Genomic DNA, 57671 nt, shown 5'->3' with positions numbered 1-57671 from the left:
ACGTGGATATCTCGATGAACCTGCGCGCCGATCTGCTGAACAGAGAGATCGACCTTGCCATCCTGCTTGGTCCGATCTCGGAATACTCCGTCGACAATGTAGACCTGCCCGTTTTCGACCTTGCGTGGTATTGTGCGGCGGGGTCCGATGATCCCCCCGAAGGTCCCGCCGGGTTCCTGCTGAAACCGGTGATCACCTATGCCCGCAACACCCGACCCTTCCGGGAACTGAAGGCGGAACTGGCCGCGCGGGTCGGCCCGCAGGTCTCTACCTTTCCCTCGTCGTCTCTGTCGGCTTGTTTCCGGTTGGTCGAAGCAGGGCTTGGCGTGGCCGCCCTGCCCCGCACGCTTGGTGCCCCGATGGTCAGCGCGGACCGAATCAGGGAATTCGATCCTGGTTGGGTGCCAAGCCCGCTGCGATTCTCGGCGTCTTTCCTTGGCGACCCCAAAAGCCACATTGTCGAAACCGCCGCCCATATCGCTCGGGATGTGGCGCGGGACTTTGCCGGGTGATCAATTTTTCTGATCACTATTTCAAAAATCATTCAATTTGATCTTATATGATTGGATTTCGATACTGCCCGCATATGGAGGTATCGAACGTGCCAACGACTCACGCAGTGCTGAAAGGCAAACCCCTGTCCGCCATTCGGGCCGCGATCAGGGCCGGGCACTATACCTCTCATACCGCGGGTCTTGGTGGCGGATACCTTCAGGCCAATCTGGCGATTATGCCAGAGGCCTATGCCCTCGATTTCATGCGCTTCTGTCAGCGCAACCCAAAACCCTGTCCGCTGGTCGGCGTCTCGGATACCGGTGGCCCGATGATGGCCACCCTTGGCCATGATCTGGACCTTCGGACAGACGTTCCAGCCTACAACATCTATCGCGACGGGCAGCTCAGCGGGTCCGCCACCGATATCTCGGGCATCTGGACCGATGACCTCGTTGGTTTCGCGCTTGGCTGTTCCTTCACGTTCGAGCAGGCGTTACAGGCCGAAGGCATCGCGATGTGGCATATCGACAATGACCGCACCGTACCGATGTTCCGCTCCTCCGTTAAAACCGTGCCTGCAGGCCCGTTCGGCGGCGCCATGGTGGTCAGCATGCGCGCGATCCCGGAGGACCAGCTGGAACGTACAATCGAAGTCTCGGGCCGTTACCCGCTCGGCCATGGTGCGCCGGTGCATTGGGGCGATCCGGCTGAAATCGGCATCGCGGATGTGACCCGCCCCGAATGGGGTGACCCTGCCCCGGTGCCGCAGGGCCATGTCCCGACCTTCTGGGCCTGCGGTGTCACGCCACAAGTGGCTGTCACCCGCGCGAAACTGCCGCTCTGCATCACCCATAAACCGGGCCACATGCTGATCACCGATGTGCCCGACGACGCGGAATTTCCGGTGATTTCCCAAACACAATCAAAAAGCTAACATCCAACAAGGAGAGACGAGATGAAAAAGACAACAGCCATCGCCGCCGCCGTTCTGGCCGCGTCCCCGGCCTTGGCCGAGGATCTGTCGGTCGTCGGCAGCTGGTCCAGCCTGCCGCTGCACAACCAGTTCGAGGCACCGTTCTGGACCGAAACCCTGCCCGCCGCCTCTGGCGGAAACATCAATGTGGCGCTGACTACCCATAACCAGATGAACCTGGGCGTCGGCGACGTCTATCGCCTGCTTGGGGACGGGGTCTATGATGTGGCCATGACCGTGGCCGACTACGCCGTCGCCGACGCGCCGGAGCTGGAAGGTCTGGACGTGCCGCTGCTGGCGATGACCGCAGATGATGCGCGTGCCATGGTCGATGCGGCCCGACCCATGGTCGAGGACATCTACAACACCCGCTTCAACAGCCACGTGCTGGCCATCGCCCCCTATCCGCCGCAGGTCGTGTTCTGTAATGCCGAGATCAACAGCCTCGATGACCTCGCCGGTCTGCAAATCCGCGCTTCGGGCCGGATGACCGCGAAATTCCTAGAGGCGCTTGGGGCCGAGGGCGTCAACGTCTCCTTCTCTGAGGTGCCGGGCGCGTTGCAGCGCGGCGTGGTGGATTGTGCCGTGACCGGTGCAGGATCGGGCTATTCCGCGGGCTGGTGGGAGGTTTCCACTCATCTGTTGCCGATCCCGCTCGGTGGCTGGGATTCCGTTGTCACCGCGATCAACCTTGATCGTTGGAACGCCATGGATGCCGACACGCAGGCGCTCATTGAGGCCGAGATCGCCACGGGCTTCGAAGACCCAGCCTGGGCCGTCGCGCAGGATGCCCTTGTCAATGACATTGCCTGCCTGACCGGCAATGGCGAATGCCCGGCGGGTGAGGCGCGTGACATGATCCTTGTCGAGGTCTCGGACGCCGATTTCGCACGTGCTCGTGACATCCTGGTGACCGAGGTTTTGCCCGACTGGGCCGAGCGCGCGGGCAGCGAATGGGCCACCCGCTGGAACGAAAGCGTCGGCGCAACCGTCGGCGTGACGGTTCCCGTCAACTGATCCCGGACCGCTGAAGGAGCGCCCCCAGATGGCCCAGTCCATTCTCTCCCTCCTGCGCCGCCTCAACCGTTGGGTGGCCCTGGCAATCGGCCTTGTGCTGTTCCTCTGCGCGGTTTTCGTGCTGCTGGATGTGGGCTTGCGCAAATTGGGGGCCTCCTTCGGCGGCACCGACGAGATCAGCGGATATGTCATGGCCATCGTGACATCCTGGGGCATGGGCTATGCCCTGCTGGAACTGGCCCATGTCCGCATTGACATTCTCCGGGGGCGCGTGGGTGCCCTTGGACGGTCGCTGTTTGACCTGTTCGCCATGCTGACCTTGGCGGGAACCGTGACGCTGATCGCCCTGCGCTGCTGGCCGGTGCTGGACCGCTCCATTGCCAACATGTCTCGGGCCAATACGCCGCTGGAAACGCCGCTCTGGCTGGTGCAGGGGCCGTGGTTCGCCGGGTGGGTCTGGTTCGCCATCGTGTCGTGGCTGACATTCCTCGCGGCGCTGCTGCTGGTTGCAAAAGGTGAATTCAGCCAGTCCGAGGCCGCCATCGGGGCCTTTCGCGAAGAGGATGCGGTTCTATGATTACCTATGTCTCGATCGGCCTGCTGGCCATGCTGTCGCTGTCGATCCCTGTGGGTATCGTGTTGTTCCTGTTGGGTTTTGGCACTGACGTTTTCTTCAGCCCCTTCCCGCTGATGCGCGGGCTTGGCAACCTGGTCTGGTCCACGTCCAATAACGCCACGCTGATTGCCATTCCCTTCTTCGTGCTGCTTGGCGAAATCCTTGTTCGCAGCGGGATTGCTGCCCGCACCTACGCGGCACTTGACCGGTGGGTGTCATGGATGCCGGGCGGTCTGGTTCATGCCAATGTGGCGACGGCCACCATGTTCTCAGCCACCTCGGGGTCATCTGTCGCCACCGCCGCGACCGTGGCGACCGTCGCCATGCCACAGGCTGAGAAACTTGGCTATGACCCCAAGCTCTTCTCTGGCGCTATTGCCGCAGGCGGCACGCTTGGCATCATGATCCCGCCCTCGATCAACCTGATCGTTTACGGGTTCCTGACGCAGACCTCTATTCCCCAGCTTTTCCTGGCGGGGCTGCTGCCCGGCATCCTGCTGGCACTTGGCTTTCTGGCGATCACCGCCATCATCTGCGCGATCCGGCCCGATCTTGGCGGCCAGCGCCGCGTCTTCCCCTTGCCTGAGATGATGCGTGCGCTGCTGCAACTCATCCCCATTGTGCTGCTCTTCACCATCATCATCGGGTCGATCTACAAGGGATGGGCCACCCCGACCGAAGCCGCTGCCGTGGGCGTTGCAGGGGCACTTCTGATCGCGTCAATCTTCAGCCGCGTGACCATCGGAATGCTGGCAGAGGCCGTCATGGGCACCGTCAAGATCACCTCGATGATCATGCTCGTGGTTATCGGCGCATCCTTCCTGAACTTCACGCTGGCCTCTGCCGGGCTTGGCGCAGAACTGTCCGGCTTCCTTGACGGGCTCGGCCTGTCTCCGCTGATGACGATCTTCGTCGTGGTCTGCATCTACATCGTGCTTGGTTTCTTCATCGAAACCCTGTCGCTGATGGTGGTGACGATCCCGATCATCGTGCCTTTGGTGGTGGCGCAAGGATATGACCCGATCTGGTTTGGTATCCTGATGATCGTGCTGATCGAGATGGCGCTGATCACCCCGCCCGTTGGTCTCAACCTCTATGTGGTTCAAGGCGCGCGGAAATCCGGCAAGATGAGCGAGGTCATGTTGGGCGCAATCCCTTACGTGCTGGCAATGCTGGTCATGGTTGCGGCGCTGATTGCGATCCCTGACATCGCGCTCTGGCTGCCAGCCGTCCTGCAATAACCCCTTTCCCTTTCTGACGAACAACGCTGCCGGGCACATCCCGGCAAACAGAGGAGATCTGTCTCATGTGGCAATTCTGGGTCGACCGTGGCGGCACCTTCACCGACATCGTCGCACGCACGCCAGAGGGCGGGCTGGTCACGCATAAACTGCTGTCCGAGAACCCCGAACGCTATCGCGATGCCGCCGTGCAGGGCATTCGCGATCTGATGGGGCTTGGCGCTGATACCGCCATTCCCGAGGGCGCGATCGACGCGGTCAAGATGGGCACCACCGTGGCGACCAACGCGCTCTTGGAACGCAAGGGCGACCGGACGCTGCTTTTGATCACCGAAGGGATGCGCGATCTGCTGAGGATCGGCTACCAGAACCGCCCGCGCCTGTTCGATCTGAAGATCGAGTTGCCAGAACTGCTTTATGAAGAAGCGGTTGAAGTGGGAGAACGGGTATCGGCCGAGGGCGAGGTGATTGTGCCGCTCGACACCGCATCGGTAGAGGCGGCGCTGCGTGATGCCTATGCCGAGGGCTATCGCTCCGTCGCCGTGGCCCTGATGCATGGCTATCGCTTCCCCAATCATGAAGCCCGCATCGGGGAAATGGCTCGCGCGGCGGGGTTCACGCAGGTCTCGCTCTCCCATGAGGTCAGCCCGCTGATCAAGCTGGTGTCGCGCGGCGATACCACGGTTGTTGACGCCTATCTGTCGCCCATCCTGCGCCGCTACGTGCAACAGGTCAGCGACGCGCTTGGGGCGGCCAAGGGCGGCTGTCGGTCGCTGATGTTCATGCAATCCAATGGCGGGCTCACTGACGCGCGGCTCTTCCAGGGCAAGGACGCGATCCTGTCAGGCCCTGCGGGCGGTGTCGTCGGCATGGTGCGCACAGCGGAAGAGGCCGGGTTCGACAAGCTGATTGGCTTCGACATGGGCGGCACATCCACCGATGTCTGCCACTATGCGGGCGACTATGAGCGGTCTTTCGAGACCGAGGTCGCGGGTGTCCGAATGCGCGCCCCGATGATGAGCATTCATACGGTTGCCGCAGGTGGCGGCTCGATCCTGTCCTTCGCGCAAGGCCGTATGCAGGTCGGCCCCGAAAGCGCCGGGGCCAATCCCGGCCCCGCCTCCTACCGGCGTGGCGGGCCGCTTGCCGTGACAGATTGCAACGTGGTGCTTGGCAAGATCCAGCCTGATCGGTTTCCGTCTGTCTTTGGCCCCGGCGGGGACGAGCCGCTGGACGTGGCCGCTGCCCGCGCCGCCTTTGAAGACATGGCCACATTGATTGCGGAGGAAACCGGCGAGGCCCGCAAAACACCCGAGGAACTGGCCGAGGGTTTCTTGCGGATCGCGGTGGAAAACATGGCCAATGCGATCAAGAAGATCAGCGTTCAGCGCGGCTATGACGTAACGCGCTACACCATGAACTGCTTTGGTGGCGCAGGCGGGCAACATGCCTGCCAGGTGGCAGATGTGCTGGGGATGGAGAGCATCTATATCCATCCCTTCGCGGGCGTCCTGTCGGCTTTCGGTATGGGGCTGGCCGATATCCGGGCGATCCGGGAATATCAGTTGGCGCGGCCTTTGACGGATGCCGATGACGCGCGGCGGGCCCTCGACCGGATCGGCGCGGACGCGCAACAGGAGGTTGCCCGGCAAGGCATTCCGGCTGATCGCATCACCCTGCTCGAAACCGCCCATATCCGCACGCCCGGATCACATCAGACCCTGCCGGTGCCCTTTGGCTCTGCTACGGACATGCGCCGGGGTTTCGATGCCGCCCATCAGCAACGATTTGGCTTCGTGCCGGATTATGACGGGTTGATCATCGACCTTCTGACCGCCGAGGCCGTGGGTGAGACCGGTGAAGCGGTGACTCTCCCGGACGCCAATGACCCACCCGCGCAACAGGACAACGCCCGCATGTATTGCGAAGGTGGGTGGCGCGACGTTCCGCTGATTGACCGCGCCAGCTTGCGCGCGGGCGACACGCTGACCGGCCCCGCCATCATCGTCGATCCGACCGGCACCAATGTGGTTGAGCCGGGCTGGCAAGCCGAAGGGCTGGCCGGTGGTGCGATGGTGCTGCGCCGGGTGGTGGCGCTGGACCGGCAGGAGGCGATCGGGACATCCGTCGATCCGGTGATGCTGGAGGTCTTCAACAACCTCTTCATGTCCATCGCCGACCAGATGGGCGCGACGCTGGCCAACACCGCTTATTCGGTGAACATCAAGGAACGCTACGATTTTTCCTGCGCAATCTTTGACGGCTATGGCGATCTGGTCGCCAACGCGCCCCATGTCCCCGTGCACCTGGGATCAATGAGCGAGAGCGTACGCACCGTCCTGCGCGAAAATGCGGGCAAGATCCGCCCCGGCGACGTCTTCATGATGAACAACCCGTTCAATGGTGGCACCCATCTGCCGGATGTCACGGTCATCACGCCGGTCTTTGACGAGGCGGGCGAGAAGATCATCTTCCTCACCGCCTCTCGCGGGCACCATGCCGATATCGGTGGCAAGACGCCGGGGTCAGCCCCGCCAGACAGCGCCCATATCGAGGAGGAAGGCGTCCTGATCGACAATTTCCTGTTGGTCGATCAAGGCCAGTTGCGAGAGGTCGAAACACGCGACCTGCTCGCCTCTGGCCGCTATCCCTGTCGCAATATCGATCAGAACATGGCCGATCTCGCCGCACAGATTGCCGCCAACGCGACCGGTGTGGCGGAACTGCAAAAGATCACACGGCAATTCGGGCTGCACGTCGTCCAGGCCTATATGGGCCATGTGCAGGACAATGCCGAGGAGAGTGTGCGCCGGGTTCTGGACGTGTTGAAGGACAGCTGCTTCACCTACAAGATGGACAGCGGTGCGCGGATCGAGGTGGCGATCACCGTGGATCATGACAGCCGTAGTGCATTGGTGGATTTCACCGGCACGTCGGATCAGGACCGGCTGAATTACAACGCGCCGCTCTCGATCTGCCGGGCTGTTGTTCTCTATGTCTTCCGCACTTTGGTGGGCGCCGACATCCCGATGAACGAGGGCTGCCTGAAACCCATAGAGATCCGAGTGCCCGAAGGCTCCATGATCAACCCGCGCCCACCCGCTGCGGTGATTTCGGGCAATACCGAGGTCAGCCAGTCCATCGCCGATGCGCTTTATGGTGCGCTAGGGGTGATCGCGGGCAGCCAGGGTACGATGAACAACTTTGTCTATGGCAATGACCGGTTCCAAAACTACGAAACGATCTGTGGCGGCACCGGTGCGGGCAACGGCTTTGACGGGGCGAGTGCCGTTCACAGCCACATGACCAACACCCGCATGACGGACCCCGAGGTACTGGAAACCCGCTTTCCCGTCCGGGTCGAGGAGTTTTCCATCCGTCGCGGATCGGGCGGCGCGGGGCGCTGGCAGGGAGGCAACGGGATCACCCGGCGCTTGCGGTTCCTGGAGGAGATGACGGTGACGGTCCTGTCCTCACATCGGAGCGTTCCTCCGCATGGCGCATCCAACGGCGCGCCGGGACGCTGTGGCCGCAATACCGTGGAACGGATCGGGGGGCGTGTCGACCTGCTGGAAGGCAACGATCAGGCGCAGATGCAGCCCGGAGATATCTTCACCATGCAAACCCCGGGCGGGGGCGGGTATGGCAAAGCCTGAGGCAACGCGGGCCGGGGTCTTCGCGCCCCGGCCCGGATTGCATTATTCCCCGAGTGCGTTTTGCAGCCGGGTCACGACTTCGGCCACCAGATCGGGATTGGCGCGGGCCTGTTCCACAGCGGCAGTTAACGCCGCGCGCGAGATCGGGCTAAGCTCTGCTGCGTCAATGGCCATCAGCGCGGCATCGGCGTCAAAGCCACCCGCCTCCATCGCGCTGTGATCTTCTGACATGTCTTCGTCCGTGCTGTCCGCCGCGTCGCCCATGCCTTCGGCAGAGTCGTCGGCTTCCTCGGTCATGTCATCTTCCGCTACATCCTCCTCCGAGACGGCCATGGACGCGGCAAGCGCCAGTTCCAGTTCCGCCACGCGGGCCTCTGCCGCTGCAAGAGCTTCGGCCAACTGTCCTTGCGACGCCCTCATTTGCTCCAATTCAACCGCATCAGCCGCTGCGGCGGCTTCCAGTTCCACGACCCGGGCTTCTGCGCCGGCCTGTGCGGCAATGGCTGCGGCAGCCGCGGATTCAGCGATTTCAGCCTGGGACTGTAGCGCTGCGGCCTCTGCCAAGGCGGTCTGCGCAGCCGTTGCCGCTGCCCCGCTGGCGGCTTGAGCTCCATCCAGCGCAACAAGCGCCGCCTCGCGGGCAGCAATCGCCGCGTCCCGTTCGCCGTTGGCGGCACTGAGCGCGGCCTGCAAGTTGGCAACCTGTGTCTCCAGTTCTACAATCCGGGCCATCTGGTTGACATCCGGTTCAGCGGGGGCCGGAGCGGCGGCAGTTTCCACACAAGGCCATTTACCCGCATCGACGCCCTGGTCGATCTGGACGCCCGTGGGATCGATAAAGTAGGTCACGCCGTTGCGGGTGACGACGTAGACATCTTCGGTCAATACACTCAGCGAGCCCGCCCCTTCGGCCAAAGCGCCATCCGCGATCACGAAACGTTCCGTGCGACCCGCGATCTGGCAGTCATAGATTGTCGCTCCGCCGCCGGCCTCTGCGGGCGCGGGAGCAGGAGCCGGCTGCTCGAGCGGAGGGCCAGCCAAAGCGGGGCTGGCCATCAGCGAAACAGCAAGTGCGAAAGTTAATCGGGTCATGTCAGGTCAGACCTCCATAAATTCAGGTTTTGAAAACATTCACGTCTGGCAAAATCCGGACGCCTCCCGCCTCGCAGCCTACTCAATCGGGGCCTTTCTGCATAGCCTCGGCCTTTGCGACCTGCGCCTTCACGGCGGCAAAGCTGTCAGGTGTGACGGAAATCGAGTCGATCCCTGCATCAACCAGAAGCTGCGCGAATGCCGGGTTGTTCGAGGGCGCCTGCCCACATAGCCCGATCTTGCGCCCGGCCGCGCGGGCCTTTTCGATCACTGTGCGGATCATCCACAGAACCGCCGGATCGCTTTCGTCAAAGAGCTTGGCCAGCCGGTCGCTGTCGCGGTCCACCCCGAGTGTCAGCTGTGTCAGGTCGTTCGATCCGATGGAGAATCCGTCGAAGCGATCAGCGAATTCTTCGGCCCGGATCACATTGGCCGGAATCTCGCACATCACGAAGACTTCCAGCCCCGCACGGCCCCGTTCCAGACCTGCGCGCCCCATGACCTCCAGCACGCGGTCAGCCTCATCCGGTGTGCGGCAAAAGGGGATCATGATGGCGACATTGTCGAACCCCATCTCTTCGCGCAATTGCCGGATCGCCCTGCATTCAAGCTCAAATCCGGGGCTGTAGGCCGGGTCGGTGTAACGCGACGCGCCCCGAAAACCGATCATCGGATTTTCCTCGTCGGGTTCAAACGCCCGCCCGCCCAGAAGCTCGGCATATTCATTGGTCTTGAAATCGCTCATCCGCACGATGACCGGGTGCGGATAGGCGAAAGCCGCGATCTGGCTTAGTCCGCGCGCCAGCTGATCGACGAAATAGTCCGGTTTTTCGGGGTATCCCGCTGTCAGCGCCTCGATCTGGGCACGCTCGCCGGCATCCGTCACGGTGTCGAATTCAATAAGCGCCATCGGGTGCACCTTCACGGCGTTGTTCACCACGAATTCCATCCGAGCGAGCCCCACCCCGTCAGCAGGCAGCCGCCACCAGCGGAACGCGGCAGAGGGGTTGGCCATGTTCAACATGATCTTCGTGCGCGTTTCTGGAAGGTCGGACAGGTCCAGTTCCGCCACCGTGACTTTGGCGATCCCGGCATGGATCAACCCATCCTCCCCCGCCGCGCAGTTGACGGTCACGTCCTGCTGATCGTGCAGCACATGGGTCGCGTTGCCGGTGCCAACGATGGCCGGCACCCCCAGTTCGCGGCTGACAATGGCGGCGTGCGACGTGCGCCCGCCATGGTCGGTGATGATCGCCGCCGCGCGCTTCATCACGGGGACCCAATCGGGGTCAGTGTTGGAGGTCACGAGAATGGAGCCGTCGACGAAGCGGTCAATGTCAGCTACGCTTTCGATCAGGCACACCCGGCCTGTCGCCACCGCATTGCCGACGCTGAGCCCCTGCAACAGAACTTCGCCCGCGCCATCCAGCGAATAACTGCGCAACGCGCCCGCCTTGCGCTGGCTTTCCACGGTTTCGGGCCGGGCCTGCACGATAAAGAGCTCGCCCGTATCGCCATCGCGTGCCCATTCCATGTCCATGGCGCAGCCGTAATGGCGTTCGATGGTGGCGGCCATTCGGGCGAGCGACAGGATCTCCGCGTCGCTTAGCACCCATGCCGCGCGTTCGGCCTTCGATGTTGGTACGTTGCGCACCGGTGCTGGTCCCGCCCTCCCTAGGATCATCTTGATCTCTTTCGCGCCCCTGCGCTTGCCGACGATGGGGCTGAGGCTTTCATTCCCCAGAAACGGCTTGAATACCTGGTATTCATCGGGGTCCACCGCGCCTTGAACCACATTCTCCCCAAGCCCCCAGGCCGCGTTGATCAGGACGATCTTGTCGAAGCCGGACTCGGTGTCGATCGAGAACATCACACCCGATCCGCCGGTATCGGCGCGCACCATGCGTTGCACACCGACAGACAGAGCCACGGCCATATGGTCGAACCCCTTCACCTCGCGGTAGCTGATCGCCCGGTCGGTAAAGAGCGAGGCAAAGCAGCGACGGCAGGCAGTCAGCAGATCGGCTTCGCCCTCAATATTCAGGAAGGTTTCCTGCTGGCCCGCGAAACTGGCGTCGGGCAGATCCTCTGCCGTGGCCGACGACCGCACGGCCACCGCCACATCCGCCTTGCCCGCCGTTTCACTCAGCGCCGCGTAAGACGACAGGATATCGCCCCGGATCTCCTCTGGCCAGTCGCCCGAGACAATGGCAGCGCGGATGGCACTGCCCGCCTCTGCCAGCGTGATCTTTCCCGCCTGCCAGCGTCCCACGGTCTCGGCAATCATCGCCTCCAGCCCATTGGCCTTGAGGAACGCGCGATAGGCATCGGCAGTGGTGGCAAACCCACCCGGCACGGCAATCCCCTGCCCTGCCAGTTCCTGAACCATTTCGCCCAGGGAACTGTTCTTACCGCCCACTAGCGCCACATCCGCGCGGCGTAGGTCTTCGAATCCGATCACGTAGCGTGCCATGTCTGTCCTCCATTGGGGCCGGGTCAGGCCGTTGGGGGCAGGTTAGGCGGGTTCGGGGGGCCGCTCCTTGATACAGGTCATGGTCGATTGACGCAGGGCGCGGCACAACCGATGCAACAGTTCACAGGAGCCGCCGATGACCCAAGACCTGACCGCCCGCCTCGCCACCGCCGACACGCTGGACGCTGACCTGCTGGCCGAGATCTGCACCGCCGCCTCTGCCACCTTCCCCGACGCCCCCGCACATCCAGAGGTGCTGTCAGACCCGACCGAGGCCGTCATGTACCTGATCACCCATTGCCTGCCCGGCTGGCATATCCACCTGACGGGTCAGGCCGCCGAGCCGAATGGCCACTGGCGCTGTTCCTTGCGCAAATCCGACGCCCATGACGATGATCTGATCGTGGGGACTGCCACCGGGCCGACGATCCCGCTCACCCTGGCGCGGGCGCTGTGGGACGTGGTGCGGAAGTCGGCTTAACAGTCGGTCGCCCACTACGCTCTCGATCAGACTTTTCGTTAACCCCGTCACAGTCACTTTTCTTTGATTGCACGAGCATGGTCCGCAATGCGGGACTAGGCCGTCGTTCGCCGCACAGCTAGAACTGTTGCTTGTTTGCGCGGCTGACAGACGGCGTTGTGCGTGGGTTACCAAAAAGGCAGCGCATCGGGCAGTGCTTCTCCACAACTCTTGCACTTCCGATCCGCGTCAGGACCGCGAGTCATCTTACCGCAGCCATCACAGCGGACCATCAGCGGATTCATCCGCGCCTTCGTCCACACCGATGTGTAGCCTTGGGACGCAAGAGTGCCGTCATACATGCCCTTTTGAACTTCAGCGTGTGCCCCTTCCTTCATGACGCGGCGCGAGGCTTCGGGACTGTCCCACGCCGAGATCGTGACCATGCGGTGGCCAATCACAGCCGTCGTTGCCCCGATGAAGCCATCCATCTTCAGCATATCAATCAGCGATGCCCTTGACCCTTCACGCACCTGCTGGACGCATTCGTCGTTCCGGGCGTGAAGCGTGGTGATCGAGAAGGCCACCGGCTCATCCAGACGTCCGGTTTGCACCTCCGTTGACACCCCGAACTTGAACGGGCCTATCTGGCTGGGCTGAACGATGATGTCGAGCCCCAGTTGACGCGGCACGGCCCCACCGTCGAAATACCCTTTGACCGTGGCCACCTTGCCGTCACGCAGGGTGAAGAAGTCCGAACCTTCCACCCGCACCGATTTTCCCGTGGGCGGCAGTCCGCGCATTGACCCGGTGTTCGTTCCCAACATAACCCACTGAGACGCCGCCCGGTTCGGGCCCGTACTGTCCAGACTGTCTTCTTCGAAGCGAAGATCGGGGAAGGCTGACCAGAGCCCTGTAACATAGGCCTTTAACGCCGATCCGGAGATCGGTCCTCCCGTACTCGGGTCTTCATAGGTTCCATCTTCTGTTAAGCTGGCAAGAATGGCGTCCGCGTCTCGGGCGTTCCAACCCGCAAAATACGTTCTTACTGGCTCGAGGTCGGTCATATCGTGGTTCCTTTCAGTGCGACTTGGACCGTTGCACAATGCGTCAGCTTTCCCTTGCGGAAGATGCACGATCCCGGCGAGTCCAAAAAGAACTTTTGTACTGTTTTGCCAATGACCTTGTGATGCGGGAAGATCGCTGGCTTCACTATGGCAGGTCAGCGCGCATAGGCACGTCCCCTTCGGGCTCACACCTGCCGTTGAGGATCTCATTTCACCCCCAATGCTACCCCCGCCCCGCCGATTGGAACTTATGCGGTGAGACCCCGTATTTCTCCCGGAACCGACGCGAGAAATGGTTGGTCGATTCAAACCCGCAGGAGCTGGCGATATCGGCCACTTTCATATCCGTTTCCGCCAGCAGCATTCGCCCCCGGCGCAGGCGCAGGTCGGTGAGGTACTGCTTGGGCGTGGCCTTTACATGGGTCAGGAACAGCCGCTCGATCTGACGGCGCGAGACCTTGAAGCGGGTGGCGAGGTCATCGAGCGAGAACAATTCCTCGATATTCTCTTCCATGTAGCGCAGGATTTGCAGCAGCTTGCGGTTGCGGGTGCCGATAGAGGCCGCGCGCGAGGATTGCTGCGCCTCCTCCTCTGACCGATGCACAGGATGCAGGCACATGTTCAGCACAGAATGCGACAGGATCGGGCCGAAGCGTTCCGAGATCAGCCGCAGGAAGAGATCCGTCGCGGACGACCCGCCACCGCAGGTCACGATCCGGTCGTCGATGACGTAGAGCTGATCCAACGGCTCCAGATCCGGGAAGCTTTCACGGAAGGGCGGCATGTTTTCCCAATGAAGCGTGAAATCCTTGCCTTTCAGAATGCCTGCCCGCGCCAGCGCATAGGCCCCGGTACACAGCCCGCCCACTTGGTGCCCCATCCGCCAATGCTTGCGCACCAGTCCGGCGACCTGATCTGTGACGACCGTGTCGGGTTCCACCCCCGAGCAGACAAACAAAGGCCCGCTGATCTTGGCATCGACTATGGCGCAGGTCGCGCCAATCTCGATCCCGTTCGAGGCGCGCACGGGCTTGCCGTCCTGGCTGATTGTCTGCCAGCTATAGAGTTTCTGGCCGGTCAGCTGGTTGGCAATTCGCAACGGTTCGATGGCGGACGTGAACGCCAACATCGACAGTTTGGGCAGTAACAGGAAGCTGATGACTTCGGTCTTCTGCCCGGGGGGCAAATCCACATGCGCCACCCCCTTGGGGATGAACTCGTCGTTCATAGGCCGAGGGCCCTCCGCCGTTCTTCTGCGAACCCCTGTACTATGCGGTCGGCGATCAGGGCAAGGATGGCCATGGCCGCACCCGCCGAAATGCCAAGGCCCACATCGCCCGAGCCAAGCGCAATATAGATCGACTGGCCAAGCCCCGTGGTGCCGATAAGCGCCGCGATGACCAGCATTGCGAAGGCATAAAGGATGGTCTGGTTGAGCCCCAGAAGGATCGTCGGCGCTGCATAGGGCGCGCGCACCTCGCGCATGATCTGCCATTCGGTCGCGCCCGAGGACACAGCCGATTCCAGCATCTCGGGCGGCGTGGTGACCAACCCGTGCCTTGTGTAACGGATCATCGGCACGATGGCGTAGGCGATGATGGCGAGGAAGGCCGAGAACTCTCCAATCTGGAAGAACATCAGAACCGGGATCAGGAAGACAAACAGCGGGATCGTTTGCAGCATATCGCAGACGGGCCGGATCACCGCCCAAGCCGGTTTCGACACGGCCGACAAAAGGCCAAGAAGCCCGCCCAGAACCGCGCAGGCAATCACCGCCGCGCCGCAAAGGTAAAGCGACAGCATCGCGCGGGGCCAGAGGCCCGAAATGGCGATCGCCAGCATTAGGATGACCACAAGCCGCGTCAGCTTCCAACCGCCCGCGACCCATGCCACCGCGCCAAGCCCGACCAGCACGAAGGGCCAGGGCAGGTCCGAGACGCCGGTTTCCACCACGCCCGCCACGATCGGAATGCACAGTCCGAAGGCCATGCGCCCGGTCAGAGCCACGGCAATTCCGATCGCCCCCGCCACCGCAAAAAGTGCGAAGGACATGTTCGCCGTCCAGCTGAACCCCCAGGTAAAGGGCAGAACCGCGCCGTCCAGCCCGATGCGCAGCGGCAACAACCCATAGAACATCGCGTTGTTCTTGATGGAGTCGAGCGTCGCCCCGGCACTGCGGGTGAAACTTGTCAGCGCACCATCCACGGCCTCGACCGTCGGGGCCAGAACCGCCATCTCGCCGGGCGCGGGCAGTGCCGCCCATGCGAGGACAGAGGCGGCGACAGCCACCGCAAGGATGATCCACGAAATTCGAACGTCGAACCGGTCGCGCGAGGTGGCCATGCGGGCCGAGATCCGGTCAATGATGATTGCGAAAACCACGATGACCAAGCCGGCCAGAAGGCTCTGTCCGAAATTGGCCTGCCGCATGGTCAGCAGAACTTCCCAACCGATGTCGTCAAAGCCCCCGATCACCGCGGCGATGATGACCATCGACAGCGCTGCCATCAGCGCCTGATTGACGCCGATCATGATCTGCGTGGCAGCGGCGGGGATTTCCACCTGTACCAGCTGTTGCAGCCGGGTGGCGCCAGACATGACACCGGCTTCTTTCACCTCCGCCTCGACCCGCTGCAATCCAAGCAGCGTGTTCCGCGCCATTGGCGGGGCTGCGTAGATCGCGGAGGCGATCAGGCCCACAACAGGACCAAACCCGAAGAGAAGCAGAAGCGGCGTGAGATAGGCAAAGGTTGGCACCGTCTGCATCAAATCAAGCGTTGCCTCGATCCAAGGTCGCGCGCGGGCGCTTTCGTTGGACCAGATGCCAATGAGAAGCCCAAGGGTCAGCGCCAGGGGGACAGACACGAAAACGAGCGCCAGCGTGTTCATCCCCTCGACCCAATAGCCAGAGGCCAGAACAAATCCGAGTCCCACTGCCGACATCAGCGCCAAAGACAGTCCGCCAGCATACCAGCCAAGCGCAACAGTTGCGCCGATGATCAACGGCCAGGGAGTGTTCACCAACAGCCAGTTTACCCAGATCATGGGATATTCAAGGATCGCCGAGAGCAGCCGCATCGCCGGTCGAATGATGTCAAACAGCCAATCCAGCGACGCCCCGATCCATTCAGTCACCGGCAGCGTCCAGGCCTCGGGCCACACGGGAAGCAGATCAGTGACGGGTTCCAGCGCAAGGCAAAGTGCACCAACCAGCAAAGTCAGCAAAGCTGCGCGTGCGCCCGGCGTCAGGCGGTCGATCAGTGTTGGGGCGGGCAGGCTGACATCGCTCATGTGCGGTCCACCTGCAAGGCCTTGGCCAAATCGGAGGGGTGGATGTAGCCCGCCATCTGGCCATCACCGTCCCAAACGGGGACTGGCTCATAGAGCGACATGCAAGAGGCGAGAGCCTCCTCCAAGGTCATATCAAGCCGCAACTTTGGATCATCGGGCATGGTCGGCGGCGTGTCCGTATGCAGCACGCTTGCCAAACGGGCGTGTCGGCCCTTGGCCACATCGCGGGAAAACTCTCGCACATAGTCATCGACCGGGTTCAGCACGATCTGCGCGGGTGTTCCGATCTGCACGATCTTGCCATCGCGCATGATTGCAATGCGGTCGGCCAGTTTCAACGCTTCGGCAATGTCATGTGTGATGAAGACAATGGTCTTGTTCAGCGTCGATTGAATCTTCAGGAATTCATCCTGCAATTGCCGCCTGATGAGCGGATCCAGAGCGGAAAAGGGCTCATCCAGGAACCAGATATCGGGATTGGCCGCCAGTGACCGGGCGATCCCCACACGCTGCTTTTGGCCACCGGACAGCTCTCGTGGATAGGCATCCTCGCGGCCCGTCAGCCCCACCATTTCGATCACTTCAAGCGCGCGATTGCGACGTTCCGATCTGGATTGTCCCAGCATTTTCAGCGGGAAGGCCGCATTGTCGGCCACGCTCATATGAGGGAACAGTCCGAAATGCTGGAACACCATACCCAGCTTCTTGCGACGCAGCTCGATCAGGCGTTTGGGATTTGCCGCAAGGATATCCTCGCCATCAATGCGCACCGCACCGGCGGTTGGCTCCACCAGGCGAGAGATACAGCGGATCATGGTCGATTTGCCGGATCCCGACAGGCCCATGATCACGAAAAGCTCGCCTTCCTTCACCTCGAAACTGGCGTCCTGCACGGCGGGGATCAGCCCCTCGTCTCGCAGGGCATCGGCAGCGTCGGGGGCGGAACTGGTCCGCCCCTGCGCGTTTTTCAAACGGGTTTCGGCATCGCTGCCAAAGACCTGCCACAACCCCTCGACAGCAATCGCCGGGGTGCTGGTCGGGGCCGAAGCGGTCATGTCCCGATTACTCCGTCGCGGCCGCGATCATTGCCGCGATCGCGTCAGCATGGTCAGCGACATAAGCCGCTGCAACCTCTTCCACTGACATGCCGTCATTATCGACCATGCCCATCATCGGCTGCTGGTCTTCGGTCATGAATTGGTAGGCGGCGAGGATTTCAGCGGCGGCGGGCCACTGCTCCGCGAAGCCGGACCACGTGATCTTGAAGACGCGGGTCGGCAGGAAGTCACAGTCCGAGGTCGCGTTCGGGTTCGGTCCGACCGAAGCGTCTTCGTAGCATTCCGGTGTGCCCGGCGGCAGATCGACGAAGCGCACGTCATAAGCCGACACCGCCCAATGCGGCTGCCAGAAGACCATCAGAAGCGGCGTACCGCGTTCGGTCGAGGCGCGCAGTTCTGCGATCAGCGCCCCTTCGGACCCTGCGGGCACGGCACGGAACGGCAGTTCCAGACCGGCAGCGCGTTCAGCACCGGGGGTGCCCCAATCAGCCGGGTAGTCGATCAGGCGGCCCTGCGGAATGGTTTCAGCGGTAGCGAATTGCATGGCGCAATCGTTCAGTGCTTCCCACGCGGGCAGGCCCGGGCACAGATCTTCGACATGGGCGGGGTACGCAAAGCCTTCGCGCGCCACCAGGCCAAGGTCGCCGATATCCATCACGCCGCCGTCGTTGAGCACTTCGTAATACAGTTCCGGCACGTTCGAATCCCACACTTCCAGCGCGGCGTGGATCTCGCCCTCACCAATGGCGGGATACATGTTGTAGTAACCGGCGGTCACGTATTCGACGGTATAGCCCGCCTGTTCGAGGATCTGGCCAGCCACATGGGTGGACAGGTGCTGGCCGGTCCATTCGTTGATGGCAAGACGGATCGGCGTTCCGGTATCGCCCAGATCAGCGGCGGCAGCCGCACCGGTCAGCGCCAGAACAGACAGGCCAGAAAGAAGAACGGATTTCATGAGGTAGCTCCCTGAGGTCGTTTTCTTGGTTGGTTATTGTTTTAGTCTGCCGCCATTTCACATGGCGTTGCGTCGGATTTCCACACAAAATTACATATTTCCGCCATCTGGCCGTATGAAAACGGCCCGCCCCATTCTGGACAGGCCGCTTTTCGTCAAGCAATCAAGGCGTTCGGGATCATCCGCCCGCACGGTCCTTCAAAAGTTCTGTCAGCCAATCCGGGTCCATTTCCGGCACCGAGGACAGAAGCAGCTCCGTATAAGGGTCATGCGGCGGCTGGAACATTTCGGACTTGGGCCCTTGTTCGACCACCCTGCCCTCTTTCATCACGACGACCTCATCCGCGATGGCCTTCACCGTCGCAAGGTCATGGGTAATGAACATGTAGGCCAGGTCAAACTCCGATTGCAGCTTGTCCAGCAGCTTGAGGATGCCCTCGGCCACAAGTTGGTCAAGCGCCGATGTAACCTCGTCGCAGATGATGAACTTGGGCTCTGCCGCCAGCGCACGAGCAATACCGATCCGTTGCTTCTGTCCGCCCGACAACTCGGAAGGCAGCCGGTCGATATAGTCGTCAGGTTCCAGTTCGATCAGGTCCAGCAGGTTGCGGGTCCGCTCCTCCAGCTGCCTACCCTGCAATCCCAGATACATCTGTGCCGGACGGCCGATCAGTTCACGAATGCGCAGTTTTGGGTTCAGCGCGGTATCCGCCATTTGGTAGATCATTTGCGCCTGCCGCAGCTGGTCACGACTGCGATTGCGGTAATCGGGTGGCAGCGGCGAGCCATCGAACAGGATCTGGCCCTGCCTAGGGGGCAGCAGCCCGGTGATGACCCGCGCCGTTGTGGATTTGCCAGAGCCGGATTCGCCCACCACGGCCACAGTGCGGCGTTGATGAATTTCAAAATTGACATTCATCAAAACATCGACCGAGCCGTAGCCTGCCGTGATATTCTGCACCGAGACGACGGGTGTTGTACCGGCAGCAACGGGGGGCTGTTCTGCCCGCGCGTGGCTACGCACAGCCCACAAAGACTTGGTATAGTCCTCTTTCGGGGCCGACAGCATAGACCGCGTGTCAGCCTCTTCAACCTCATCACCTTTCAGCAGCACTTTGATCCGGTCGGCCATCTGCGCCACAACCGCAAGGTCATGGGTGATATAGATCGCCGCCGTATCGAACTGTTCGACGATATTGCGGATCGCGGCCAGAACCTCGATCTGTGTGGTCACGTCCAGCGCCGTCGTGGGTTCATCGAAGATGATCAGGTCAGGTCGGCAGGCCATGGCCATTGCGGTCATCGCCCGCTGCAACTGCCCACCCGAGACCTGGTGCGGATAGCGGAAACCGATCACGTCTGGCTCCGGCAACTGCATACGACGATAGAGATCCACCGCATCGCTTTCAGCCTCGGACCGGGCCATCACGCCATGCTGAACCGGCGCTTCGCAATATTGGTCCATCAGCTTGTGGGCCGGGTTGAAGCTGGCCGCAGCGGATTGCGCCACATACGCGATGCGCTTGCCGCGCAAATCGCGCCGCGTGGCTTCGGATGCGGCCAACAGGTCGATCCTATCAAAGACGATCTCGCCCCCAGATATTCGGCACCCGTCGCGGGTAAAGCCCATGGCGGCCAGGCCGACCGTTGACTTACCTGCCCCGGATTCACCGATCAGGCCTAGAACCTCACCCTTGTGAAGGGTCAGGTCGATGCCGTGCACGATTTCGGACCAGGTTTCATCGGCCCGCCCTTCGATGCGCAGGCCCTTCATGGTCAAGAGGACCGGTTTTTCGTTGTTTTGTTCGGTCATGACCTTACTCCTTCAACCCGCTGGCGCGATGCAACTGCCAGTCAACGACGAAGTTGACGGACACGGTCAGCAGCGCAATGGCCCCTGCCGGCAGCAGCGGTGTGATGTCGCCGAACGCGATCAGCGTTGCGTTTTCCTTCACCATAGACCCCCAGTCCGCCATGGGCGGTTGCAGGCCAAGACCAAGGAAGCTGAGCGCCGAAATGGCCAGAAACACGAAGCAAAAGCGCAGCCCGAATTCCGCCACCAGCGGCGCCATGGCATTGGGCAGGATCTCTCTCGTGATCAGCCGCCACAGCCCCTCACCCCGCAGCTTCGCGGCCTCGATATAGTCCATTACCACGATATTCAGCGCGACCGAGCGGGCCAGGCGGAATACCCGCGTGGAGTCGATGATCGCGATGACAATGATCAGGGTGATGATCGAGGTGCCGAAGATGGTCAGCAACAGCAACGAGAAGATAAGCGCAGGAATGGCCATCAGCACGTCCACCGTGCGGCTAAGCGCCTGATCCAGCCAGCCACCAACCGTTGCCGCCAGCAGCCCCAGAACGGACCCGATCAGGAAGGCCAGCATCGTGGTTGCAAACGCGATCCCAACTGTGTTGCGTGCCCCGAAAATCAGGCGGGACAGCATGTCGCGACCCAGATTATCGGTGCCCAAGAGATGCACCTGATCCCACGGCATGTATTCCGGCCCGACGACCGCCCGTTCCGGGAACGGGGCAATCAGCGGGGCGAACACGGCCACGATGATGTAGATGATGATCACCAGCATCCCGAAAGACGCGGTCAGCGGCGCGGTGCGCAGCTCTTTCTTGACCCCTTTCGGAGTGACGGCAATGGCAATGGTCCGGAATAGCCAGCCCGCAGCCATGCAGCCTGCGACGACAACAACGAACCAGAATAGTCCAATCAGAAAACCCATGATCCGCCCCCCTTAACGACGATGCACAAGGCGCGGGTTGGACAAGGTCGCCAACACATCCGCCGTCAGGTTCAGCAGCACATAGGCCGCCGCAAAGATCAGAGCGACCGCCTGCACAACAGGCATATCCCGCGCTGCCACGCTATCGACCATCAACTGGCCCAAACCGGGGAAGACGAAAACCACCTCGACCACGACCACACCTGTGATCAGGTAGGCAAGGTTCAGGGCGATCACGTTGATGATCGGGGCCAGCGCATTGGGCAGCGCGTGGCGGACGATCACCCGCATCGGCTTCATCCCCTTTAGCCGCGCCATCTCGATATAAGGCGACGCCAGAAGGTTGATGATCGCCGCCCGCGTCATCCGCATCATATGTGCGGTTACAACAAGCGTCAGGGTCAGGGCCGGAAGGAAGGTTCGGTAGAGCATCTCAGCCATGGACGGATCACCGCGGAAGCTTGCCATCGAGGGGAACATCCCCCCCCGGCCTGCCAGCCAGAAGATCAGGATGTAGGCGACGAAGAATTCCGGGAAGGAAATCGAGGTGAGCGCAGAGGCGTTCGAAAACCGGTCGAAAAAGCTGTTGCGGAACAGCGCGGCAAGAATGCCCAGCATCAGCGAGAGCGGCACCGCAATCGCAGCAGCATAGAGAGCCAGGAACAGCGTGTTGCCAAGCCGTGTGCTGATCAGCTCGATTACGGGTCTGCGGTTGGATAGCGAATTGCCGAAATCGCCCTGAACGACACCGGTTAGCCATTCAATGTATCGGGTGTGCATCGGCAGATCGAGCCCGAGCTCTCGCCGGATTGCAGCAACGGTTTCAGGCGTTGCAGCCTGACCAAGAAATTCTTCGGCGAAATCGCCGGGCAACAGCTCTGTCGCTCCGAAAATCAGCAGTGACACGATGAACAGCGTCAAAAGGCCAAGGGCCAATCGCTTCGCGATCATGCTCCAAATATGTGACATGGGTCCCCCTTCAGGCGGCACTGCCCCCAGTGCGCCAAAGGTCACAGAAGAAGAACCCCGGGCCAATGTGGCCCGGGGCGATGTAGGTTAGATCAGGCAAACCACCAGCGTTCGGCGATGCGGTGACCGTCGTTGCGCCAGTTCGACGCAACCTGTTCGGGGTGCGCCAGCGCGTCGCTGTGCGCGCCGACATAGGCCGCGAACATCGGGATGATGATACCGCCTTCGTCCGAACAGATCTGCTGCATCTCGAAATACATCTCGCGACGCAGTTCCGAGTTCAGTTCTGCACGTGCGGCTACCAGCAGCTGGTTGAAATGCTCGTGGCTCCAGTATGTCTCGTTCCACGGTGCGCCTTCGGCGTAAGCGGTCGAGAACATCAGATCCTGGGTCGGACGACCGCCCCAGTAGGTGCCACAGAACGGCAGCTGCATCCAGACGTTGGACCAGTAACCATCGTTGGGTTCACGCACCACGTTCAGGTTCACGCCAGCACCAGCCGCGCTTTCGGAGTAGAGCACACCCGCGTCAACAGCGCCCGCGAAGGCGGCGTCGGCCAGGTGGATATCCACGTCGAGGCTTTCGAGCCCGGCTTGCGCCAGGTGGTAGCGGGCACGATCCGGGTCGTATGTCTTCTGCTCCAGCTCGGTGTTGTAGTAGAGCTGGCCAGAGCCGATCGGGTGGTCGTTACCCACTTCACCGAAGCCGTTCAGGATGGTGTCCACCAGCTGCTGACGGTCGATAGCGTATTTCAGCGCCAGACGGATGTTGTTGTCGCTGAACGGGGCGGCACGGGTGTCCATCGGCAAGCCATAGTGCTGGGTGCCGGTGACCGACAGAACCACCACGCCGGGCGCGCGCTGAAGCAGGTGAACGGTGTTGAGATCGGCAGAGTCGATATAGTCGACCTCGCCCGAGATCAGCGCGTTCTGACGAGCGGCGGCATCGTGAATCACGATCTGTTCGACACCGTCGAAATAGGCTGCGTCAGACTTCCAGTAACCATCATGGCGCGAATAGGTGGCGCCAACGCCGAACTCGATCTCTTCAATCTTGTAGGGGCCACAGCCATCCGTCGTCATCGGATCAATCGCACCATCGCGCGACGGCAGCATCGGCAGGTGATAGTCGGCCAGCACGAAGGGGAAGTCGGCGTTGCCGGACGCCAGCGTAAAGATGACGTTCATGCCATCGACACGCATATCGGTGATCGGGGCCACGATCGGCGCGGCGGCCGAGGTGGAGTCCTCACCCATATGGTGGCGCAGCGAGGCGACAACGTCTTCGGCGGTCAGGATATGGCCGGAATGGAACTGAACACCAGACCGGATCGTGAAGGTCCAGGTCGCGGCGTCTGACGAGGCTTCCCAGCTTTCGGCCAGTTCAGGGACCAGCGAGCCATCAGGCGCAATCTCTGTGAGATAGTTGTTGCGGGTGTGGGCCTGAAGAATGGTGAAGTCGTTTTCCCAGGACCCCGGGTCCATGGAGTCAGTTGTCGACCCGTGCGCCTGAGCAACGCGCAGGATGCCGCCGCGGGTTGGCTGCGCCTGCGCCATGCGGGCGCCCATCGGGCCGATCAGGGCCGCACCACCAATGGCAGACGCGCCTTTGAGCACGCCACGGCGGCTTACGCCGCCCGAGATGAGTGAGGTCTTCGTCATATTTTATTCTCCGCTGTTGTCGTATTCATTTCGAGTTTCTAGCAGTCTCGAGCTGTTCATAACTGGATCGCCCCACCAGCTGTCTCAGACAGCTCAGACGCTCCGCTGCCGGGAGTCGGTCAAAATTTATGCTAAAGGGCAAGTGTCCGACACGGCAAGAGCCACGATCTGTGGACTTGATCAGAAAACCTTGCATTTGCACCAGCTTTCACAGGCGGGAAGCCAACGTTTCGATTTTTTCGAAACTACCGCTTCGCTTGTACGGCGAAATGTGGGTCGAGTGAGCGAGTCCATGCGTTACTCTCGCACGGGATTTCTGGTGCGAAAACCCAAATTCGACCAACGGTTCACTATTTCCGACAAGCTTTCAGGAAAAGGAAGAAATTTTCTTGCGTTGCGACCAATTTTGACTGTGATGGGCCGCGCAACGGTCCCGGCCGCCCCTGCGCGCCGACGCACCTGGATTACCCCCGAACGAGAGGACATTTGATGCAATCCCCCCCCAATATCGTGCTGATTATGGCCGATCAGCTTGCGCCGCACTTTACCGGCACCTATGGCCATCCGGTTGTTAAGACACCCAATATGGACGCATTGGCCGCACGCGGAACGCGCTTTGATTCTGCCTATTGCAACTCGCCCCTTTGTGCGCCGTCACGCGCGTCTTTCATGACCGGACAGCTGGTCTCAAAAATTGGCGCCTATGACAATGCCGCCGAGTTCCCCGCATCAATTCCGACATTCGCGCACTATCTCCGAATGATGGGCTATCGCACATGTCTGTCCGGCAAGATGCACTTTGTCGGCCCCGATCAGCTTCATGGGTTCGAGGAACGCCTGACCACAGACGTTTACCCGTCCGATCACGCCTGGACCCCCGATTGGACCAACCCGCACGAACGCATCGACAAGTGGTATCACAACATGGAGTCGGTGCAGGAGGCCGGCCCCGCGGCAACTACGTTCCAGATCGAGTATGACGAGGAGGCCACCTTCCTCGCCCGCCGCCGCATTCTGGAATATGCAATGCGCGGTACAGCGCCCTTCGCCATGGTCGTCAGCCTGATCCACCCTCATGACCCCTACGTGCCGCGCCCAGAGTTCTGGAACCTGTACTCCGACGACGAAATCGACATGCCGCAAACAGGGCTGGCCGATGACCCGCACACGCTGCGCGTGCATCACGGTATCGGCGCGGACGCGCAGCCGGTGACGGAACAGGAGATCCGGAACGCCCGGCGCGGCTACTATGCCAACACGTCCTATTTTGACTCCAAGGTCGGTGAAATCGTGAAGGCGTTGGAGGAATCCGGGCAGTTGGACAACACGATCGTTATCGTGACATCGGATCATGGCGACATGCTTTGCGAACGGGGGCTCTGGTACAAGATGAGCTTCTTCGAGCATTCCGCTCGAATCCCTATGATTATTGCTGGACCCGGCGTTGAGAACCGGACCGTTGCAGAGCCTGTCAGCCTGCTCGATATCCTGCCCACGTTCCTGGATATCGCGTCCTCAACCGGTCAATCCGCGCCCGATCCGGCTATGGAATTGGATGGCCGCTCGATCTGGCCGCTGCTTCAGGGGGCTGTGGATAACCCTGATGGAGGTGAAGTCATTGGGGAGTATTGTGCGGAATGTGCAAGCCACCCAATCTTCATGATCCGGCGTGGTACCTGGAAATATATCCATTGCGAGGTTGATCCCCCTCAATTGTTTGATATTTCTTCTGACCCTTTTGAGCAGAAGAATCTGGCTGACGATCCCGCGCACGCACAGAAAGTTGCAGAGTTTCAATCGTTCATTTCTCAGAAATGGCAAGAAAAGCTGCTCTACGAAGCCGTTTTGGCCAGCCAAAAGCGCCGTGGGCCGGTTCACAACGCGATGGAGATCGGCGCGCTGGTCAGTTGGGACTATCAACCGCCGCGTGATGCGTCGAACGAGTTCGTGCGCAACCATATGGATTGGACCGTAGCGGCAGAGATGACGCGCTTCCCACCTTTTGAAAAGAAATCAAACAGTTAAGGGAAGGGAAATCTTCTTAAAGTTGTATGATCAAATACTGCCGCCCCGTAATCTGGCAAAGATTGCGGGGCGGTCTGATTTTCAAGTCACCCTTCACTCTGTTCAGATATGACTCTAGAGTTGGCTGACAACCAATTGGATTCCAAATATGAATCGGATTTCAATGGCTTAGAGCAGCGCCTCAGCCTCGCCCATCAAGGATATCGCAGGCTTTTTCGGCCAAAGGCGCAGCCAAAGCGCCCACCTGTAAAGCCCGATCAGAGGATGCATTGCCCTGCAAACCGCGATACCCCACGCCTTGCACAATGGCTGCGAGCCGGAACAGGCCGAAGACGAGGTAGAACTCCCAGTTGTCGATCCCCGGTATCCCCACCCGTTCGCAATAGCGCGCAACATAATCGTCTTCCGTTGGCAACCCAAGCGCCCGGCGATCTACACCTTCCAGCCCACTGAGAACCGGGCCCGGTGGCATACGCCACAGCATGCATTGATAGGCAAGATCGGCCAGCGGATGTCCCAGGGTGGACAGTTCCCAATCCATCACCGCAATCAACCTGGGCGTGTCCCGGGCGAACATCACATTATCCAGCCGGTAGTCACCATGAACAAGCGACACGCGCCCATCATCGGGCAGCATGTTCGCGTCCAGCCAGTCGATAATCCGCTCCATCGCCGGAATTTGCCCGGTCTCAGTCGCCCGGTACTGACGCACCCAGGTACCGTATTGCCGTTCATAATAGCTGCCCGCACGACCGAAATCCGACAATCCCACGGCCTCTAGATCCACGGAGTGAATCGCCGCGAGGGACAGGTTCATCTGATCGTAGATCGCCGCCCGATCCGATGGCTCAATCCCCGGCAATGCAGGGTCCCAGAAAACCCGCCCGTCAACGAATTCCATCACGTAGAACATCGCGCCAAGCACGCTGTCATCCGCGCAAAGATGCAGGGCCCGAGCCACTGGAACATTCGTTTCCGCCAAGGCTGAGAGAACTCGGAACTCCCTGTCCACCGCATGGGCCGATTTCAGCAACTCTCCGGGTGGTTTGCGGCGTAGGACATACGCGCCGCTCTCAGCACGCAGCTTGTATGTCGGGTTCGACTGCCCATCCGAGAACTTCTGGGCGGTCCGCAACCCGCGAAATCCGGGCAAATGCGCCTCCAGATAGGTTCCAAGCCGTCGAAGCTCCGCCTCCTCCATCAAACCGGCCCCTTATTGCCCTCGTGATGCGCCCTCACCAGCTGCCGCCCAAGCGCCATCATATGCACCTGATCCGGTCCGTCAGCAAAGCGTATCTGTCTGGCATAATTGAACAATTCCGCCAATGGCAGGTCCTGCGTAAGGCCCTTTCCCCCGTGGATCTGGATCGATCGGTCAATGACCGTCTGCGCCATCATCGGAGCTACGATCTTGATCGCGGAAATCAGATCTTTGGCGGCCTTCGCGCCGTCCCGGTCGATCTTTGCCGCGGCTTTCAGCGTCAGCAAGCGCGCCTGCTCGATCTCGCACCAGCTTTTGGCGATGTCCTCGCGCACCGACTGATGTTGGCTAAGCCGCCGCCCGAACGTCTCGCGTTCCTCGACCCGGTCCATCATCAACTCCAGCGCCCGCTGAGCCGCTCCAACCAGCCGCATACAGTGATGGATACGCCCCGGCCCGAGCCGTCCTTGAGCGATTTCAAATCCCCTGCCCTCGCCAAGTAGCAGGTTTTCGGCGGGCACCCTGACATTGTCGAACTCAATCTCCGCCTCACCAAACGGCGCGTCCGCATAGCCAAAAGTCGTCACATGGCGCAGGATCTTCAACCCGGGCGTATCACGCGGCACAAGGATCATGCTTTGCTGCTTGTGGCGATCCGCATTGTCCGGGTCCGACTTCCCCATGACGATGAACACCGCACAGCTTTCGCGCATACCGCCCGTCGTGTACCATTTGCGCCCGTTCAGCACGTAGTCAGGGCCATCCCGGCGTATCTCGGTGCGAATGTTTGTGGCATCCGACGACGCAACATCCGGTTCGGTCATGGCAAAGCCCGACCGGATCTCGCCCGCCAGCAGGGGCTCCAGCCAGCGCGCCCTCTGCGCCTCCGAACCGTAGAGCATCAGGGTTTCCATATTCCCTGTGTCGGGCGCATTGCAGTTGAAAACCTCCGGCGCCCACCACACCCGTCCCATGATCTCGGCCAACGGTGCATATTCGAGGTTAGACAGCTCCCCGCCATGGGCCTTCGGGCGGAAGAGGTTCCACAGTCCCGCCGCGCGGGCCTTGTCCTTCAGGTCTTCATAGAAATCGGGCGTCCGAAAAGGCGTCTCCGTTGTCTCGAAATGCCGCGCGAAAACCGGTTCCGCCGGGTAGATATGCGCTGCCATGAACTCGGTCAGGCGCGCCTGCATCTCACGCATCTTCGGCGTCGGTTCGAAATCCACCACATGTCTCCTTGCGATTTGGCTGCCCGAACGATCAGAGCCACCCGGCCGGTTGTCAACTGTGCCGTCGTGTCATTCCGTTTCACGCCCGGAAAGCGCTTGCCTTTCCGCCCTTCCCCTCTAGCCTTCCGAAGAAACAGAGAGGCCCAGATATGACCATCCAACCACATCCGCTCTTTGACCTGACTGGCCGCGTGGCGCTCGTCACCGGCGCAAGTCGCGGAATTGGAGAGGAAATTGCCAAGATCCTGGCCGAACACGGTGCCCATGTGATTGTCTCCAGCCGCAAGATCGACGGTTGTCGCGCGGTGGCAGAGGCGATCCAGGCCGCAGGTGGCAGTGCCGAGGCATTTCCCTGCCATATCGGCGACATGGACCAGATCGCCGCCATCTTCGACCACATCAAGGCCACGCACGGCCGCCTCGATATCCTTGTGAACAACGCGGCCACCAATCCCTATTTCGGGCATATCCTCGACACCGATCTCTCGACCTTCGAGAAGACGCTCGACGTGAACATCCGGGGCTATTTCTTCATGTCGGTCGAGGCGGGCAAGATGATGCGCGATCAGGGCAAGGGGGCCATCGTCAACACGGCCTCGGTCAACGCGCTGGAACCCGGTGATATGCAGGGCACCTACTCGATCACCAAGGGCGCCGTGGTGAACATGACCCGCGCCTTCGCCAAGGAATGCGCCCAGTTCGGCATCCGCGTCAATGCCTTGGCGCCGGGATGGACCCGCACACGCTTCGCAGGCGCGCTTCTGGAAAGCGAAACCCATTACAATGAGATCATGGCCCGCCTTCCCATGAAACGCCCGGCGGAAGCCTCGGAAATGGCGGGCGCGGTGCTCTACCTCGTATCTGATGCCGCCAGCTACACGACCGGCGAGTTGCTGGTCGTCGATGGCGGGCTCACGATATGAACAAGCGCTTCGAGGGCAAGGTCGCTCTGATCACCGGGGCCGCCAGCGGCTTTGGCAAGTTGCTGGCAGAGGCGCTGGCCGCCGAAGGCGCGCTTCTGGTGATGGGGGATCGAAACAAATGGGGCCTGCGCCACGTGGCCCGCGGGCATCGGGCCGCCTATATGCGCTGCGACGTGACGAAAGAGGATCGGGTCAAGGCGCTTTGTGACCTGGCCATAGAACAGTTCGGCAAGCTGGATATTGCGGTGAACAACGCCGGAATCGCGGGCCCGATGAAGCGCCTGACCGACATCCGAGAGGATGAGTTTGACCTGATCCATGCGGTGAATGCAAAGGGCACGTTCTTTGGCCTCAAGCATCAGATCCCGCTGATGAGGGACACCGGTGGCGCGATCCTGAACGTGGCGTCCGTGGCCGGTCTGGGCGCCGCCCCCAAGCTCGCCGCCTATGCCGCCGCCAAACATGCTGTGGTGGGCCTCACCAAGACCGCCGCGATTGAGGAAGCCCGCAACAGGATCCGCGTGAACGCCATCTGCCCCTTCTACAGCCCCACACCGATGGTCACCGAAAGCGGCATGGCCGAGATGCAAGAATTCCTGGCAAGCGCCTCGCCGATGAAACGCTTAGGCACACCCGAGGAAATCACCGCCGCGATGCTGGCCATGCTCGACCCTGCCAACAGCTACATGACCGGTCAGGCCATCGCAATCGATGGGGGCGTCACCGCCTACTGACCTTCTTCTTTGCCCAAATACTCCCGCCGGAGGCATCCGATCCTCCCCACCGGGGACGGGGCCCGAAACCCTGGGCGCCTCGCTCTCCAACTATCCGTGGCAACACGAGCCGAGGAGGTCCCCGCGTAAGCGGGGGGTGACGAGGCGCGTTCCCGGGTCGACGCCAAAGGCGGCGAAACGAAAAGGGCGGCCCCGAAGGCCGCCCGTATCCGTTAACCGGGGCTCATTCCCCGCAACCGCTCCGACCGTCGCCTGAGCAACTCTACCGTTGTCAGCAGCGCGATCGAGATCACCACGAGGATCGTGGCCACGGCCAGGATTGTTGGCGAAATCTGTTCACGCAACCCGATAAACATCTGCCAGGGCAGTGTCTTTTGCCCGGCGGACCCCACGAACAGCACCACAACCACCTCGTCAAAGGACGTGATGAACGCGAAGAGACCACCGGAAATCACCCCCGGCAGAATAAGCGGCATCTGCACCTTGAAGAAGGTCGTCACCGGATTGGCCCCTAGCGAGGCAGAAGCACGGGTCAGCGACTTGTCAAAGCCTACCAGAGTCGCGGTCACGGTAATGATCACGAACGGAATGCCAAGCGCCGCATGGGCCAGAACAACCCCCATATAGGTCCCCTGCAACCCGATGCGGCTGTAGAAGAAATACATCCCGGCGGCCGAAATGATCAGCGGAACGATCATTGGCGAGATCAGGATCGCCATGATCGCGCCCTTGAACGGCACATGGGACTGCGACAGGCCGATCGCGGCCAATGTCCCGAAGGCGACAGACAGCAGCGTTGCCATCGGTGCAATCCGGACCGAGTTCCAAAGGGGCTGCTGCCAATCGGGATTGGTGAAGAAATCCCGGTAGTGATCCAGCCCGTAGGCGTCTGGATCCAGCGCCAGCATACCCGGCGTGAAGGTAAAGAAATCCTCGGCGTTGAAGCTCAGCGGGATGATCGTGATGATCGGGGCGATCAGGAAGAAGAAGATCAACCCGCAGATCACTCGGAAGCTGTAGAACCAGATTTTCTGGCCGGTGGAGGCATAAGGAGGAAGGCTGCTCATGTTCTTTACCCCAGCTTCACGTTGTCGATGCCCACGATGCGGTCATAGATCCAATACAGGATCAGCACGACCCCGAGGAGGATACTGCCAAGCGCAGCAGCCAGACCCCAGTTGAGCGACGATGAGATGTGATAGGCAATCCGGTTCGAGATGAACGTCCCGGTCCTGCCGCCAACCAGCTCCGGCGTGATGTAGTAGCCGATGGCGAGGATGAAGACGAGGATACACCCCGCCCCGATACCCGGAATGGATTGCGGGAAATAGACCCGCCAGAAGGCTGTCCAATCCGTCGCGCCAAGTGACTTGGCAGCGCGCACATAAGACGGCGGGATGGTCTGCATCACCGAATAAAGCGGCAGGATCATGAAGGGCAGCAGGATATGCGTCATGGCAATGATCGTACCGGTCTGGTTGTTGATCAGCTGCAATCGCGCGTCATCTGCGACCAATCCGGCCCAGACCAGGATGTCGTTGATCACACCCTGTTGCTGCAACAGAACCTTCCACGCCGATGTCCGCACCAGAAGCGAGGTCCAGAACGGCAGCAGAACCAGGATCATCAGCACGTTCGACACGCGCATCGGCAGGTTCGCCAGCAGGAAGGCAATCGGATAGCCCAGCAACACGCAGCTGCCCATGATGACCAGCGACATGAACAGCGTCCGGCCAAACAGAGTCACATAGATCTGACGGTCCTCAGGCTGTGCTGTAATTCCGTCTGCCGAAAGCTGCATGTCGATCGCAGTCAAGAAGTAGCCCGGCGTATAAGAGGGCGAATAGACCCAGATCGTCTCTAAGATATCGGGATTCAGCCAGTCTTCATCCAGGTCTTCGAACTGTTCGCGGATCGAGATGCTTTCAAACCCTCCCACGGCCTGCGCCGCAGTGTTCAGCAGCGCGTTGCTGCCTGAATACTCGCGTCCGCTCAGGTCGCGATAGAGCGAGAAAAAGACGAAATCCTCGATATCTTCTTCCGCCGGATCATCATTGTTGGCCTCGGTGGTGATCCGAACCCATGTGTCAAACGCGTCGGCTGTCTCGGGCAGCGCAGCTCGGATGGCGCTGTCGCCCATCAGCTCGCTCCAGGTACCATAATCGGCCCAGGCTGCATCCAGTTCAGTGAATTGATCGGTGTAGATATCGGTGTCAAATCGGCCAACACCGCGACCGGCCTGCCGGAACAGCGATGAGATTCCCGTCATCTCATAGTTCAGACGGCTGCCCACACGGGTGTGGCGGCGGAACTCGGCGGCCTCGAACAGGTCGATATACAGCCCCGCATACACGTCTTCGCCCGGCGCTTCTTCGTGGTTTTCCCACTCCTCCATCGCGGCAACAGTGCGCGGCAGCGTCTCTCGCACGATCTCATTCTCGACCGACCGGAACAGCATGTCCGCAATCGGGAGGATGAAGGTGATCAGGATGAACAGAAGCAGCGGCGCAATCAGCAGCAGCGCGCGGATTTTCTGGGCCCGGAGCGCACGGTTCAAGCTCGCTTTCAGAGGGCGCCCGTCGGCGGCCAGTACCGGGCCTGCGGGGGTCTGTGCCGTATTGTCGGTCATTCGTGGCCTTCCACTAGGATCATGACACTATCCGCCGAGGCCCGGCGAATTTTGGCCACTTCCTGATATTCTGGATCGTAATAAGCGGCCTTTGCGGCCTCGTAGCTTGGGAACTCGATCACCACATGGCGTTCAAGGGTCTCGCCTTCCGGCACTTCCGACTGCCCACCCCGGACAATGAACTTGGCGCCCAGGTTCTGAAGGATCGGCGTGTCTTGCCGGATGTATTCCAGATAGGCGTCAGGATCAGTGACGGTGATATGTCCGATAATATACCCTTTAGGCATCTGTCCCCTGCCTTTCGTGGTGAACGGACAAGGCGAAATCTCTCCGCCTTGCCGTGTCATTTGGCATAGGGCGGGGCGCGAACCCCGCCGCTACGATCGCCTTACTGCGACAGCCACGCCTGGAAGCGGGCGTCCATGTCGTCGCGGTAATCTGCCCACCATTCGTAGTTGAACAGGAAGGTCCGCTCGGCGTTCGCGGGATCGGTCGGCATATGCGGTGCCATGTCGATGCCCAGTTCAGCATGCTGACCCACCAGCGGAGCCGAAGAGTAGCGCGCCGGACCGTAGGAGATCCACAGAGCCTGGTCGGCCAGACGCTGCGTGTCGGTTGCGAAGCGGACGAAGTCCAGAACGCGTGCCAGACGATCTTCCGGCAGACCTTCGGGGATGATCCAGCCGTCAAGGTCAAAGACCTGCGCGTCCCACATCATGGCGACGGGCTGGTTCTGCTCTTCGATCAGGCTGAACAGACGACCGTTATAGGTCGAACCGAACACGACTTCGCCATCAGCCAGCAGCTGCGGGGTGTCGGCGCCAGCGGACCACCAAACAGTGCTGTCGGCGATGGTGTCGAGCATGGCGAATGCCTGCGCGATGCCTTCTTCGGTCTCCAGAACGTCATAGACGTCTTCCATGGCAACGCCCGAGCACATCAGCGCCCATTCCATGTTGCCGATCGGACGACGCTCCAGCGAACGCTGACCGGGGAAGGTTTCCAGGTCGAACACGTCGCAGATGTCGTCAGGGGTGTTGCCGCCCCATGCTTCCACGTCGGTACGGTAGCCGAAGGTGGTGGAGTACACGATCTGCGGAATGAAGCAGTCGGACACGATCAGGTCGCCGAAGTCTTCGGAAGCCGGGGTGCCATCGGGCGCCGGTGCCAGTACTTCGTCATGGTCGATTTCCATCGCCAGACCTTCGTCGCACAGACGCATTGCGTCAGCGGCCACAACGTCAACCAGATCCCAGGTGATGTTGCCGGCTTCGTTCATGGCGCGCAGACGGGCCACGGCCTCGGCTGAGCTTTCGTCCCACACGACTTCCAGACCTTCATGCATGGCCTGGTAGGGTGCGGAGTATGCGTTCACCTGGCTGGCCTGGTAAGCGCCACCCCAGCTGACAAGCGTCATGCTGTTGGCCATATGGCCGTCCGCATGCGCCGTGGATGCGGCCATAACCGCGCCCGAGGTCAGCATAAGAGCTGTCTTGAGTTTCATGAGTCTCTCCTCTGTTGGTCGTCTTTTTTAAGTTTGGACGCCGCCTATCTTCCGACAGGCGGATCCGTTGCTCAGGCGTCCAGCGCCCGGCAATCCTCTGCCCGCCACCCGATTTCGATCTGTTCGCCGGGTTGAAGCCGGCGCTGATCGGGGGCGTTACGGGTTTTGATGATGAAATCTTCGTTCCCGGCCACACGCAGCCGGGTGCGATAGATGTCACCCATGTAGATGAACTCCAGCACTTCCGCCTTGATGGTGTGTGCGCCGGGGGTCAGGCGGTCCTTGTTGAACTCCACCCGTTCAGGACGGATCGAAACAAGTGTGCGCTCACCAACCTTGCTGACATTGACCGGTTTGGTGTCGATCACCTCACCATCATCCAGAGTCACCTCAGCGCGATCACCCTGGATCTTGCTGACGGTGCCCATTAGCGTGTTGTTTTCACCGATGAACTGCGCAACGAAGCTGTTTTCGGGGGCCTCGTATAGCTCATCCGGCGGGGCCAGCTGCTGAATGCGGCCATCGTCGAACACGGCAACGCGGTCCGACATGGTGAGCGCTTCGGTCTGGTCGTGGGTCACGTAAACTGTGGTGATCCCGAGGTTATGCGCCAGATTGGTGATCTCGAACTGCATGTGTTCGCGCAGTTGCTTGTCCAGCGCGCCAAGCGGTTCGTCCATCAGTACCAGCTCGGGTTCGAACACAAGCGCACGCGCAAGTGCGATCCGTTGCTGCTGACCGCCGGACAACTGCGCCGGGCGACGGCCACCAAAGGCGCCCATCTGCACCATATCCAGTGCACGTTTGACCTTTTCTTCCTGATCCGACTTGCCCATGTTGCGGACCTGAAGCGGGAAGGCGAGGTTTTCTGCCACCGTCATATGCGGGAACAGGGCGTAGTTCTGGAAAACCATGCCAATTCCGCGCTTGTGCGGGGGGATATTGTTGATCGGCTGCCCGCCCAACAGAATTTCCCCATGCGTCGCGGTCTCGAACCCGGCCAACATCATCAAACAGGTGGTTTTTCCCGATCCTGACGGCCCGAGCATGGTCAGAAATTCGCCCTGGCCGATGCTGAGGTTGAGATCTTTTACGACAAGCGTTTCGCCATCGTAGCTTTTCTGCACGCGGTCGAAGACCACGAAGTTTTCCGATCCGGAACTCGCGTTCATGTTTCTTCCCTGATGTCCGGCGCCGGGGCGCTGGTTCTTATTCTCGGCTCTAACGGCCATTCTTTATGCATCTGCGTAGGTTTCTGGCACGTCTTGCGACGAAACACCGGCAAAAACCGACACATATGTCCTGAGTCGTAGTCTAAGGGCAAAGTCGATGCCGTCCAGCCCCCGCAAGAAAATTAGTTCGAATGCCCAATAGATGGGTGATTGTTAGGCAATCAGATTAAGGGGTTGCACAATATCTGCCCTTGGCTCTGCAAGTCGTGCAAATACAAACAAGACGCAGCCTGACAGGCGGTCAGGAATCTCACGCGGCCCCCGTCCGAGGAAAGAACCTGCGATTCGCAGTCAAAACCGCACTGATTCTCGGCCGCTACCGCAGCTCTTCCAGCGACGAAAGCTCCGGCACCGGAAGCAGATCCATCAGGGTTCGGAACTGGCTCCGGCAGGTGGGGCCCGGCCAGCCTTCCGGGAAAAACCAGTCCGGTAGGTCAGAATGACGGAACAGCAGGCGCCGCCAGCTATGAACGATCAGCAGCCGCAAGGCCGCAGCTTCCTCGACCGAAACAAGCGGCGCATTGTGCAGTCGTTCCAGAACCGCGCGAAGGTCATTTTCCAGGGCCAGATACTGCGCCATCAACTCGGGCGGGCAGATCTGGTCATGCAGCCAGCCGGGGATGAAAAAGCGGTCGGCCTCCACCCCCAAAAGGCCCTTCAGATCATCGGGCAATCGTCCCGGTCCAATCACGGCCTGCGCCCCCACGGGCAGATAGTCGCCCGTCAGCAGCAGGCTATCGAGCTGCCCGCGCCCGGTCTGCTCGCCCGATCCGGACACCAGAAGATGCCAGTACTCAGGAAACTGCCGCTCTGCATCGTATATACGGGGGCTTGCTTCGGCGCTCTGGCGACGGCCCAATTGCGTCAGACAATGCAGACTGCCCCGTCCTTCGCGCACGCTGTCGATCCAGCCATCCTTTCGCAACCGAAACAATGCCACGCGTGTCGCTTCTGGCTTGATCCCCATCAATCCCACCAGACGAGTTAGAACCGCGCCGCTGATCCCTTCGCCTTCGCGCCGGGCAAGGTCACCAAAAATGGTCACGATCAGAGACCAGACGCGGTGGCTCTCGCCCCTCGTAAGCAATGCTGCCGCGTCAATGAAAGTCTGGCTTTGCGTCCCCATGGCCGCGACTATACGCAGGCCACGCCCCGGCTGCCAATCTCAGAAGGCATTCATCGTAAGCAGTTCGTATTCCGCAACCTGTTCGTCATCCTGATTGGTCAGTGTTACGTGCCACCGCACCTCGCCGTAGTCGTCATTTCGCCTGGTCTTCTTCTTGACCGACAGGCGCACCTTGATCGCATCGCCCGCCTGCACCGGCTTCATGAAACGCAAGCCGTCCAGCCCGGTATTGGCCAGAACCGGGCCTTCGTTCGGTTCCACGAACAGACCCGCCGCAAAGGACAGCAGCAGATAGCCATGCGCGACGCGACCGGGAAAGAACGGGTTCCGTTTGGCAGCTTCGTCATCCATGTGAGCATAGAAGGTATCGCCGGTGAAATGAGCGAAATGCTCGATATCGTCCAGCGTCACTACGCGGGGATCGGTGTGGATTGTCTCTCCGATTTCCAACTGATCGAAGCGGCGGGTAAAGGGATGTGCACCTGCGTCAATCTCTGACGCGCCTGGCACCCAAGTACCACCGATGGCGGACAGAATGTCGGGGCTGCCCTGAATGGCAGTTCGCTGCATGTAATGCATCACGCCGCGAATGCCGCCCATTTCCTCGCCGCCGCCAGCCCGGCCTGGCCCACCGTGAACCATATGCGGCAGGGGCGAGCCATGGCCGGTGCTTTCCTTCATCGAGTCACGATTGTTGAAATAGAGCCGCCCGTGAAACGCCCCTGATCCAAGCGCCACATCGCGGGCAACGGCGGGGTCATGGGTGATGACGGACGCCACCAAAGACCCCTGCCCCCGGTTCGCCAGTTCAATGGCATGGCCCATATCGCGATAGCCCATGATTGTGCTGACCGGCCCGAAGGCCTCGGTGTCATGCACACGTTCGGCCCCGTCGGGATCGGCGCAATGAAACAGCATCGGGGGCAGGAACGCGCCGTTCGATCCGGCCATGTCGAAATTGTCCGGGTCGCCAAAGACCCGCTCCGCTTCTGCCCCGATCAAGGCGGCTTTCTCCAACACATCGGCCTTTTGCGAAGCGCTGACCAGCGCCCCCATGCGCACGCCCTCATCCTGCGGGTTGCCCACTTTGGTGCTGCCAAGCCGGGCCGACAGCGCATCAATCAGCGCCGGCACGGATCCTTCAGGCGCGATGATCCGGCGAATGGCCGTGCATTTCTGGCCTGCTTTCGTGGTCATCTCTCGCGTGACTTCCTTGACGAACAGGTCAAACTCCGGCGTGCCTGCCACGGCATCGGGGCCAAGGACCGAGGCGTTCAGACTGTCCTGCTCCGCCACGAAGCGCACCGAATTGCGCAGGATCACAGGGTTCGACCGCAGCGCCACAGCCGTCTGTGCAGAGCCGGTGAAGCTTACCACATCCTGACAGCCAAGCCGGTCGAGCATATCGCCCACCCCGCCCGACACCAGTTGCAGCGCGCCCGCTGGCAGGATGCCGCTTTCCAGCATGATACGGACGGCCAGTTCGGTCACATAACAGGTGGCCGTCGCCGGTTTCACAATCGCCGGCACCCCCGCCAGCAGCGTCGGCGCCAGCTTTTCCAGCATCCCCCAAACGGGGAAGTTGAACGCATTGATGTGAACCGCCACCCCTTGCAACGGCGTCGCAATATGCTGGCCCAGGAAGGTGCCATTGCGGCTCAGCTGCTCCACCTCACCATCCAGATACACATGCCCATCCGGCATTTCCCGCCGCCCCTTGGAGGCGAAGACAAACATCGTGCCGATGCCGCCGTCGATATCGATCAGGTGGTCGGATTGCGTGGCCCCGGTGCTAAAAGACAGGTCGTAGAGCGCCTGCTTGTGCTTGCCCAGTTCCAGCGCCAGCGCCTTCAGCATCCGCGCACGGTCATGAAAGGTCATTGCCCGCAAGGCCGGGCCGCCAAAATTGCGCGCATAATCCAGCATGTCCTGCACCGGCAGGGCCGATCCCGCCCGAGCCATCGGCTCGCCCGTCACCGCGCTTGCGATCATCCGTGCCGAGGCGTCGGGGGCGATCCATTCGCCCGCGGCGAAGCTTCGAATATCCAGCAGGCTCATGTCTGTTCTCCTTCCAGCGCACGCGCAAGATGTTCAGCCATGACCCACGATCCGGGGCTTTCCCCCGCGACCTCTGCCATCACGCGGGCCATTCCGGCCCATCCAACCTGCGCCGCATAATGCATCGGCCCGCCCCGCCAGCGCGGGAAGCCGTAGCCGTGCAGCTTGACCATATCGACCGCCGCAAAATCCTCGGCGATGCCTTCCTCCACAATCCGCGCGCCTTCATTTGCGTAGACGGCCAGCAGCCGGTCGCGGATGTCCTGTTCTGTGTAAATACGCCGCGTGATGCCCCGCTTGGCGGAATACTCAACGATCAGCGCCTCAACCTCCGCATCGCGTTGTGGCGCGCGGCTGCCCTCGGAATAGGCGTACCAACCCTTGCCGCTGCGCTGCCCAAGGCGGCCCATCTCGCACAGCGTATCGGCAATGCTCTCATAGCGCTCGGCGGGGTCGCGCGTCTCTGCCTGCCGTTTCCGGTTGGCCCAGGCGATCTGAAGCCCTGTCAGGTCCTGCAATTCAAACGGCCCCATCGGCATCCCGAAGCCCCGCATCGCAGCATCCACCTCGTGCGGCAGGGCCCCGTCGGCCAGCAGATATTCCGCCTCGCGCCGATAGGCGGACAGCATCCGGTTGCCGATGAACCCGTCGCAGATGCCCGACAGAACGGCGACCTTGCGCAACCGTTTCGCCAGTTGGAATCCAGTGGCCAGCACATCGGGGTCGGTGTCCGGCGTGTTCACAACCTCTACCAGCTTCATGACATGCGCGGGTGAGAAGAAATGCAGGCCAAGGCAGCGAGCCTTGTTGGGAATCTCCGCGAAAATCTGCTGTGGGTCGAGGTAAGACGTATTGGTCGCAAGGATCGCGTCCTTTGACACATGCTTTGCCAGATCCGCAAAGACCGCCTGCTTGACCGATAGATCCTCAAAAACCGCCTCAACCGCCAGATCAACGCCATGGGCTGATGCGTAATTGTCCGCTGCTGCAAAGGCAGTCATCTGCTTTTCGTACTGATCTTGCGTGATTTTCCCACGCTTCAATGCCCCCGCAACCAAGCCTTCAACCCGGCCCTGAGCAGTGCTCGCTTCCTCGGACGAACGTTCAATCAAGGTAACGCGCAGCCCGGCAGACAGGCATGAAGCTGCGATGCCCGCGCCCATCAATCCGCCCCCCACGACGGCCACATGGCCGATCTCGCGCGGGGTGGCGCCCTCGATGGCCTTGGGCTTCATCACCTGCCGCTCTGCAAAGAATGCGTGTCGCAAGGCCCGGCTTTCGGCGCCTGCGCGCATCTCCAGATGGCGGGCCCGCTCCAGCGGCTGGCCCTTTGCGAATGGCAAAGCCGCCCATTGCAGGGCCTCCAGGTTCAGCAACGGCGATTGCTGGCCCTTTGCGCGCTTGGCGATCTCCGCTGCCTTGGCCGCATAATCCGCATCTTTCAGGGCCTCGCAGCTGCGGGCACTGACCGCGACGGGGCGCTCTGGCAGATCGGCGGCGAACGCACGGGCTGCGGCGTCCAGATCGGACTCGATCCGATCCACCCCGCCAAGTGCCAGCATCTCGTCTGCGGAATACACACGCCCCTTACAGGCCATCTCAATAGCGGTGTGCATTCCAACAAGCCGAGGCGCGCGTTGCGTACCGCCTGCGCCCGGAATGATCCCCACATTCACTTCCGGCAGGCCGAACTTGGTGTCTGGCGCGGCGAAGCGCCATGCGCAGCCCATGGCAATCTCGAACCCGCCGCCCAAGACAGTACCGTGCAGAAGCGCAAGGAAGGGCACCTCGCTGTCTTCGATCATCTGCACCACGTCGGGAAGGTGTGGCAGAGCCGCGGGACCGTCAAATTCCGACATGTCCCCGCCCGCAATGAAGGTTCGGCCTGCGCATTTCAGCACCGCCAGACGGGCACCTTTCACGGCCTCAACCGCCCCTTCCAGCCCGGCCCTCACCGCCTGAGACGTCGCATTCACCGGTGGACTGTCGATGGTGACCCAAGCGATATCCCCGTCTTTTCTGACAGTTACCGGCATATCAGCAGTCATTACGATGATCCTTCCCTCTCGGTGTTGCGGAATTTATTGACCAACCGTTCGGTTTATGCAAGAGATTCCTGAGCGAGGGAGGACAGACCGCAGATGAGCGATACGGTATTGGTGACGGACCACGGGACCTGGCGTGAAATCACGCTCAACCGCCCCGACCGGCTGAACAGTTTCAACGAGGAAATGCACCTTGCCCTGCGTGCGGCCCTGACCGAGGCGCGCGAGTCCGGTGCCCGGGCGATCCTGCTGACCGGGGCAGGCAGAGGCTTCTGTGCCGGGCAGGATCTGGGCGACCGCGACCCCTCGAAAATGGACGGCCCACCCGATCTGGGCCACACCGTCCGCACCTTCTATGCCCCCCTCGTGCGCCTCATCCGGGACATGCGCCTGCCGGTCATCTGCGCCGTAAACGGCGTTGCTGCGGGCGCGGGCGTCAGCCTTGCCTTGGCCTGCGACATCGTTCTGGCGGCAGACACGGCCAAGTTCATTCAGGCCTTCAGCAAGGTGGGTCTTGTCCCCGATACCGGCGGCAGCTGGCACCTGCCCCGCCTTCTGGGCGAAGCGCGCGCCAAGGCGCTGGCCATGACGGCCGAGCCCCTGCCCGCCCAAACCGCCGCCGATTGGGGCCTGATCTGGCGCACCTACCCGGATGATCAGTTGATGGACGAGGCCCGCGCACTGACCGCGCGCCTTGCCGCTGGCCCCACGCTTGGCCTTGGACTGACAAAACACTGCATTCAGGCCGCCGCCACCAACACGCTCTCCGATCAGCTCGACCTGGAAGCAGAGGCCATGAAAACCTGCGGGGAAAGCGCCGACTATGCGGAGGGTGTCAGCGCCTTCCTGTCGAAGCGCCAGCCGGAGTTCAAAGGCCGATGACCCCCACGGAACGCGCCCAGAAATCCGCCGCTGCCATGTGGGCCGATGACAACGCCTCGCCCTGGTTCGGGATGGAGATTGTGGAAGTCACCGAAGGCCGCGCCACACTCGCCCTGACAGTCGAAGCCCACCATGCCAACGGCCACGGCATCTGCCATGGCGGTGTCACCTTTTCGCTCGCCGACAGCGCCTTTGCGTTTGCCTGCAACAGCCGCAACCAAAATACGGTCGCGCAGTCGAACACCATCACCTACGTCGCACCCGGCCGGATTGGCGACCGCCTGACCGCCACCGCGCGTGAGATCAGCATGACCGGTCGCAGTGGCATCTATGACGTGACCGTGACCAACCAAGACGGCACCGTGATCGCAGAATTCCGGGGCAATTCCCGTGCGATCCGTGGCCAGTTGTTCGAGGAGTAAACCGACATGAAAGACCTCAGCCCCCGCAAGGAAGAGCTCGACCCGATCGAGATCGCCTCGATTGACGAAATCCGCGCCCTGCAACTGGACCGCCTGAAATGGTCGGTCCGTCATGCCTATGACAATGTGCCGATGTATCGCCAGCGCTTTGACGCGGCAGGCGTGCATCCCGATGATCTGCAACAGCTTTCGGACCTCGCGAAATTTCCGTTCACCTACAAGACGGACCTGCGCGACAACTATCCCTTCGGACTTTTCGCCGTACCGCGCGACCAGATTTCCCGCATCCATGCCTCCTCTGGCACCACCGGGAAACCCACTGTTGTGGGCTACACGAAAAACGACATCAGCAACTGGGCCGATCTTGTCGCGCGCTCCATGCGTGCCAGCGGCACCCGTACAGGCGATATCGTGCATATTGCATATGGCTACGGGCTCTTTACCGGGGGGCTTGGCGCGCATTACGGGGCTGAACGGCTTGGCGCGACGGTCGTTCCCGTCTCGGGCGGCATGACCGAACGACAGGTCACGCTGATCAACGATTTCAAGCCCACGACCATCATGGTGACGCCCTCCTACATGCTGAACATTCTGGAACAGTTCCACAAAATGGGGCTCGACCCGCGAGACAGCAGTCTGGAGGTCGGCATCTTCGGGGCCGAACCCTGGACCGACGCCATGCGCAAAGAGGTCGAAAAGGCTTTCGACATGCATGCCGTTGATATCTATGGGCTATCCGAGATCATGGGGCCGGGTGTGGCCAATGAATGCGTGGAAACCAAGGATGGCCCGGTGATCTGGGAAGACCATTTCCTGCCCGAAATCATCGACCCCGAAACCGGAGAGGTCCTGCCCGATGGCGAGCTCGGTGAACTGGTCTTCACCACGTTGACCAAAGAAGGGCTCCCGATGATCCGCTACCGCACACGCGACCTGACGCGGCTTTTGCCGGGCACGGCGCGGTCCATGCGGCGGATGGAGAAGATCACCGGACGCTCCGATGACATGATGATCCTGCGCGGCGTCAACGTCTTCCCCACCCAGATCGAAGAGCAGTTAATGGCAACCGGCGGCCTCGCACCGCATTTCCAGATCGAGCTTTATACAGCGGGCCGGATGGACGCGATGCGCGTGCATGTGGAGGCCCTGCCCGATGCCACCGACGAGCTTTCCAAAACCGCCGCCTCTCGGATGCTGTCCAAGCGGGTGAAAGACATCGTTGGCATCTCGATCGAAGTGAATGTGGGCGATCCCGGCGCCGTGGCCCGCAGCGAGGGCAAGGCCAAGCGCGTCGTCGACAATCGCGAGAAGGGATAAGGCGTGGCACGGACAATCGCAAAGGACCACGACCAGAAACGGGAACAGATCCTGCAATCTGCGGCCAAGATCTTCGCCACCGAGGGGTTTGACCGCGCCTCGATGGCGCAATTGGCCAAGGAATGCGGGATCTCCAAGGCCAATATCTACCACTACTACGACAGCAAGGACGCAATCCTGTTCGACATTCTCGACACCTACCTGTCGAACCTGCGCGATCTGATCCTTGCTACGGATGTAGAGGGGCTGACCCCCGAAGATCGGCTTCGCCGGGTGATCCGCGATGTTCTGCGCGCCTATCAAGGCTCGGATCACGAACATCAGGTTCAGCTTAACGCGCTTGGCGCCTTGCCCGATGATCAGCAAGACCGAATGCGTGCCTATCAGCGCGACATGGTGCGCTATCTGTCCGATTGTATCCGTGCCGCCGCCCCGCAGGTCTTCGGTGACGACCGCGTCAAGCTGCGCGCGGTTACCATGTCGGTCTTCGGAATGCTGAACTGGTACTACATGTGGAATGACGGCGCAGACCCACAGGCCCGTGACGACTATGCCACGCTGGTCGCGGACCTGACACTCAAGGGGTTGCCTGGCATCTGAGGGCTTGCCTGAGACCACGGCTTCGGGGCAATCTCGCCCGAGCCCTGCGGGGCCGCCCACCCCGCCAGCCAGGAGCGTCCATGCCCCGCTTGCAAGAGATCGCCCATCAGCAGGGGCCGGCCGCCATTGGCCTGGCCGTCGGCAGCGCGTTCTGGGGCCTGCTTTGGGTTCCTATCCGCGCGATGGAACACGCAGGATTACCCGGCGCTTGGCCCGGTTTCGTCTTCTATTGCTGTGCCGTCGTGCTGATGGTGCCGATCCTGATCATCCTGAAATCTCGCCCAATGGCGCATCTCGCCGTGCTTATTCCCTGCGGTCTGCTGACCGGCGCGGCCTTCAGCCTCTATTCCTCCAGCCTCGTGCTGACCGATGTGGTACGCGCTGTGCTGCTCTTCTACCTCTCCCCGATCTGGAGCACCCTTCTGGGGCTGATCTTCCTCGGGGAACGCCTGACCCCCTCGCGTATCATGGCTCTGGTGCTTGGCCTTGCAGGGCTTGCGGTGATCATGGGAGGGGGGGCTTTGTCCCATGGGGCCAATCTGGGGGACATTCTGGCGTTGCTTTCAGGTATCTTGTGGGCGTTCGGGTCTTTCTTCCTGTTTCGCTCCGGGGCCGTGGCGGTGGCTGAACAGGTGTTTTCCTTCGTCTTCGGGGCGTTCCTAGTGTCAGGTGTCTTTCTTCTGTTCTGGGGCTCCAGCTTCGGCGGCGCATTCTCGGGGCAGGATCTGCGCGCAGCGGCGCCTTGGGCCGTCATTACCGGCTTTATTGCCCTGCCGATGCTGTTCCTCACCATCTGGCCCGCGACCATCCTGCCCCCGGCGCGGGTGGGGCTGTTGATGATGGGCGAGATTGTCGTGGGCGTCATCACGGCGGCGATCTGGTCCGGCGATCCCTTCGGCTGGCGAGAGGCCACAGGCTGCCTAATGATCGCAAGCGCGGGATTTGTAGAGGTTCTGGGGCACAGATCGCGGTCCTGATGGGTTTTGCCCATCGCTTTTGATCAAATCTATTTAAATTGCTCTTTTGATGCCTTTTGAGTATAGATAAATTACGCTATATAGCCCCAATGACCGCACCAAATCTGAACACCCTCCGTGCATTTGATGCGACTGCCCGTCATGGTACTCTCGGCGCGGCAGCCCGTGAACTTAAAGTCACGCCAGGAGCTATCTCACAGAAAATCAATCAGTTGGAGGAAATTCTTGAAGCAAAGCTTTTTGAACGGCACCGGCGCGGATTGCACCTGACAGAGGCGGGAAAACGGCTGCACGGCCCTATTGGACAGGCGATGGAGCTGATTCATCAGGGTATAGCAAATCTAAAATCTATTTCTGAGCGCATTTCCCTCGCGATCACGCCGTCTTTGGCCTCTCGCTGGCTGGTTTCCCGTCTGACCACACTGGCCGAGGCACACCCGGAAATCGGCCTTCAGATCCTCACTGCACAGCACCCCGAAAAATCGGACGCAGACTTTGTTCTACATCTTGGTCCCGCCCCATCCGAGGCGGGGAGAGAGGTTGAATTGATCTCGCCCGCACCGCGTATTGCCGTCACCGGCCCCGCGCTTGTTGCCCGCGCGCCGGTGATCGCGCGCGAAAGCTTTTTCGCGCAATATACACTAATCGAGGATGCAAGCCGCCCCTGGGCCAGTTGGCTGGACCAAAGCGGCACAAGCTTCCAATCGCATCAGGTCGCGCAAACGGCCCTTGCGCTTGACGCGGCTGAGGCGGGCGAAGGGATTGCCCTTGTTCCCGTCATCCTGGCACAGGACGCCATTGCCGCCGGGCGCCTTGTCAAACTGAAGGAATTCCCGCCCGAACCGGGCCATGGGCTCTACCTGATCCGCCCCGCCCATACGCCTGCCAGCAAGGCAAGGCGCATTGTCGAAGACTGGATCCGAAGCGGCGTTTAAGCCGCGCTCAGACCGACCCGTGTCAGCGCTGCACCGGCCTCCGCCTGCCATCGCGAAAACAGCTCATCCCGCGAGGCGTGGCGCAGCCCCATGGCGCGAAGCTGGTCGAAACGGGCAACATCACCCTGCCCGAAACTGGCCGCCACACGCGGCCACCAATAGGCGACAGAGGCTTGCAGCTCATCCCCCTGCCCCTCGGACATGAGACGTTCCAACCCTTCCTCGGCCAGTTCCGCATGGCGCAGTTCCACCGGGGCCACGGCACGGAACGCCTCGGCAAGCGGCTGATAGCTGACCATCTGCATATCCGTCAGCTGCGCGACCACGGCGCGACCCATAAGCAGGTTCATCACAACGGCATCGCCCCAGCCAGCCAGCGGATAGTTGAACACCGCCAGCCGCATGTCATGGTCGCTGCGCGTCGCCCCGATATCGGCGTCACGATCCAGCCGCGCAGTCCACGGGTGGTGATTGGCATATCGCGCCGTATCAACTCCGAATTCTGCCATGACTTTCAGCACCTTATCAGCATGGTCGGTCTTTTCCAGCACGATCCGCGCCGCTGCAATCCGTTCCTTGATGCCGGGGCCTGCATTGATCACATCGGCAAACCCGGCGGCGCCCGCCAGCTCGCTGTCCACGAAGCTTGCCATCAGCTTCATCAGCTCGGCGCGGTAACGGGGCGGCACATTGGCCGGGCTGGTCAGCACGCCGCCCTGGGCCAGATAATCCTCAATCTTCATTTCCATGATCCGGCCTTCCTTTATTGGTCAAAGTCCACGACCACGCGGTCGGTGACGGGGAAAGACTGGCACGACAGGACGTAGCCCTTGGCGACTTCGTAATCCTCCAGCGCGTGGTTGGCGACCATCTCGACCTCACCTTCCAGAACCCGACAGCGGCAGGTTGAACAGACCCCCGCCTTGCAGGCATAGGGCGCGTCTATGGCGTTTTCCAGCGCTGCGTCCAGCACGCTGATATCCTTGCCCACGGTCAATGAACGGGTTGACCCATCAAGCGTCACCGTCAGGGCCGCCTGGTTGGCGGCACTCCCTGCATCCTTGGACACAACCCGCCGTGCCAGCCGCCCCGGTTGGGCCGAGGCAAAGAGCTCGAACTTGATCTGCGCATCCGACAGCCCATGCGCCCGCAGTGCCTTGGCGATCCCCAGCATCATCGGTTCCGGCCCGCAGATGAAGGCGGTATCGACGCTGTCGATATCCACCCAGCCCGTCCGAACCAGCTGCGCAACCTTCTCCTCGGTCACAAGACCGGTAAACAGGTCGATCTCCTGCGCGTCGGTTTCCAGCACGTGGATCACGTTAAACCGGCCCATATACTGGTTCTTCAGATCCTCCAGCTCCTCTCGGAACATGATCGTGTTGACGCCCTTGTTGGCATAGACCAGCGTGAAGCTGGACCTGGGTTCGGTCGCCAGCGCGGTCTTGATGATCGACAGCACCGGGGTAATCCCCGACCCGCCTGCGAAGCCCAGGTAATGGCGTGCCTGAGACGCATCCAGAGCCGTATGAAAGCCGCCCATGGGCGGCATCGCCTGCAAAGTGTCCCCCACCTTCAGCTCTTCATTGGCCCAGGTGGAAAATGCCCCGCCATCGACGCGCTTGATGCCCACTTGCAGGATGCCCTCCTGCCGGCCGGCGCAGATCGAATAAGACCGGCGCAGCTCCTCGCCATCGAACTCATGACGGAAGGTCAGGTATTGGCCCTGAATGAAGTCGAACGCCTCGGCGTCATCTGGCCTCAGGGTCACGACAACGGCGTCGCGGATGGTCTTGTGGATGTCAGTGACGGTGAGCTCGTGAAAGCGCGCCATGGGGTCTCCTCCCTTAGATGCACTTGAAATAATCAAAAGGTTCCAGACAGTTGCGGCAGCGCCACGTAGCCTTGCACGGGGTCGATCCGAACTGGCTGATCCGTTCGAGGTTGGTGCTTTTGCATTGCGGGCAGCGGCTTGGGCCACCTGCCGGTTGGGGTGGCGCAATGCCGTAGTCTTCCAGCTTGGCGCGGCCCTTCTCGGTCAGCCAATCGGTGGTCCAGGGCGGTGAGATCTGGCGCTTCAGCTCCAGCTTCTCGATCCCATGTCCGCGCAGTGCGGTTTCGATGTCGAGATTGATGATGCTGGTCGCGGGACAGCCGGAATAGGTGGGCGTGACCGACACAATCAGCGTATCGCCCTGCCATTCCACGCCCCGGATGATGCCCAGATCGACCAGAGAGATCAGCGGGATCTCGGGGTCGGGCACGGCATCCAGCCACTCCCAGACCTGATCGACCGTGGGCTTGTCCATCACGCTCACCACGCAGCGCCCGGATAGGCGCGCTGCAACCACTGCATCGAGGTCAGCAGATGGCCCAGATGTTCGGTATGCATCCGGCCATTGCGCCCGCCTTTGTGCACGTATTGGCCGCCCGGAATGCTCAGGGTCGCCTCGGCCAGCACGCGGGTGACGATATCATCGTATTCTGCGCGCAATTCGGTGGGGTCAGGGGCGATTCCGGCCTCGGTTAGCAGCTCATCCACCTTGTCTTTTTCGAACATCTCTCCCACATAGGGATAAAGATAATCCAATGCAGACTGCATCCGGGTATGACTTTCCGGTGTTCCATCCCCAAGTCCGATCACCGTGTCACCGGACCGCTCCAGGTGGTAGGTCACCTCCTTGTGGGCCTTCGCCGCAATCTCGGCCACGCGCGGATCCGACGATCCTTTCAGCCAATCGGTCATCACATAGGACCATGCGTCGTAAAGAAACTGCCGCATCAGCGTCTGGCCAAAATCGCCATTGGGCAGCTCCACCATCAGCACATTGCGGAAGTCCCAGGCGTCGCGCAGAAAGGCGAGGTTATCCGCCGTGCGGCCCTTGCCCTCGACCTCGCCTGCCAGCCCCAGCCACAGCTGAGTCTGCCCGATCATGTCGAGCGCCGTATTGGCCAGCGCGATGTCCTCCTCCAACACCGGGGAATGGCCGCACCATTCTGACACCCGATGCCCGAGGATCAGCGTATTATCCCCCATACGCAGGAGGAATTCGAACAAAGCCTCATCGCGGGTCATCACATATGCCCCACTTCATCGGGAATGTCGTAGAAGGTCGGGTGGCGGTAGATCTTGCTTTCCGACGGCTCGAACAGAGGGCCTTTTTCCGAAGGCGAACTGGCGGCAATATGTTTCGCTTCCACAACCCAGATCGACACGCCCTCATTGCGGCGGGTATAGACGTCGCGCGCGTTCTTCACGGCCATCTCCGCGTCGGGCGCATGAAGCGAGCCCACATGCCGGTGGCTCAGCCCATGCTGGCCGCGAATGAAGATCTCCCACAGGGGCCATTCGTTTTTCATCTCAGATCCTCCTCATTCGGCCGCATGTTTGCGGGCAGCTTTCTTTCGGGCATGGGCCAACAGCCCGTCACGCACCCACGCACCATCATCCCAGGCCGCGACACGGTCTTTCATGCGGTCCACATTGCAGGGGCCGTTGCCTTTGATTACGTTGAAGAATTCGGGCCAGTCCGGTTCGCTGAAATCGTAGTGCCCGCGCTCTTCGTTCCACCTGATATTGGGGTCGGGCAGGTCGAGCTTCAGGTATTCGATCTGCGGAATGGTCTGGTCGACGAATTGCTGACGCAGCTCGTCGTTGGACTTCACCTTGATCTTCCACGCCATTGACTGTTCCGAATGGGTTGATTCCGCGTCCGAGGGCCCGAACATCATCAGCGCCGGGAACCACAGCCGGTTCAATGCATCCTGCGCCTGCCGCTTTTGTTCCGGCGTGCCAAAGGCCATTGCCCGGATCGCGTCATAGCCCTGTCGCGCGTGAAAGCTCTCTTCCTTGCAGATCCGCACCATCGCGCGGGCATAGGGCCCGTAGGACGTGCGTTGCAGCGCCACCTGATTGACGATCGCCGCCCCATCGACCAGCCAGCCCACGGCGCCGATATCGGCCCAGTTGAGCGTGGGATAGTTGAAGATCGACGAATATTTCATCTTGCCTTCATGCAGCAGCTCAATCAGCTCATCCCGGCTGACGCCAAGCGTCTCTGCGGCGGAATAGAGATACAGCCCATGCCCCGCCTCATCCTGCACCTTGGCCAGCAGAATGGCCTTGCGTTCCAGCGTCGGCGCGCGGGTGATCCAGTTGCCTTCCGGCAGCTGTCCCACCACCTCGGAATGGGCGTGCTGGCCGATCTGCCGGATCAGCGTCCGGCGGTAATCCTCTGGCATCCAGTCACGTGGTTCGATCTTGATATCGTTGTCGATCTTGTCCTGAAAGGCGCGCTCTTGCTCGGACATCTCCTCGCGCGGTTTGATCCCGTTCGAACCCGTCTTGATCATCTGTGCATACATGTCTGAAATCCTCCCTCAGACCCGTTCCAGGATCAGGGCAACGCCCTGTCCCACGCCCACGCACATGGTGCACAGCGCATAGCGCCCGCCCGTGCGTTGCAATTGATAGGCCGCCGTCAGCACCAGCCGCGCCCCCGACATTCCCAATGGATGGCCAAGCGCGATTGCGCCGCCATTGGGGTTCACATGCGCCGCATCATCCGCAACGCCCAGTTCCCGCAATGTGGCAAGCCCCTGGCTGGCAAACGCCTCGTTCAGCTCGATCACATCCATCTGCTCGATCGTCAGCCCCGCCTTGGCCAGCACCTTGCGGGTGGCGGGCACAGGGCCGATGCCCATTACGCGGGGCTCCACACCGGCGGCGGCCATCGCCACGACGCGCGCCATCGGGGTCAGCCCGTTGGCCTTGGCCGCAGCCTCGGACGCCAACAGGATCGCCGCGGCACCATCATTGACGCCGGATGCATTGCCCGCCGTTACCGTCTTGTCCGGGCCATTGACGCCGTGCAGGCTGGCAAGTTTCTCGGCGGTGGTGCCGGGACGCGGATGTTCGTCCCTATCCACCACCAAAGGCTCGCCCTTGCGCTGCGGGATCGTCACAGACGTGATCTCATCGGCGAAAAGGCCCTTGGCCTGCGCCGCGTCCCACCGGGCCTGGGACCGGGCCGCAAACGCATCCTGGTCGGCGCGGCTGACGTTGTAATCCTCGGCCACATTGTCGGCAGTCTCCGGCATCGAATCCGTGCCATAGGCCGCCTGCATCTTCTTGTTTATGAAGCGCCATCCGATGGTTGTGTCGTAAACAGCATTGGCCCGCGAAAAGGCGCTGGTGGCTTTGGGCATCACGAAGGGCGCGCGGCTCATGCTCTCGACGCCGCCTGCGATCACCAGATCATAGTCCCCTGCCTTGATCCCGCGCGCGGCCATGCCCACGGCATCCATGCCACTGGCGCAAAGCCGGTTGACCGTGGTCCCCGGCACGCTGACCGGCAAGCCGGCCAACAACGCCGCCATGCGCGCCACATTGCGGTTGTCTTCACCCGCCTGGTTGGCATCGCCATAGATCACATCGTCAATCGCATCCCAGTCCACGCCCGGATTGCGCGCCATCAGGGCAGCAATGGGCAGCGCCGCAAGATCGTCAGTGCGGATGGAACTCAACGCCCCTCCATAACGACCAATCGGCGTTCGCGTGGCGTCGCAGATGAAAGCGTCCATGTGGCGGAATCCTCCCGAGTATCGCAGAAATAACTGACCGCATGGTCGGGGTATGCTGCTACGCGATTCGTTGCAAGGGAAATGTTACGTGAATTTCTGAATGGAAGATATTTAGTAACACATTGCCGCATGTGAATGGCCCCCCCGGCCTTGGCCATCGCACCGTCACTCTTCCAGCATCCGTGGCAACGCGGCCCGAGGAGGGCCCCGAAGGGGCTTGACGAGGGGCGCTCACCGGTCGACGCCGCCAGGCGGCGAAACCGGCCTCACGTTTGTACGGGGTGTGTATGGGGGGGCACACTGGGTGCTCCAAGGCACCCCCCTGTTTTCGCGTTATTTGCGACCCGTACCGCCAGCGCCTTCCGGCACATCAAAAGCCGCATGAGCCTCGGCAATGCGCCGGGTCAGATCCGCCATTTCGGCCGGCGGTTCGCTCGCCCGGCGGGTCTGCATATCGACATGGATCAGCAACTGCTCCACCGTCGCCGCAACCTCGCCATTGCAGCGGATCGTATAGAACAGTTTCAGCTTCTTGCCCTTGGCCTCCAGCACCTGCGTCGTCGCGGTGATCCGGTCGCCAATCATCACCTCCGCCAGGTATCGCACATGGTTTTCCACCGTGAACCAGCTGCCCTGCGTGGCGATATAGTCGGGCGTCGTGCCGATCCACAAAAGGAACCGGTCACTCGCCTCGGACATCGCCTGCACGTAGCGGCTTTCGTTCATATGGCCATTGCCATCGACCCAATCCGTCGGCACCTGCCGGTCCAGAGTGATCATCGGAACCATCAGGTCCGGCACGTCAGGTTCGATGGTTTTTTCGTGATCTGCCAATACCTTACCCACGGCAGACCCACGCGCCTTCAGGCTCCGCATCATCCCGATCAGGTTGCCGTCGCGTAGCGTTTCAAGCTCTGCGATCGACATATGGCCAGACTGCGCATCGGACTGGCTGGCGATCATCTCGATCAGCTCATCTGTCAGCTCCGGCACATCCATCAGCTTGGTCCAGGGCCATTCCAGCGCCGGACCGAACTGACTGATGAAATGTTTCATCCCCGCCGGGCCACCGGCCACACGATAGGTCTCAAAGAGGCCCATCTGCCCCCAGCGCAGGCCAAAACCCATGCGGATCGCGTCGTCGATTTCTTCGGTCGTGGCGATGCCGTCCTTGATCAGCCACAACGCCTCGCGCCAAACGGCTTCAAGGAAGCGGTCGGCGATATGGGCGGGGATTTCCTGCCGCACTTTCAGCGGGAAAAGCCCAACGGTTTCAAGCAATTCCTTGGCCCGGTCCAGCATCGCGGCATCGGTCTTTTCCGACCCCACCAACTCGATCAAAGGCAACAGATAGACCGGGTTGAACGGGTGCGCGACGATGATTTGCTCGGGCCGCGTCGCGCAGCTTTGTAGCTCTGACGGCATGAAGCCCGACGTTGAGGATCCGATAATCGCGTCCGGGTCACAGACCGATTGCACCTGCTGGTAAAGCTTCTGCTTCAGTTCCAGCCGCTCCGGCGCACTTTCCTGAATCCAAACCGCACCGTTAACGGCCTCGCTGATGGTGCCATGAAAGCTCAGCTTGCCCTCGGCAGGCAAGGCCACGTCATACAGCGCTGGCAGCGCCTTGCGCGCGCGCCCGAGCATCTGGTTCAGGGTTTCCTCCGCCGTGGGCGACGGGTCGAACACCCGTACGTCCCAGCCCATCAGCAGGAACCGCGCGGCCCACCCGCCGCCAATCACGCCCCCGCCCAGAATTGCCGCTGTCTTGGTCATTTCAATCCCCGTTCGATTCCGTATGCCCGTCGACAGCCATTGCCTGCCCCGAGACCTTGTTGCCCATATCCGACGCCAGGAAGAGCGCCATATTGGCAATGTCCTGCGCGGTAACCCATGTTTTCATCGAGACGCATTGCACATAGCTGCGCCGCACCTCGTCTTCGCTGACGCCCCGTGCCTTGGCTTCATTGGCCACAACGCGATCCATGCGCGGGCCTTCCACCGCTCCGGGACAGAGCGCGTTGACCCTGATGTTGTAGGGGCCAAGCTCCATCGCCCATGTCTTGGTCAGGCCGATGATCCCCCATTTCGCCGCCGCGTAGGGCGACCGGAACGGGTGACCAAAGAGGCCCGAGGTCGAGGAGGTCAGCAGCAACAGCCCCGACTTCTGGGCCTTCATGACCGGCGCCGCTCGGCGCGCCACCAGGAAGGCCCCGTCCAGATTGACGGCGAGCGTTTCCCTCCAGCCGTCGAACGGCATGTCTTCCACCGGCGCAGCAGGGCCACCGATCCCGGCATTTGCTGCCGCCACATCCAGCCCGCCAAGGGCCTCCAGCGCCTCATCAAAGAACCCGTCCACCTGACCAGGGTCGGTGACATTCACCACGCGGGTCAGGATATCTGGATTGGCCGCCGCCATCTCGGCGCAGGCTTTCTCGTCCACGTCGCAGACTGCGACGCGCGCGCCCTTGGCCTTGAAATTCTCGGCCATCACCCGGCCAATTCCCGCCGCGCCCGCGGTGATAAGAACGCGTTTGCCCTGCAATCCGTCCATATGTGCTGTCCTAGTCTACGCAGATCGACACGACCTGCCCGGTGTCATCAAGAAAGCTGTAGCATCCAAACTGGTTGAAATGGGTGGAGCATGTGCGGCTCTCTGCATCGCAATAGCCCTCGCAATCCGGGGCGGCGCTGCACATCTGGCCCGCGTCCGGCGTTGGTTCCGCGCAGAACTCAACGCCAGAAGACCCGGCCCATCCCACATATCCGCCCCGCGCCTCGCATGCGGCCTCTTCCGCCGGGGACAGCTCGTCCGGGCTATCCTCCACGCAGCCGCCCAACAGAAGGACGGCCAGAAGCGGGGCGAGATGCGCGGCTTTCATTCCACGCGCCTTAGGCCGGATCGCGCTTGGTCAGGCCAAGCTTGTCGCGCACTTCCTGTGGCCCCATGATGCGGCTGCCCATAGCCTCGATAATGCCGCGCGCGCGTGTCACCAGCTGTTCATTCGTGGCCAGCACGCCCTTGTCCAGCCAGATATTGTCCTCCAGCCCGACGCGCACATGTCCACCCGCCAGCACCGAGGCCGCAACATAGTTCATCTGGTTGCGTCCGATGGAAAAGGCCGAGAAGGTCCAGTGATCGGGCACATTGTTGACCATGGCCATGAAAGTGTTGAGGTCATCCGGCGCGCCCCAAGGCACCCCCATGCAAAGCTGCACAAGCGCCGGATCGTCTAGGATGCCTTCCTCCACCAGCTTCTTGGCAAACCAAAGGTGGCCAGTATCGAAAGCCTCGATCTCGGGCTTCACGCCCGCATCGGTCATCATCTGGCCCATGGCACGCAATGTGCCGGGCGTGTTGACCATGATGTAGTCGGCCTCGGCGAAATTCATCGTGCCGCAATCGAGCGTGCAGATCTCCGGGCGACAGTCCAGCACATGAGCGAAGCGGTCAGAGGCCCCGCCCATGTCCGTCCCGGCCTCATTCGGGGGCAGCGGCTGTTCCACGCTGCCAAGCACAAGGTCGCCGCCCATCCCGGCGGTCAGGTTCAGCACGACATCCACATCTGCATCGCGGATACGTTCGGTCACTTCTCTGAACAGCGCCTTGTCACGGTTCGGAACACCGGTTTCCGGGTCGCGCACATGGCAATGGACGATGGCCGCGCCAGCCTTTGCGGCGGCAATGGCGCTGTTGGCGATCTGTTCAGGGCTGCGGGGCACATGCGGGCTGCGATCCTGGGTGCCGCCCGATCCGGTGATGGCACAAGTGATGAAAACGTCGCGCGAAGGGGTAAGGGGCATGGGTGTCTCCGTCCTCTGGTTTGGACTAAGAAAGCGCATGTTGCGTGACTATCCTTTGCATTATACGAAACATCCATGACAGTTTCCGCGACTCACAAAAGAATCCCGACCGACCCGCCTTTCCGCATCGGCCTGCTGGTGCTGCCCGATTCCAACCTTCTGTCCATGGCGTCGGCGCTAGATCCGTTCCGCGCCGCAAACCGGCGGGCGGGACGAAAGCTCTACGATTGGCAGGTCGTATCCCCGGACGGCGGCCTCGTGCGGCTGACTTCGGGGCTGGAAGTGATGACCGAGCCCTTGCCGCTGCACGCCGATATGGACCTAATGGTAATGGTGGCAGGCTTCCGGCTGGATGCCCACGCCACCCCGGCGCTAAGGTCTTGGCTGCGCCAGCTGCGCGCGCGCGGTATTCCCTATTGCGGGGTCGATGGCGGGCCTTGGGTGCTGGCGCGGGCGGGATTGCTGAACGGCCACCGCGCCACGACACACTGGGAAGATCTGGAGGCTTTCGGCTCTGCCTTCCCCGACGTTGACCCCCTGCCAGACCGCTACGTCATTGACGGCCCCGCCCTGACCACCGGCGGCGCGGCCCCCTGCCTCGATCTGATGCTCCACCTGATCCGTTCGCATCACGGGGCCGAATTGGCCGGGCTCGTCGCCAATGCGCTGCTCTACGATCCAGAGGATCGCCCAAGCCCGCAACGGCTGGTCCCGCAGGCCCGGCTGGCGGCCCTGACACCACAGGTGGCCCGTGCCGTAGTCATCATGGAAGAACGACTGGAGGAGCCACCAGCCATCGCCGAGATCGCGGCAGAGGTTGGTCTTTCCCCCCGCCGGCTTGAAATGCTCTTCCGCAAGCATCTGGAAACCGGCCCCGGCACCTTCTTCCTGCGCCTGCGGCTCAATGAGGCGCGCAGGCTGGCTCTGGATACCGGGCTGAGCGTACAGGACATTGCCGTCAGAACCGGGTTTTCCGGCCCCTCCACCCTCGCCCGCGCTTTCCGCAAGGCGTTCGGCCAGTCGGTTTCAGACCTGCGCGCCGACCGCTGAGGCTCAGTAGGGCATCGGATGCGCCTTGTGCGCTGCCGTGATCTCGTCGAGCACGTCGGCGGGCAGGGTCATATCCGCTGCACCCAGAAGATGCTCCAGCTGCGAGGTGGTCGTGGCCCCGAAGATCGCTGATATCGCAAAGGGCCGCGTCTGTTGCCAGGCCAGTGCCATATGGATGGGGTCGAGCCCATGGCGCGCCGCAATCTCCAGGTAGGCCGCTGCCGCATCAAAGACCCGCGCCGATTTTCGCCCGCCCATTTCCGGCACCAGCGACATGCGCGATCCAGCAGGCACCGCGCCGTTCTGGTATTTGCCGGTCAGGAAACCCGCCGCAAGGGGCGAGAAGGACAGAAGCGTCACGTCCTCGTTCACCGACATCTCGGCCATATCCGTGTCATACATGCGTGCGAGCAGTGAATATTCGTTCTGCACGGTCTGAACGCGCGGCAGCCCCTTCTCCTCGGACACTCGCATCCACTGTGCCGTGCCCCAGGCGGATTCGTTGGACAGGCCGATATGGCGCATCTTGCCCTCTGCGATCAGCTTATCGGCCTCTGCCAGCACATCCTCGATATGGGCCAGCGTCTCGGCCTTGTTCTGGCCGCGCGGGTCATAGGTCCAGTTCTTGCGGAACTGGAAGGAGCCCCGGTTCGGCCAGTGGAGCTGGTAGAGGTCCACATAATCGGTCCGGAGCCGCTTCAGCGAGCCCTCCAGCGCCGAACGCAGGCCCGCCCCGGTGATCGGCGCCCCGTCACGGACCATGCTGCCCTCTCCGCTGATCTTGGTGGCCAGCAGGTAATCCCCGCGCCGCGCCGGATTGGCCGCGTTCCAGTCGCCCAGGATCGCCTCTGAGCCGCCAACGGTCTCTTTCCTGACCGGGTTGACCGGATACATCTCGGCCGTGTCGACAATGTCGACCCCCGACGCCAGCGCCATATCCATTTGGCGATGCGCATCATCCGCCGGGGTCTGGGTGCCCCATGTCATCGTGCCAAGGCACAGTTCCGAAACCGTCTGCCCGGTCGCGCCGAAGGGAACCTGTCGCATATTATCCTGTCCTGTCCGTCATTTCCTTATCCAGCAACCTAGGCGCTAGGACCCTGGGCGCAAGGTTGGGATTGAAGAACATTTAGCGAACATGTAGAATGTGCCCATGTCTCAGGCCCTGCTGTCACGTTCCCCCATCTCTCGATCCGGCCCGCGCCCGCTGCGGCTTCTGGACCGGTTCGACCTGCCCCGTGCCCGCGCGCACGAATTTTGCGGACCCGCCCGGCGGCGGCTGGCACTGCTGGCCGCGCAAGGTTGTGAGGGGCCGGTTCTGTGGGTCCGGCCCGGCTGGCATCCCGACCGGCTGCATATGGCGGGGGTACAGCGGCTGATCGACCCAGCGCGGTTGCTGACGGTCGACACAAAACGAACAGAAGATCTGCTATGGGTGCTGGAAGAGACGCTGCGCACCGGCATGGTGTCACTCGTTGTGGGCGAGATCACAGAGCCGCCGGGCCTGACACCTGTACGCCGCCTGCACCTGGCGGCTGAGACCGGGGCTGCGGCGGGCCGCGCACCCCTCTGTCTCCTGCTCCCTTTGGACCCGGGCGGGGCGGCCGGGGTGGAAAGCCGCTGGCAC

At 61.5% G+C, this 57671-nt stretch carries 50 protein-coding genes and 1 pseudogene (1 of these 51 running past the window's edge); 18 read left to right on the top strand and 33 right to left on the bottom strand.

Annotated features, from left to right (window positions below; genetic code table 11):
* The 6 genes from ACROHD_RS13505 to ACROHD_RS13480 form a co-directional block, all read left to right on the top strand.
* Window positions 1-512: the 3' portion of a LysR family transcriptional regulator gene (locus ACROHD_RS13505; protein WP_432678607.1), read on the top strand. 382 nt of this gene lie to the left of the window's left edge; 512 of the gene's 894 nt are visible here — the last part of the coding sequence; its start codon lies beyond the left edge, outside the window; it ends in the stop codon at window positions 510-512.
* A gap of 74 nt (window positions 513-586) precedes the next feature.
* Window positions 587-1429, top strand: coding sequence for a putative hydro-lyase (locus ACROHD_RS13500; RefSeq protein ID WP_432678623.1), 843 nt, complete (start codon window positions 587-589; stop codon window positions 1427-1429).
* 21 nt (window positions 1430-1450) lie between these two features.
* Window positions 1451-2485: a TRAP transporter substrate-binding protein gene (locus tag ACROHD_RS13495; protein WP_432678605.1), complete on the top strand. Its 1035-nt coding sequence runs from the start codon at window positions 1451-1453 to the stop codon at window positions 2483-2485.
* Between the two features lie 28 nt (window positions 2486-2513).
* A complete protein-coding gene (locus ACROHD_RS13490; RefSeq protein ID WP_432678602.1) occupies window positions 2514-3062 on the top strand; it encodes a TRAP transporter small permease subunit in 549 nt (182 codons plus the stop codon).
* On the top strand, window positions 3059-4342 hold the full coding sequence (locus ACROHD_RS13485; protein WP_432678600.1) for a TRAP transporter large permease: 1284 nt from the start codon (window positions 3059-3061) through the stop codon (window positions 4340-4342). The genes ACROHD_RS13490 and ACROHD_RS13485 overlap by 4 nt, the downstream gene beginning before the upstream one ends.
* Before the next feature lie 65 nt (window positions 4343-4407).
* On the top strand, window positions 4408-7998 hold the full coding sequence (locus tag ACROHD_RS13480) for a hydantoinase B/oxoprolinase family protein (RefSeq protein ID WP_432678598.1): 3591 nt from the start codon (window positions 4408-4410) through the stop codon (window positions 7996-7998).
* Between the two features lie 42 nt (window positions 7999-8040).
* Here the strand turns inward: ACROHD_RS13480 and ACROHD_RS13475 are convergent, their stop codons facing one another.
* Window positions 8041-9090, bottom strand: coding sequence for a hypothetical protein (locus ACROHD_RS13475; protein ID WP_432678596.1), 1050 nt, complete (start codon window positions 9088-9090; stop codon window positions 8041-8043).
* 82 nt (window positions 9091-9172) lie between these two features.
* Entirely contained in the window at window positions 9173-11563 is a 2391-nt protein-coding gene (gene ppsA, locus ACROHD_RS13470; protein ID WP_432678594.1) for a phosphoenolpyruvate synthase, read from the bottom strand.
* A gap of 136 nt (window positions 11564-11699) precedes the next feature.
* On the opposite strand from ppsA, the gene ACROHD_RS13465 reads away from it, so the two are divergent.
* The gene (locus tag ACROHD_RS13465; RefSeq protein WP_432678592.1) at window positions 11700-12044 is read left to right on the top strand and encodes a hypothetical protein; all 345 of its coding nucleotides are present in this window, start codon (window positions 11700-11702) and stop codon (window positions 12042-12044) included.
* Window positions 12045-12211: 167 nt separating this feature from the next.
* Here the strand turns inward: ACROHD_RS13465 and ACROHD_RS13460 are convergent, their stop codons facing one another.
* The 9 genes from ACROHD_RS13460 to ACROHD_RS13420 form a co-directional block, all read right to left on the bottom strand.
* The gene (locus ACROHD_RS13460; RefSeq protein ID WP_432678590.1) at window positions 12212-13090 is read right to left on the bottom strand and encodes an ester cyclase; all 879 of its coding nucleotides are present in this window, start codon (window positions 13088-13090) and stop codon (window positions 12212-12214) included.
* Between the two features lie 223 nt (window positions 13091-13313).
* Entirely contained in the window at window positions 13314-14318 is a 1005-nt protein-coding gene (locus ACROHD_RS13455) for a GlxA family transcriptional regulator (protein WP_432678588.1), read from the bottom strand.
* Window positions 14315-16381 carry an ABC transporter permease gene (locus ACROHD_RS13450; protein WP_432678586.1) on the bottom strand — a complete coding sequence of 689 codons (2067 nt, stop codon included), beginning with the start codon at window positions 16379-16381 and terminating at the stop codon, window positions 14315-14317. The genes ACROHD_RS13455 and ACROHD_RS13450 overlap by 4 nt, the downstream gene beginning before the upstream one ends.
* Window positions 16378-17436: a quaternary amine ABC transporter ATP-binding protein gene (locus ACROHD_RS13445; RefSeq protein WP_432678584.1), complete on the bottom strand. Its 1059-nt coding sequence runs from the start codon at window positions 17434-17436 to the stop codon at window positions 16378-16380. Before ACROHD_RS13445 ends, ACROHD_RS13450 begins: the two co-directional genes overlap by 4 nt.
* 7 nt (window positions 17437-17443) lie before the next feature.
* Window positions 17444-18397 carry an ABC transporter substrate-binding protein gene (locus ACROHD_RS13440; RefSeq protein ID WP_432678582.1) on the bottom strand — a complete coding sequence of 318 codons (954 nt, stop codon included), beginning with the start codon at window positions 18395-18397 and terminating at the stop codon, window positions 17444-17446.
* A gap of 178 nt (window positions 18398-18575) precedes the next feature.
* Entirely contained in the window at window positions 18576-20210 is a 1635-nt protein-coding gene (locus ACROHD_RS13435) for an ABC transporter ATP-binding protein (protein WP_432678580.1), read from the bottom strand.
* Window positions 20211-20214: 4 nt separating this feature from the next.
* Entirely contained in the window at window positions 20215-21138 is a 924-nt protein-coding gene (locus tag ACROHD_RS13430; protein WP_432678577.1) for an ABC transporter permease, read from the bottom strand.
* 12 nt (window positions 21139-21150) lie between these two features.
* Window positions 21151-22107 carry an ABC transporter permease gene (locus ACROHD_RS13425; protein WP_432678574.1) on the bottom strand — a complete coding sequence of 319 codons (957 nt, stop codon included), beginning with the start codon at window positions 22105-22107 and terminating at the stop codon, window positions 21151-21153.
* A gap of 92 nt (window positions 22108-22199) precedes the next feature.
* The gene (locus ACROHD_RS13420) at window positions 22200-23768 is read right to left on the bottom strand and encodes an ABC transporter substrate-binding protein (protein WP_432678572.1); all 1569 of its coding nucleotides are present in this window, start codon (window positions 23766-23768) and stop codon (window positions 22200-22202) included.
* Window positions 23769-24257: 489 nt separating this feature from the next.
* On the opposite strand from ACROHD_RS13420, the gene betC reads away from it, so the two are divergent.
* Window positions 24258-25793 carry a choline-sulfatase gene (betC, locus tag ACROHD_RS13415; protein ID WP_432678570.1) on the top strand — a complete coding sequence of 512 codons (1536 nt, stop codon included), beginning with the start codon at window positions 24258-24260 and terminating at the stop codon, window positions 25791-25793.
* Between the two features lie 181 nt (window positions 25794-25974).
* Here the strand turns inward: betC and ACROHD_RS13410 are convergent, their stop codons facing one another.
* Window positions 25975-26994, bottom strand: a complete 1020-nt coding sequence (locus ACROHD_RS13410) for a phosphotransferase family protein (protein WP_432678568.1) — start codon at window positions 26992-26994, stop codon at window positions 25975-25977.
* Window positions 26994-28220, bottom strand: coding sequence for an acyl-CoA dehydrogenase family protein (locus tag ACROHD_RS13405; protein ID WP_432678566.1), 1227 nt, complete (start codon window positions 28218-28220; stop codon window positions 26994-26996). Before ACROHD_RS13405 ends, ACROHD_RS13410 begins: the two co-directional genes overlap by 1 nt.
* Window positions 28221-28372: 152 nt before the next feature.
* Here ACROHD_RS13405 and ACROHD_RS13400 point away from each other — a divergent pair, with 152 nt between their 5' ends.
* Complete coding sequence (locus ACROHD_RS13400; protein WP_432678564.1) at window positions 28373-29146, top strand: SDR family oxidoreductase; 774 nt, start codon at window positions 28373-28375, stop codon at window positions 29144-29146.
* A complete protein-coding gene (locus tag ACROHD_RS13395; RefSeq protein ID WP_432678561.1) occupies window positions 29143-29880 on the top strand; it encodes an SDR family NAD(P)-dependent oxidoreductase in 738 nt (245 codons plus the stop codon). The genes ACROHD_RS13400 and ACROHD_RS13395 overlap by 4 nt, the downstream gene beginning before the upstream one ends.
* 212 nt (window positions 29881-30092) lie before the next feature.
* Here ACROHD_RS13395 and ACROHD_RS13390 read toward each other — a convergent pair.
* The 8 genes and pseudogenes from ACROHD_RS13390 to ACROHD_RS13355 all read right to left on the bottom strand — a co-directional run.
* Window positions 30093-30938, bottom strand: a pseudogene (locus tag ACROHD_RS13390) (ABC transporter permease); the annotation flags it as partial.
* Between the two features lie 14 nt (window positions 30939-30952).
* Window positions 30953-32509 carry an ABC transporter permease gene (locus tag ACROHD_RS13385; RefSeq protein WP_432678558.1) on the bottom strand — a complete coding sequence of 519 codons (1557 nt, stop codon included), beginning with the start codon at window positions 32507-32509 and terminating at the stop codon, window positions 30953-30955.
* Window positions 32506-32796, bottom strand: coding sequence for a DUF1330 domain-containing protein (locus ACROHD_RS13380; protein WP_432678556.1), 291 nt, complete (start codon window positions 32794-32796; stop codon window positions 32506-32508). Before ACROHD_RS13380 ends, ACROHD_RS13385 begins: the two co-directional genes overlap by 4 nt.
* A 101-nt stretch (window positions 32797-32897) precedes the next feature.
* A complete protein-coding gene (locus ACROHD_RS13375; protein ID WP_432678554.1) occupies window positions 32898-34013 on the bottom strand; it encodes an extracellular solute-binding protein in 1116 nt (371 codons plus the stop codon).
* Window positions 34014-34084: 71 nt separating this feature from the next.
* Window positions 34085-35185 carry an ABC transporter ATP-binding protein gene (locus ACROHD_RS13370; protein ID WP_432678552.1) on the bottom strand — a complete coding sequence of 367 codons (1101 nt, stop codon included), beginning with the start codon at window positions 35183-35185 and terminating at the stop codon, window positions 34085-34087.
* 376 nt (window positions 35186-35561) lie between these two features.
* The gene (locus tag ACROHD_RS13365; protein ID WP_432678550.1) at window positions 35562-36371 is read right to left on the bottom strand and encodes a PaaX family transcriptional regulator C-terminal domain-containing protein; all 810 of its coding nucleotides are present in this window, start codon (window positions 36369-36371) and stop codon (window positions 35562-35564) included.
* A 39-nt stretch (window positions 36372-36410) separates the two neighbouring features.
* Complete coding sequence (gene paaZ, locus ACROHD_RS13360; protein WP_432678548.1) at window positions 36411-38429, bottom strand: phenylacetic acid degradation bifunctional protein PaaZ; 2019 nt, start codon at window positions 38427-38429, stop codon at window positions 36411-36413.
* Window positions 38426-40477, bottom strand: coding sequence for an FAD-dependent oxidoreductase (locus ACROHD_RS13355; protein ID WP_432678546.1), 2052 nt, complete (start codon window positions 40475-40477; stop codon window positions 38426-38428). The genes paaZ and ACROHD_RS13355 overlap by 4 nt, the downstream gene beginning before the upstream one ends.
* Window positions 40478-40570: 93 nt before the next feature.
* Between ACROHD_RS13355 and paaG the strand changes: the two genes are divergently transcribed.
* The 6 genes from paaG to ACROHD_RS13325 all read left to right on the top strand — a co-directional run bounded on the left by paaG (window position 40571) and on the right by ACROHD_RS13325 (window position 45607).
* Window positions 40571-41356 carry a 2-(1,2-epoxy-1,2-dihydrophenyl)acetyl-CoA isomerase PaaG gene (paaG, locus tag ACROHD_RS13350; RefSeq protein WP_432678543.1) on the top strand — a complete coding sequence of 262 codons (786 nt, stop codon included), beginning with the start codon at window positions 40571-40573 and terminating at the stop codon, window positions 41354-41356.
* Window positions 41353-41778, top strand: a complete 426-nt coding sequence (gene paaI / locus ACROHD_RS13345) for a hydroxyphenylacetyl-CoA thioesterase PaaI (protein ID WP_432678542.1) — start codon at window positions 41353-41355, stop codon at window positions 41776-41778. Before paaG ends, paaI begins: the two co-directional genes overlap by 4 nt.
* A gap of 6 nt (window positions 41779-41784) precedes the next feature.
* On the top strand, window positions 41785-43095 hold the full coding sequence (gene paaK, locus ACROHD_RS13340; protein WP_432678540.1) for a phenylacetate--CoA ligase PaaK: 1311 nt from the start codon (window positions 41785-41787) through the stop codon (window positions 43093-43095).
* A 3-nt stretch (window positions 43096-43098) separates the two neighbouring features.
* Complete coding sequence (locus ACROHD_RS13335; RefSeq protein WP_432678538.1) at window positions 43099-43695, top strand: TetR/AcrR family transcriptional regulator; 597 nt, start codon at window positions 43099-43101, stop codon at window positions 43693-43695.
* 80 nt (window positions 43696-43775) lie between these two features.
* On the top strand, window positions 43776-44672 hold the full coding sequence (locus ACROHD_RS13330) for a DMT family transporter (RefSeq protein ID WP_432678536.1): 897 nt from the start codon (window positions 43776-43778) through the stop codon (window positions 44670-44672).
* An 89-nt stretch (window positions 44673-44761) separates the two neighbouring features.
* Window positions 44762-45607, top strand: a complete 846-nt coding sequence (locus ACROHD_RS13325; RefSeq protein ID WP_432678535.1) for a LysR family transcriptional regulator — start codon at window positions 44762-44764, stop codon at window positions 45605-45607.
* Here ACROHD_RS13325 and ACROHD_RS13320 read toward each other — a convergent pair.
* From ACROHD_RS13320 to bcoG, 11 genes are all read right to left on the bottom strand, one after another.
* A complete protein-coding gene (locus ACROHD_RS13320) occupies window positions 45604-46356 on the bottom strand; it encodes a Phenylacetic acid catabolic protein (RefSeq protein WP_432678532.1) in 753 nt (250 codons plus the stop codon). The genes ACROHD_RS13325 and ACROHD_RS13320 overlap by 4 nt on opposite strands.
* Before the next feature lie 14 nt (window positions 46357-46370).
* Window positions 46371-47441 carry a 1,2-phenylacetyl-CoA epoxidase subunit PaaE gene (gene paaE / locus ACROHD_RS13315; protein WP_432678529.1) on the bottom strand — a complete coding sequence of 357 codons (1071 nt, stop codon included), beginning with the start codon at window positions 47439-47441 and terminating at the stop codon, window positions 46371-46373.
* A gap of 13 nt (window positions 47442-47454) precedes the next feature.
* Complete coding sequence (gene paaD, locus ACROHD_RS13310; RefSeq protein ID WP_432678620.1) at window positions 47455-47916, bottom strand: 1,2-phenylacetyl-CoA epoxidase subunit PaaD; 462 nt, start codon at window positions 47914-47916, stop codon at window positions 47455-47457.
* A gap of 5 nt (window positions 47917-47921) precedes the next feature.
* Window positions 47922-48683, bottom strand: coding sequence for a 1,2-phenylacetyl-CoA epoxidase subunit PaaC (gene paaC / locus ACROHD_RS13305; protein WP_432678526.1), 762 nt, complete (start codon window positions 48681-48683; stop codon window positions 47922-47924).
* On the bottom strand, window positions 48683-48967 hold the full coding sequence (gene paaB / locus ACROHD_RS13300) for a 1,2-phenylacetyl-CoA epoxidase subunit PaaB (protein ID WP_127561134.1): 285 nt from the start codon (window positions 48965-48967) through the stop codon (window positions 48683-48685). Before paaB ends, paaC begins: the two co-directional genes overlap by 1 nt.
* A gap of 12 nt (window positions 48968-48979) precedes the next feature.
* Window positions 48980-49972, bottom strand: a complete 993-nt coding sequence (gene paaA / locus ACROHD_RS13295; RefSeq protein ID WP_432678523.1) for a 1,2-phenylacetyl-CoA epoxidase subunit PaaA — start codon at window positions 49970-49972, stop codon at window positions 48980-48982.
* 15 nt (window positions 49973-49987) lie between these two features.
* The gene (pcaF, locus tag ACROHD_RS13290) at window positions 49988-51190 is read right to left on the bottom strand and encodes a 3-oxoadipyl-CoA thiolase (RefSeq protein WP_432678521.1); all 1203 of its coding nucleotides are present in this window, start codon (window positions 51188-51190) and stop codon (window positions 49988-49990) included.
* 333 nt (window positions 51191-51523) lie between these two features.
* Complete coding sequence (locus ACROHD_RS13285; RefSeq protein ID WP_432678519.1) at window positions 51524-52966, bottom strand: carnitine 3-dehydrogenase; 1443 nt, start codon at window positions 52964-52966, stop codon at window positions 51524-51526.
* Window position 52967: 1 nt separating this feature from the next.
* Window positions 52968-53744, bottom strand: a complete 777-nt coding sequence (locus ACROHD_RS13280) for an SDR family oxidoreductase (RefSeq protein ID WP_432678517.1) — start codon at window positions 53742-53744, stop codon at window positions 52968-52970.
* 10 nt (window positions 53745-53754) lie between these two features.
* Window positions 53755-54072, bottom strand: coding sequence for a hypothetical protein (locus ACROHD_RS13275; RefSeq protein WP_432678515.1), 318 nt, complete (start codon window positions 54070-54072; stop codon window positions 53755-53757).
* A 10-nt stretch (window positions 54073-54082) separates the two neighbouring features.
* Window positions 54083-54994 carry a 3-dehydrocarnitine:acetyl-CoA trimethylamine transferase BcoG gene (gene bcoG / locus ACROHD_RS13270; RefSeq protein ID WP_432678513.1) on the bottom strand — a complete coding sequence of 304 codons (912 nt, stop codon included), beginning with the start codon at window positions 54992-54994 and terminating at the stop codon, window positions 54083-54085.
* 75 nt (window positions 54995-55069) lie between these two features.
* Between bcoG and ACROHD_RS13265 the strand changes: the two genes are divergently transcribed.
* The gene (locus ACROHD_RS13265; RefSeq protein WP_432678511.1) at window positions 55070-56044 is read left to right on the top strand and encodes a GlxA family transcriptional regulator; all 975 of its coding nucleotides are present in this window, start codon (window positions 55070-55072) and stop codon (window positions 56042-56044) included.
* Between the two features lie 3 nt (window positions 56045-56047).
* Here ACROHD_RS13265 and ACROHD_RS13260 read toward each other — a convergent pair whose 3' ends face one another.
* A complete protein-coding gene (locus ACROHD_RS13260; protein ID WP_432678509.1) occupies window positions 56048-57091 on the bottom strand; it encodes an aldo/keto reductase in 1044 nt (347 codons plus the stop codon).
* A 106-nt stretch (window positions 57092-57197) separates the two neighbouring features.
* Between ACROHD_RS13260 and ACROHD_RS13255 the strand changes: the two genes are divergently transcribed.
* On the top strand, window positions 57198-57671 hold a 474-nt coding region (locus tag ACROHD_RS13255; RefSeq protein ID WP_432678507.1), incomplete at its 3' end, for a hypothetical protein.

The organism is Nioella aestuarii (genome assembly GCF_050896395.1).
Lineage (GTDB): Bacteria > Pseudomonadota > Alphaproteobacteria > Rhodobacterales > Rhodobacteraceae > Nioella > Nioella aestuarii.
Note: the sequence above shows the minus strand (reverse complement) of the source record. Positions and strands in the feature narration are given on the sequence as shown.

What these genes read in the sequence shown, in the direction of transcription:
- ACROHD_RS13500 (WP_432678623.1), top strand. Translation starts at nt 587, where the DNA reads ATGGAGGTATCGAACGTGCCAACGACTCACGCAGTGCTGAAAGGCAAA.
- ACROHD_RS13495 (WP_432678605.1), top strand. Translation starts at nt 1,451, where the DNA reads ATGAAAAAGACAACAGCCATCGCCGCCGCCGTTCTGGCCGCGTCCCCG.
- ACROHD_RS13490 (WP_432678602.1), top strand. Translation starts at nt 2,514, where the DNA reads ATGGCCCAGTCCATTCTCTCCCTCCTGCGCCGCCTCAACCGTTGGGTG.
- ACROHD_RS13485 (WP_432678600.1), top strand. Translation starts at nt 3,059, where the DNA reads ATGATTACCTATGTCTCGATCGGCCTGCTGGCCATGCTGTCGCTGTCG.
- ACROHD_RS13480 (WP_432678598.1), top strand. Translation starts at nt 4,408, where the DNA reads ATGTGGCAATTCTGGGTCGACCGTGGCGGCACCTTCACCGACATCGTC.
- ACROHD_RS13475 (WP_432678596.1), bottom strand. Translation starts at nt 9,090, where the DNA reads ATGACCCGATTAACTTTCGCACTTGCTGTTTCGCTGATGGCCAGCCCC.
- ppsA (WP_432678594.1), bottom strand. Translation starts at nt 11,563, where the DNA reads ATGGCACGCTACGTGATCGGATTCGAAGACCTACGCCGCGCGGATGTG.
- ACROHD_RS13465 (WP_432678592.1), top strand. Translation starts at nt 11,700, where the DNA reads ATGACCCAAGACCTGACCGCCCGCCTCGCCACCGCCGACACGCTGGAC.
- ACROHD_RS13460 (WP_432678590.1), bottom strand. Translation starts at nt 13,090, where the DNA reads ATGACCGACCTCGAGCCAGTAAGAACGTATTTTGCGGGTTGGAACGCC.
- ACROHD_RS13455 (WP_432678588.1), bottom strand. Translation starts at nt 14,318, where the DNA reads ATGAACGACGAGTTCATCCCCAAGGGGGTGGCGCATGTGGATTTGCCC.
- ACROHD_RS13450 (WP_432678586.1), bottom strand. Translation starts at nt 16,381, where the DNA reads ATGAGCGATGTCAGCCTGCCCGCCCCAACACTGATCGACCGCCTGACG.
- ACROHD_RS13445 (WP_432678584.1), bottom strand. Translation starts at nt 17,436, where the DNA reads ATGACCGCTTCGGCCCCGACCAGCACCCCGGCGATTGCTGTCGAGGGG.
- ACROHD_RS13440 (WP_432678582.1), bottom strand. Translation starts at nt 18,397, where the DNA reads ATGAAATCCGTTCTTCTTTCTGGCCTGTCTGTTCTGGCGCTGACCGGT.
- ACROHD_RS13435 (WP_432678580.1), bottom strand. Translation starts at nt 20,210, where the DNA reads ATGACCGAACAAAACAACGAAAAACCGGTCCTCTTGACCATGAAGGGC.
- ACROHD_RS13430 (WP_432678577.1), bottom strand. Translation starts at nt 21,138, where the DNA reads ATGGGTTTTCTGATTGGACTATTCTGGTTCGTTGTTGTCGTCGCAGGC.
- ACROHD_RS13425 (WP_432678574.1), bottom strand. Translation starts at nt 22,107, where the DNA reads ATGTCACATATTTGGAGCATGATCGCGAAGCGATTGGCCCTTGGCCTT.
- ACROHD_RS13420 (WP_432678572.1), bottom strand. Translation starts at nt 23,768, where the DNA reads ATGACGAAGACCTCACTCATCTCGGGCGGCGTAAGCCGCCGTGGCGTG.
- betC (WP_432678570.1), top strand. Translation starts at nt 24,258, where the DNA reads ATGCAATCCCCCCCCAATATCGTGCTGATTATGGCCGATCAGCTTGCG.
- ACROHD_RS13410 (WP_432678568.1), bottom strand. Translation starts at nt 26,994, where the DNA reads ATGGAGGAGGCGGAGCTTCGACGGCTTGGAACCTATCTGGAGGCGCAT.
- ACROHD_RS13400 (WP_432678564.1), top strand. Translation starts at nt 28,373, where the DNA reads ATGACCATCCAACCACATCCGCTCTTTGACCTGACTGGCCGCGTGGCG.
- ACROHD_RS13395 (WP_432678561.1), top strand. Translation starts at nt 29,143, where the DNA reads ATGAACAAGCGCTTCGAGGGCAAGGTCGCTCTGATCACCGGGGCCGCC.
- ACROHD_RS13385 (WP_432678558.1), bottom strand. Translation starts at nt 32,509, where the DNA reads ATGACCGACAATACGGCACAGACCCCCGCAGGCCCGGTACTGGCCGCC.
- ACROHD_RS13380 (WP_432678556.1), bottom strand. Translation starts at nt 32,796, where the DNA reads ATGCCTAAAGGGTATATTATCGGACATATCACCGTCACTGATCCTGAC.
- ACROHD_RS13375 (WP_432678554.1), bottom strand. Translation starts at nt 34,013, where the DNA reads ATGAAACTCAAGACAGCTCTTATGCTGACCTCGGGCGCGGTTATGGCC.
- ACROHD_RS13370 (WP_432678552.1), bottom strand. Translation starts at nt 35,185, where the DNA reads ATGAACGCGAGTTCCGGATCGGAAAACTTCGTGGTCTTCGACCGCGTG.
- ACROHD_RS13365 (WP_432678550.1), bottom strand. Translation starts at nt 36,371, where the DNA reads ATGGGGACGCAAAGCCAGACTTTCATTGACGCGGCAGCATTGCTTACG.
- paaZ (WP_432678548.1), bottom strand. Translation starts at nt 38,429, where the DNA reads ATGAGCCTGCTGGATATTCGAAGCTTCGCCGCGGGCGAATGGATCGCC.
- ACROHD_RS13355 (WP_432678546.1), bottom strand. Translation starts at nt 40,477, where the DNA reads ATGACTGCTGATATGCCGGTAACTGTCAGAAAAGACGGGGATATCGCT.
- paaG (WP_432678543.1), top strand. Translation starts at nt 40,571, where the DNA reads ATGAGCGATACGGTATTGGTGACGGACCACGGGACCTGGCGTGAAATC.
- paaI (WP_432678542.1), top strand. Translation starts at nt 41,353, where the DNA reads ATGACCCCCACGGAACGCGCCCAGAAATCCGCCGCTGCCATGTGGGCC.
- paaK (WP_432678540.1), top strand. Translation starts at nt 41,785, where the DNA reads ATGAAAGACCTCAGCCCCCGCAAGGAAGAGCTCGACCCGATCGAGATC.
- ACROHD_RS13330 (WP_432678536.1), top strand. Translation starts at nt 43,776, where the DNA reads ATGCCCCGCTTGCAAGAGATCGCCCATCAGCAGGGGCCGGCCGCCATT.
- ACROHD_RS13325 (WP_432678535.1), top strand. Translation starts at nt 44,762, where the DNA reads ATGACCGCACCAAATCTGAACACCCTCCGTGCATTTGATGCGACTGCC.
- ACROHD_RS13320 (WP_432678532.1), bottom strand. Translation starts at nt 46,356, where the DNA reads ATGGAAATGAAGATTGAGGATTATCTGGCCCAGGGCGGCGTGCTGACC.
- paaE (WP_432678529.1), bottom strand. Translation starts at nt 47,441, where the DNA reads ATGGCGCGCTTTCACGAGCTCACCGTCACTGACATCCACAAGACCATC.
- paaD (WP_432678620.1), bottom strand. Translation starts at nt 47,916, where the DNA reads ATGGACAAGCCCACGGTCGATCAGGTCTGGGAGTGGCTGGATGCCGTG.
- paaC (WP_432678526.1), bottom strand. Translation starts at nt 48,683, where the DNA reads ATGACCCGCGATGAGGCTTTGTTCGAATTCCTCCTGCGTATGGGGGAT.
- paaB (WP_127561134.1), bottom strand. Translation starts at nt 48,967, where the DNA reads ATGAAAAACGAATGGCCCCTGTGGGAGATCTTCATTCGCGGCCAGCAT.
- paaA (WP_432678523.1), bottom strand. Translation starts at nt 49,972, where the DNA reads ATGTATGCACAGATGATCAAGACGGGTTCGAACGGGATCAAACCGCGC.
- pcaF (WP_432678521.1), bottom strand. Translation starts at nt 51,190, where the DNA reads ATGGACGCTTTCATCTGCGACGCCACGCGAACGCCGATTGGTCGTTAT.
- ACROHD_RS13285 (WP_432678519.1), bottom strand. Translation starts at nt 52,966, where the DNA reads ATGACCAAGACAGCGGCAATTCTGGGCGGGGGCGTGATTGGCGGCGGG.
- ACROHD_RS13280 (WP_432678517.1), bottom strand. Translation starts at nt 53,744, where the DNA reads ATGGACGGATTGCAGGGCAAACGCGTTCTTATCACCGCGGGCGCGGCG.
- ACROHD_RS13275 (WP_432678515.1), bottom strand. Translation starts at nt 54,072, where the DNA reads ATGAAAGCCGCGCATCTCGCCCCGCTTCTGGCCGTCCTTCTGTTGGGC.
- bcoG (WP_432678513.1), bottom strand. Translation starts at nt 54,994, where the DNA reads ATGCCCCTTACCCCTTCGCGCGACGTTTTCATCACTTGTGCCATCACC.
- ACROHD_RS13265 (WP_432678511.1), top strand. Translation starts at nt 55,070, where the DNA reads ATGACAGTTTCCGCGACTCACAAAAGAATCCCGACCGACCCGCCTTTC.
- ACROHD_RS13260 (WP_432678509.1), bottom strand. Translation starts at nt 57,091, where the DNA reads ATGCGACAGGTTCCCTTCGGCGCGACCGGGCAGACGGTTTCGGAACTG.